General features: G+C 71.5%; 46 protein-coding genes, 1 tRNA gene, 1 pseudogene and 1 riboswitch. Of the genes and pseudogenes, 14 read left to right on the top strand and 34 right to left on the bottom strand.

Features of this window, described 5'->3' with window-relative positions; all coding sequences use genetic code 11:
* Positions 1-188: 188 nt before the first annotated feature.
* Positions 189-605 carry an RNA-binding S4 domain-containing protein gene (locus H9645_RS13835; protein ID WP_191730265.1) on the bottom strand — a complete coding sequence of 139 codons (417 nt, stop codon included), beginning with the start codon at positions 603-605 and terminating at the stop codon, positions 189-191.
* 51 nt (positions 606-656) lie between these two features.
* Between H9645_RS13835 and H9645_RS13830 the strand changes: the two genes are divergently transcribed.
* Complete coding sequence (locus H9645_RS13830) at positions 657-2141, top strand: MATE family efflux transporter (RefSeq protein ID WP_191730264.1); 1485 nt, start codon at positions 657-659, stop codon at positions 2139-2141.
* A 76-nt stretch (positions 2142-2217) separates the two neighbouring features.
* On the opposite strand, the gene rplS is transcribed toward H9645_RS13830, so the two are convergent.
* The 12 genes from rplS to moaA form a co-directional block, all read right to left on the bottom strand.
* Positions 2218-2646, bottom strand: a complete 429-nt coding sequence (gene rplS / locus H9645_RS13825; protein ID WP_189494248.1) for a 50S ribosomal protein L19 — start codon at positions 2644-2646, stop codon at positions 2218-2220.
* 126 nt (positions 2647-2772) lie between these two features.
* Positions 2773-3555 carry a tRNA (guanosine(37)-N1)-methyltransferase TrmD gene (gene trmD, locus H9645_RS13820; protein ID WP_191730271.1) on the bottom strand — a complete coding sequence of 261 codons (783 nt, stop codon included), beginning with the start codon at positions 3553-3555 and terminating at the stop codon, positions 2773-2775.
* 62 nt (positions 3556-3617) lie between these two features.
* On the bottom strand, positions 3618-4130 hold the full coding sequence (rimM, locus tag H9645_RS13815) for a ribosome maturation factor RimM (protein WP_191730263.1): 513 nt from the start codon (positions 4128-4130) through the stop codon (positions 3618-3620).
* Between the two features lie 40 nt (positions 4131-4170).
* Complete coding sequence (gene rpsP / locus H9645_RS13810) at positions 4171-4434, bottom strand: 30S ribosomal protein S16 (protein WP_191730262.1); 264 nt, start codon at positions 4432-4434, stop codon at positions 4171-4173.
* A 104-nt stretch (positions 4435-4538) separates the two neighbouring features.
* The gene (locus tag H9645_RS13805; RefSeq protein WP_191730261.1) at positions 4539-5378 is read right to left on the bottom strand and encodes an aminotransferase class IV; all 840 of its coding nucleotides are present in this window, start codon (positions 5376-5378) and stop codon (positions 4539-4541) included.
* 16 nt (positions 5379-5394) lie between these two features.
* Positions 5395-6762: a signal recognition particle protein gene (gene ffh, locus H9645_RS13800; protein ID WP_191730260.1), complete on the bottom strand. Its 1368-nt coding sequence runs from the start codon at positions 6760-6762 to the stop codon at positions 5395-5397.
* Between the two features lie 149 nt (positions 6763-6911).
* Positions 6912-7295: a hypothetical protein gene (locus tag H9645_RS13795; protein ID WP_191730259.1), complete on the bottom strand. Its 384-nt coding sequence runs from the start codon at positions 7293-7295 to the stop codon at positions 6912-6914.
* Entirely contained in the window at positions 7292-7825 is a 534-nt protein-coding gene (locus H9645_RS13790) for a molybdenum cofactor biosynthesis protein MoaE (protein ID WP_191730258.1), read from the bottom strand. The genes H9645_RS13795 and H9645_RS13790 overlap by 4 nt, the downstream gene beginning before the upstream one ends.
* Positions 7826-7827: 2 nt before the next feature.
* Entirely contained in the window at positions 7828-8076 is a 249-nt protein-coding gene (locus H9645_RS13785) for a MoaD/ThiS family protein (RefSeq protein WP_318240555.1), read from the bottom strand.
* A gap of 8 nt (positions 8077-8084) precedes the next feature.
* Positions 8085-9338 (bottom strand): molybdopterin molybdotransferase MoeA, encoded by a 1254-nt coding sequence (locus H9645_RS13780; protein ID WP_191730270.1) that lies wholly within the window; start codon positions 9336-9338, stop codon positions 8085-8087.
* A gap of 5 nt (positions 9339-9343) precedes the next feature.
* Positions 9344-10342 (bottom strand): bifunctional molybdenum cofactor biosynthesis protein MoaC/MoaB, encoded by a 999-nt coding sequence (gene moaCB, locus H9645_RS13775; RefSeq protein ID WP_225218282.1) that lies wholly within the window; start codon positions 10340-10342, stop codon positions 9344-9346.
* Between the two features lie 8 nt (positions 10343-10350).
* Positions 10351-11331 (bottom strand): GTP 3',8-cyclase MoaA, encoded by a 981-nt coding sequence (gene moaA, locus H9645_RS13770; RefSeq protein WP_191730255.1) that lies wholly within the window; start codon positions 11329-11331, stop codon positions 10351-10353.
* A 7-nt stretch (positions 11332-11338) separates the two neighbouring features.
* A riboswitch (molybdenum cofactor riboswitch) is annotated at positions 11339-11445 on the bottom strand.
* A 99-nt stretch (positions 11446-11544) separates the two neighbouring features.
* Here moaA and H9645_RS13765 point away from each other — a divergent pair.
* Positions 11545-12324, top strand: a complete 780-nt coding sequence (locus H9645_RS13765) for a cytochrome C assembly family protein (protein WP_191730254.1) — start codon at positions 11545-11547, stop codon at positions 12322-12324.
* Positions 12325-12433: 109 nt separating this feature from the next.
* Here the strand turns inward: H9645_RS13765 and radA are convergent, their stop codons facing one another.
* Positions 12434-13813 (bottom strand): DNA repair protein RadA, encoded by a 1380-nt coding sequence (gene radA / locus H9645_RS13760; protein WP_191730253.1) that lies wholly within the window; start codon positions 13811-13813, stop codon positions 12434-12436.
* 126 nt (positions 13814-13939) lie between these two features.
* On the opposite strand from radA, the gene H9645_RS13755 reads away from it, so the two are divergent.
* Entirely contained in the window at positions 13940-15616 is a 1677-nt protein-coding gene (locus tag H9645_RS13755) for a GMC oxidoreductase (protein WP_225218281.1), read from the top strand.
* Positions 15617-15660: 44 nt separating this feature from the next.
* Positions 15661-15736: transfer RNA gene (locus H9645_RS13750), tRNA-Thr, on the top strand.
* Positions 15737-15799: 63 nt separating this feature from the next.
* Here the strand turns inward: H9645_RS13750 and ispH are convergent.
* From ispH to murJ, 5 genes are all read right to left on the bottom strand, one after another.
* Positions 15800-16750, bottom strand: a complete 951-nt coding sequence (ispH, locus tag H9645_RS13745; RefSeq protein ID WP_191730252.1) for a 4-hydroxy-3-methylbut-2-enyl diphosphate reductase — start codon at positions 16748-16750, stop codon at positions 15800-15802.
* A gap of 21 nt (positions 16751-16771) precedes the next feature.
* Positions 16772-17266 carry a signal peptidase II gene (gene lspA, locus H9645_RS13740; RefSeq protein ID WP_191730251.1) on the bottom strand — a complete coding sequence of 165 codons (495 nt, stop codon included), beginning with the start codon at positions 17264-17266 and terminating at the stop codon, positions 16772-16774.
* A complete protein-coding gene (ileS, locus tag H9645_RS13735) occupies positions 17257-20043 on the bottom strand; it encodes an isoleucine--tRNA ligase (RefSeq protein WP_225218286.1) in 2787 nt (928 codons plus the stop codon). Before ileS ends, lspA begins: the two co-directional genes overlap by 10 nt.
* A gap of 56 nt (positions 20044-20099) precedes the next feature.
* A complete protein-coding gene (locus H9645_RS14270) occupies positions 20100-21050 on the bottom strand; it encodes a bifunctional riboflavin kinase/FAD synthetase (RefSeq protein ID WP_225218280.1) in 951 nt (316 codons plus the stop codon).
* A gap of 104 nt (positions 21051-21154) precedes the next feature.
* Positions 21155-22867: a murein biosynthesis integral membrane protein MurJ gene (murJ, locus tag H9645_RS13730; protein WP_225218279.1), complete on the bottom strand. Its 1713-nt coding sequence runs from the start codon at positions 22865-22867 to the stop codon at positions 21155-21157.
* A gap of 110 nt (positions 22868-22977) precedes the next feature.
* Here murJ and rpsT point away from each other — a divergent pair, with 110 nt between their 5' ends.
* Entirely contained in the window at positions 22978-23250 is a 273-nt protein-coding gene (gene rpsT / locus H9645_RS13725) for a 30S ribosomal protein S20 (RefSeq protein ID WP_191730249.1), read from the top strand.
* Positions 23251-23474: 224 nt separating this feature from the next.
* On the opposite strand, the gene cgtA is transcribed toward rpsT, so the two are convergent.
* From cgtA to rplU, 3 genes are all read right to left on the bottom strand, one after another.
* On the bottom strand, positions 23475-24521 hold the full coding sequence (gene cgtA / locus H9645_RS13720; RefSeq protein WP_191730248.1) for an Obg family GTPase CgtA: 1047 nt from the start codon (positions 24519-24521) through the stop codon (positions 23475-23477).
* A gap of 104 nt (positions 24522-24625) precedes the next feature.
* On the bottom strand, positions 24626-24886 hold the full coding sequence (gene rpmA, locus H9645_RS13715; RefSeq protein ID WP_191730247.1) for a 50S ribosomal protein L27: 261 nt from the start codon (positions 24884-24886) through the stop codon (positions 24626-24628).
* 12 nt (positions 24887-24898) lie between these two features.
* Complete coding sequence (gene rplU, locus H9645_RS13710) at positions 24899-25219, bottom strand: 50S ribosomal protein L21 (RefSeq protein ID WP_191730246.1); 321 nt, start codon at positions 25217-25219, stop codon at positions 24899-24901.
* Positions 25220-25776: 557 nt separating this feature from the next.
* Between rplU and H9645_RS13705 the strand changes: the two genes are divergently transcribed.
* The 3 genes from H9645_RS13705 (at position 25777) to H9645_RS13695 (ending at position 31788) form a co-directional block, all read left to right on the top strand.
* Positions 25777-28239: a S8 family serine peptidase gene (locus H9645_RS13705; RefSeq protein WP_191730245.1), complete on the top strand. Its 2463-nt coding sequence runs from the start codon at positions 25777-25779 to the stop codon at positions 28237-28239.
* 166 nt (positions 28240-28405) lie between these two features.
* A complete protein-coding gene (uvrA, locus tag H9645_RS13700; protein WP_191730244.1) occupies positions 28406-31357 on the top strand; it encodes an excinuclease ABC subunit UvrA in 2952 nt (983 codons plus the stop codon).
* Complete coding sequence (locus tag H9645_RS13695) at positions 31354-31788, top strand: acyl-CoA thioesterase (RefSeq protein ID WP_191730243.1); 435 nt, start codon at positions 31354-31356, stop codon at positions 31786-31788. The genes uvrA and H9645_RS13695 overlap by 4 nt, the downstream gene beginning before the upstream one ends.
* A gap of 39 nt (positions 31789-31827) precedes the next feature.
* On the opposite strand, the gene H9645_RS13690 is transcribed toward H9645_RS13695, so the two are convergent.
* The 7 genes from H9645_RS13690 to H9645_RS13660 form a co-directional block, all read right to left on the bottom strand.
* Positions 31828-33195, bottom strand: coding sequence for a sigma-54 dependent transcriptional regulator (locus tag H9645_RS13690; RefSeq protein ID WP_318240554.1), 1368 nt, complete (start codon positions 33193-33195; stop codon positions 31828-31830).
* Between the two features lie 145 nt (positions 33196-33340).
* A complete protein-coding gene (locus H9645_RS13685) occupies positions 33341-34690 on the bottom strand; it encodes an acetate kinase (protein ID WP_318240553.1) in 1350 nt (449 codons plus the stop codon).
* Entirely contained in the window at positions 34687-35181 is a 495-nt protein-coding gene (locus tag H9645_RS13680; RefSeq protein ID WP_191730241.1) for a hypothetical protein, read from the bottom strand. Before H9645_RS13680 ends, H9645_RS13685 begins: the two co-directional genes overlap by 4 nt.
* 25 nt (positions 35182-35206) lie before the next feature.
* Entirely contained in the window at positions 35207-35917 is a 711-nt protein-coding gene (locus tag H9645_RS13675; RefSeq protein ID WP_318240552.1) for a C39 family peptidase, read from the bottom strand.
* A complete protein-coding gene (locus H9645_RS13670; protein WP_191730272.1) occupies positions 35914-36255 on the bottom strand; it encodes a hypothetical protein in 342 nt (113 codons plus the stop codon). Before H9645_RS13670 ends, H9645_RS13675 begins: the two co-directional genes overlap by 4 nt.
* Before the next feature lie 63 nt (positions 36256-36318).
* On the bottom strand, positions 36319-37239 hold the full coding sequence (locus H9645_RS13665; RefSeq protein ID WP_191730240.1) for a hypothetical protein: 921 nt from the start codon (positions 37237-37239) through the stop codon (positions 36319-36321).
* A 373-nt stretch (positions 37240-37612) separates the two neighbouring features.
* Positions 37613-38095 (bottom strand): copper chaperone PCu(A)C, encoded by a 483-nt coding sequence (locus tag H9645_RS13660; RefSeq protein ID WP_191730239.1) that lies wholly within the window; start codon positions 38093-38095, stop codon positions 37613-37615.
* Between the two features lie 42 nt (positions 38096-38137).
* On the opposite strand from H9645_RS13660, the gene H9645_RS13655 reads away from it, so the two are divergent.
* Positions 38138-38893, top strand: coding sequence for an enoyl-CoA hydratase/isomerase family protein (locus H9645_RS13655; RefSeq protein WP_191730238.1), 756 nt, complete (start codon positions 38138-38140; stop codon positions 38891-38893).
* Between the two features lie 40 nt (positions 38894-38933).
* Here H9645_RS13655 and H9645_RS13650 read toward each other — a convergent pair whose 3' ends face one another.
* The 3 genes and pseudogenes from H9645_RS13650 to H9645_RS13640 all read right to left on the bottom strand — a co-directional run bounded on the left by H9645_RS13650 (position 38934) and on the right by H9645_RS13640 (position 41452).
* Positions 38934-39800 carry a sulfurtransferase gene (locus H9645_RS13650; protein ID WP_191730237.1) on the bottom strand — a complete coding sequence of 289 codons (867 nt, stop codon included), beginning with the start codon at positions 39798-39800 and terminating at the stop codon, positions 38934-38936.
* Positions 39797-40620 (bottom strand): annotated as a pseudogene (locus H9645_RS13645) (NUDIX hydrolase). Before H9645_RS13645 ends, H9645_RS13650 begins: the two are co-directional and overlap by 4 nt.
* Before the next feature lie 121 nt (positions 40621-40741).
* The gene (locus H9645_RS13640) at positions 40742-41452 is read right to left on the bottom strand and encodes an FKBP-type peptidyl-prolyl cis-trans isomerase N-terminal domain-containing protein (protein WP_191730236.1); all 711 of its coding nucleotides are present in this window, start codon (positions 41450-41452) and stop codon (positions 40742-40744) included.
* Positions 41453-41629: 177 nt separating this feature from the next.
* Here H9645_RS13640 and H9645_RS13635 point away from each other — a divergent pair, with 177 nt between their 5' ends.
* From H9645_RS13635 to nth, 3 genes are read left to right on the top strand one after another with little or no spacing between them, the layout of a single operon-like run.
* Positions 41630-42409 (top strand): enoyl-CoA hydratase-related protein, encoded by a 780-nt coding sequence (locus H9645_RS13635; protein ID WP_191730235.1) that lies wholly within the window; start codon positions 41630-41632, stop codon positions 42407-42409.
* 8 nt (positions 42410-42417) lie between these two features.
* The gene (locus tag H9645_RS13630) at positions 42418-42825 is read left to right on the top strand and encodes a hypothetical protein (protein ID WP_191730234.1); all 408 of its coding nucleotides are present in this window, start codon (positions 42418-42420) and stop codon (positions 42823-42825) included.
* Positions 42822-43502: an endonuclease III gene (gene nth, locus H9645_RS13625; RefSeq protein WP_191730233.1), complete on the top strand. Its 681-nt coding sequence runs from the start codon at positions 42822-42824 to the stop codon at positions 43500-43502. The genes H9645_RS13630 and nth overlap by 4 nt, the downstream gene beginning before the upstream one ends.
* Positions 43503-43520: 18 nt before the next feature.
* On the opposite strand, the gene H9645_RS13620 is transcribed toward nth, so the two are convergent.
* Entirely contained in the window at positions 43521-44216 is a 696-nt protein-coding gene (locus H9645_RS13620) for an energy transducer TonB (RefSeq protein WP_191730232.1), read from the bottom strand.
* Positions 44217-44350: 134 nt separating this feature from the next.
* A complete protein-coding gene (locus tag H9645_RS13615) occupies positions 44351-45202 on the bottom strand; it encodes a 2OG-Fe(II) oxygenase (RefSeq protein ID WP_191730231.1) in 852 nt (283 codons plus the stop codon).
* A gap of 266 nt (positions 45203-45468) precedes the next feature.
* On the opposite strand from H9645_RS13615, the gene H9645_RS13610 reads away from it, so the two are divergent.
* Together H9645_RS13610 and H9645_RS13605 are read left to right on the top strand one after the other, a co-directional pair.
* The gene (locus H9645_RS13610; RefSeq protein ID WP_191730230.1) at positions 45469-46986 is read left to right on the top strand and encodes a hypothetical protein; all 1518 of its coding nucleotides are present in this window, start codon (positions 45469-45471) and stop codon (positions 46984-46986) included.
* 89 nt (positions 46987-47075) lie between these two features.
* On the top strand, positions 47076-49811 hold the full coding sequence (locus H9645_RS13605) for a TonB-dependent receptor domain-containing protein (RefSeq protein WP_191730229.1): 2736 nt from the start codon (positions 47076-47078) through the stop codon (positions 49809-49811).
* The last annotated feature ends 199 nt before the right edge of the window (positions 49812-50010 follow it).

Here is a 50010-nt window from a genome sequence, read left to right as displayed (position 1 = left end):
GATGCCGGGGGAGCACACCCCCTGTGTGCGCGACGGGCCGCGTACACCACCACGGAGCCGACTTGCATCACGACCCAACCCCGCAAGCATCTCTGGCCTTAGCAGACGCCGATCCAACATCACCACAGCCAGCTCGACCGCGAGCATCTTCCCCTCACCTGGGAGAAGAAGCTTTTTCTTGCCGCCGCTCAGCTCAGGTCGATATCGCCCAGCGCCCGGATCAGGCGCCGCGCCCGCTTGTCCGGGCGATGCTCCGGCGGCCGGTAGCCGTCACGCGCCGCTCGCCGGGCCAGCCGCATCTCCTCGCGCGCCTGCACCGAGGCATCCGACTCGCGGTAGAGCCGCTGCGCGACCGGCGCCGGGCCACGATCGTCCGAAATCCCCAGCACCTCGATCTCGAAGACGTCCTCGCCGCGCACCACGCGCAGCACATCGCCCACCCGCACCATGCGCGAGGCCTTGGGCCGCTGTCCGCCGACTTCGACCTTGCCGGTGTCCACCGCCTGCCTGGCCAGCGTCCGCGTGCGGAAGAAGCGCGCGGCCCAGAGCCACACGTCGATGCGGATGCCGTCTTCGGGTCCCGGTCCAGTCGCCTGCTGCGTCATGCGCTGATTCTAGCGCCGCCCCTGTCACGCCGGCTCTGGCAGGATTCGCCGATGCCACGAACGTCCACGCGCGACCTCACCCACGGCGCCATCGCCCCGACCCTGCTGGTCTTCGCCCTGCCGATCCTCGCCGGCAACGTGCTGCAGTCGCTCAACGGCTCGGTGAACGCGGTCTGGGTCGGTCGCTTCCTCGGCGAGGAAGCGCTGGTGGCGACCGCCAACGCCAACAACATCATGTTCTTCCTGCTGGGCTCGGTGTTCGGCATCGGCATGGCCGCGACCATCCTCGTCGCCCAGGCGATCGGCGCCCGGGATCCGGTGCAGGCGCGACGGGTGATCGGCAGCAGCGCCAGTTTCTTCGGCGCGATATCGCTGCTGGTGGCCGCGGCGGGGCTGCCGCTGGCGCGCCATATCCTGGCCTGGATGGGCACGCCGGAAGCCTCGCTGCCGCTGGCCGAGGCCTACCTGCAGGTGATCTTCCTCGCCGTGCCCTTCCTCTACATGTTCGCCTTCATCAGCGCCGTCCTGCGAGGCGCCGGCGACACCCGCACGCCCTTCGTGTTCCTGGCGCTGGTGGTGGTGATCGACATCATCGTCAACCCGGTGCTGATCTTCGGGCTCGGCCCGTTCCCGGAGATGGGGATCGCCGGTTCGGCGGGAGCCACGCTCGTGGCCAATGCCTGCAGTCTCGCGGCCCTTGTCGCCTGGCTGCGCTGGCGCCGGCATCCGCTGTGGATCCCGCGCGGCGAGCTGCGCGCCTACGTGCCGGACTTCGCCATCGTGCGTGCGCTGGTGGTCAAGGGCGTGCCGATGGGGCTGCAGATGATCCTGGTGTCGCTGGCGATGCTGGTGATGATCAGCATGGTCAATGCCTACGGCGTCGACACCGCATCGGCCTACGGCGCCACGCTGCAGCTCTGGACCTACGTGCAGATGCCGGCGATGGCGATGGGCGCGGCCTGCACTTCGATGGCGGCCCAGAACGTGGGCGCAGGGCGCTGGGACCGGGTCGACGGCACCATGCGCGTGGGCGTGGCCTTCAACTTCCTGCTGACCGGACTGCTGATCGCACCGCTGCTGCTGTTCGGCGAGTCGATCCTGTCGCTGTTCCTGCCGCCGGGCAGCCCGTCGATCGCCGCCGGCCAGCACATCAACCTGGTCGCGATCTGGTCGTTCCTGTTCTTCGGCGTGAACTTCGTGGTCTCGGGCGTGGTGCGCTCGACCGGCGCGGTGGTACCGCCGCTGCTGATCCTGGTGTTCGCGCTGTGGGGCATCCGCGTCCCCTTCGCCAACCTGTTGCAGCCGGCGCTGGGCGCGGATGCGATCTGGCTGAGCTTCCCGGTGAGCGCGCTGTGCGCGATGTTGCTGTCGCTGGCCTACTACCGCTGGGGCCAGTGGCGCGAGGCGCGGATGCTGGCCGGGGACAGGGACACCGACGCCATGGCGATCCCCGCCGAGGTGCCCGCGCAGCCGCCCGCGCCGGTGGCCGACCCTTGCCCGCGCACGCGCGCCGCGGACGCCGCGGCCGGGAGCTGAGCGGGCCCGGGAACGCGAACGGCCGCCCTGCGGCGGCCGTACGGTCCTGCTGGCGGGGCGTGCCCCGTGCCGTGGCTTACTCGGCGGCGGCTTCGGCAGCCGCGGCGGCCTCGGCAGCGGCCTTGGCACGCGCCTTGGCGTTGCCCGCCAGGTCTTCCTTGATGCGCGCCTTGCGGCCCTCGAGCTCGCGCAGGTAGTACAGCTTGCCGGCGCGGACGGCACCGCGGCGCTTCACTTCGACCGAGTCGATCGCGGCGCTGTGGCTCTGGAACACGCGCTCGACGCCGAAGCCGTGGGAAATCTTGCGCACGGTGAACGAGGAGTTCAGGCCGGCGTTCTTCTTCGCGATGACCACGCCCTCGTAGGCCTGGACGCGCTCGCGGTTGCCTTCCTTCACCTTGACGTTGACGATCACGGTGTCGCCGGGGCCGAAGACGGGGAGCTGGCGGGTGGCCTGCTCGGTCTCGAAGGTCTGCAGCAGGGTGTTGAGCGAGGGCTTGTTCATGGTGTGGGATGCCTGTTGGTAGTGCCCTGTGGGCTGTTGTAGCGCGAGTGCACGTGGACCCGCGTCTTGGCGTGGTGACAGCTAGCCGCGCATTGTAACCCGGAGTCTCCCTTTGGCGCTAGGGGCTTAGCTTCCGCCCAGGGGCGGCAGGCCGGCCTCGGCCAGTGCCTCCTCGAGCAGGCGGCGGTCGGCCTTCGCGAGGGTCGCGGGGTCGATGAGGTCCGGCCGCCGCTGCCAGGTGCGCAGCAGCGACTGCTGCCGGCGCCAGCGCGCGATCAGGGCGTGGTTGCCCGACAGCAGCACCGGCGGCACCGTTCCCAGCGCGTGCTCCACCGGGCGGGTGTAGTGCGGGCAGTCCAGCAGCAGCGGGCCGTCGCCACCGTCGACGGACGGCTCGAAGCTGTCCTGGGCGGCGGATTCGGCATCGTTCAGCGCCCCCGGCAGCAGCCGGGCCACGGCGTCCACCACCACCGCGGCGGCCAGTTCGCCGCCCGACAGCACGTAGTCGCCGATCGAGAGCTCTTCGTCGACCTCGGCCGCGAGCAGGCGCTCGTCCACACCCTCGTAACGGCCGCAGAGCAGCACCAGCCGCGGCAGCGCCGCCAGCTCGCGCGCCTTCGCCTGGTCGAACGGGCGGCCCTGCGGGCTCATGTAGACCACGTGCGCCGGCCGGGGATCGGCGGCGCGGACCGCGGCCAGGGTCGTGCGCAGCGGGTCGACCAGCATCACCATGCCGGGCCCTCCGCCGAAGGGCCGGTCGTCGACGCGGCGGTAGTTGCCCTCGGCGTGGTCGCGCGGATTCCAGCCCTGCAGCGCCAGCAGCCCGCGCTCGCCCGCGCGGCCGACCACGCCGTGCCCGGCGACCTGGGCGACGAAGTCGGGGAAGAGGCTGACGATGTCGATGCGCAGGGCGGTGCCGGCGGCGTCCCCGCCTCCGGACACGGGCACGTCGACGCCTGCGCCGACCACGCCTAGAACTCCGGATCCCAGTCGACCGTGACCAGGCCGGCCTCGGAATCCACCGAGACCACGTAGTCCGGGGTCACGAAGGGGATCATGCGCTCACGGTCGCCGCGCGCGACCAGCACGTCGTTGGCGCCGGTGGAGAACAGGTGCGAGACGGTGCCGAAGTCCACGCCCTCGACGTTGGCCACGCGCAGCCCCTCGAGATCGACCCAGTAGTACTCGCCCGGGGCCGGCGGCGGCAGCGCCGAACGCGGCACCCAGACCTCGGTGCCGCGCATGGCCTCGGCCGCGTCCCGGTCCTCGATGCCGGGGATCGTGGCCACCAGGCCCTTGCCGCCTTCGCGGCCGCGTACGCCTTCGAGCTCGCGCTCACGCCCCTGCGCGTCGCGCAGGATCCAGGGCTGGTAGCGGAAGATCGCCCGCTCCGGATCGGTGAACGATTCCAGCTTCAGTTCGCCACGCACGCCAAAGGCGCCGTGGACCCTGCCCAGCAGGATGCGGCGCCCTTGGGTATCCATGTGCAGGATGCGGCCGCGCGCGGAAGGCGCGGCCGGCGCATCAGGCGGCGGTGGCCGCCGCGGCCTTGGCCGCTTCCTTGTACAGGTCGCGGACCTTGTCGGTCAGCTGCGCGCCCTGCTTGACCCAGTGGTCGACGCGGGCGGTGTCGAGCACCACGCGCTGCTCGGCGCCCTGGGCGACGGGGTTGTAGTAGCCCACGCGCTCGATGTTGCGGCCGTCCCGCGCGCTGCGCGAGTCGGTGACGATGATGTGGTAGAAGGGGCGCTTCTTGGCGCCGCCGCGGGTGAGGCGGATCTTGACCATGGTGGTTTCCGTGTTGCCCAGTCGCCAGGATGGCGAGGTAAGCCGGGCATTGTAGCGGAAGCCGCGACGGCGCGCGACACCCTGCCCGGCGCCTGTCCGCGGCCTCAGAACGGCTCGCGCGGGGAGGCGGCGAGCCGTCCGCGCAGCGCCTCCCCGGCTCCCGCGTCGCCACCGAACCGGTGGCCGTCGATCGAGGCGATGTCCTGGATGCCGGTGGAGTTGAGCGCCCAGGCCGCGATGAAGCGCTGCATCGCCGCGACGTGGACGGGCTCCCGGCGTTCCGGCAGGCCTCCCGGGCCGCCAGGGGCTCCCTGCAGCAGCTGCTGCGTCACCCCGTGCAGCGCGGGTCCTTCGGGCCAGACCAGCCCGCCTGCGTCCAGGAAGACGATGTTCCAGAACGTGCCTTCCGCGACACGGCCGTCCGCGGCGACCAGCAGCGCATCGTCGAACCCGGCGTCGCGTGCGGCACGGCGCGCGTCCAGCTGTGGCTCCAGCGCCAGGTGCTTGATGTCGGGGCAGGCGCGGATGCCTGCGTGCGTGCGCAGGCGCAGCGGATGCGCAGCGGCGTGGCGTGGCGCCTCGATGTCAATGCCTGACTCGAGCCGTCCCGCCCCGCTCCCAGCGGGCCCGGCCATGGCCGCGATCGGCATCCACGGGCGGCCATCGCCGCCATCATCGCTTCCACGGGTGTCGGCGCGGATGCGGATGCGGAGCGTGCAGTCGCCCGCCTCCATGCCCGCCCTGGCCAGCGCCCTGCGGGCTTCCGCACGCAGCGCGCCCGCGTCGGGCGCGGCGCCGTAGAGTTCGCGGGATGCCCCGACCAGGCGCGCGATGTGCAGGTCGCGGCCCTGTACCCGGCCACCCCGCAGTTGCATCGTGGTGAAGTGCCCGGCGCTGGCCGGATCGCCGGGGGCGATGGCGTCCCGGTCGGGCGTTCCGGTCATGGGGCCGCCGCGGACCTCAGCGGAACGGCATCGCGCCGCGCCCGCCCATCATTCCCTGCAGGCCGCGCATCATGCCCTTCATGCCGCCGCGGCCCAGCTTGCCCATCATCTTTTCCATCTGCTGGTACTGCTTCATCAGCTTGTTGACGTCGGCCGGCGTGACGCCGGACCCGGCGGCGATGCGCTTGCGGCGCGAGCCGTTGAGCAGCGCCGGGTTGCGGCGTTCCTTCTTCGTCATCGAGTTGATGATCGCGACCATGCGCGGCACTTCCTTGCCGGTGACCTGATTCTTCACCGCGTCGGGGATCTGGCCCATGCCCGGCAGCTTGTCCATCAGGCCGTGGATGCCGCCCATGCCCTGCATCTGCTCGAGCTGGTCGCGCATGTCGTTGAGGTCGAACTTCTTGCCCTTGGCGACCTTCTCGGCGAGCTTCTGCGCCTTGTCCTTGTCGACCTGGCTTTCCACCTGCTCGACCAGCGACAGCACGTCGCCCATGTCGAGGATTCGGCTGGCGATGCGGTCGGGGTGGAAGACGTCGAGGCCGTCGACCTTCTCGCCGGTGCCGATGAACTTGATCGGACGCCCGGTGATGTAGCGCACGGAGAGCGCCGCGCCGCCGCGGGCGTCGCCGTCGGTCTTGGTCAGCACCACGCCGGTCAGCGGCAGCGCCTCGCTGAAGGCCTTGGCGGTGTTGGCCGCGTCCTGGCCGGTCATGGCGTCGACCACGAACAGGGTTTCGACCGGATTGACCGCGGCGTGCAGCGCCTTGATCTCGGCCATCATCGCCTCGTCGATGGCGAGGCGGCCGGCGGTGTCGACCAGCAGCACGTCGATGAAGGACTTCCTCGCGTCCTCGATCGCGGCGCGGACGATGTCGACCGGCTTCTGCGCGGCGTCGGACGGGAAGAAGCGCACGTCGACCTGCTGCGCCAGCGTTTCCAGCTGTGCGATGGCGGCCGGACGGTAGACGTCGGCGCTGACCACCATGACCTTCTTCTTCCGCTTCTCCTTCAGGAGCTTGGCGAGCTTGCCGACGGTGGTGGTCTTGCCCGCGCCCTGCAGGCCGGCCATCAGCACGACCGCGGGCGCCGGCACGTTGAGGTTGAGGTCGCTGGCCTGCGCGCCCATGACCGCGGTCAGCTCGTCGCGCACGACCTTGATCAGGGCCTGGCCGGGCGTCAGCGACTTCAGCACTTCCTGTCCGACCGCGCGCACCTTGATGCGCTCGATCAGGGCCTGGACCACGGGCAGCGCCACGTCGGCCTCGAGCAGGGCGATGCGGACTTCGCGGGTGGCCTCGCGGATGTTCTCCTCGGTCAGCCGGCCGCGGCCGCGCAGGCGCTCGATGGTGCCGGAGAGGCGCTGGGTGAGGGATTCGAACATGCGGGGACCTGGGGCGTGGGGACTGCGGGCCGGGCAGTATAGCTTTCGGGTAGGCGGCCTTTCGCCCGGCGGCCCCGTGTCCCTGTAGGAGCAGCTACAGCTGCGACCCGCGCGCGGCTGCGGCCCGCCGGTCGCAGCTGTAGCTGCTCCTACAGGGGCGCTGGGCCGCGGGTGGGATCGGGGGGCCGGCGGCGCGCCGGCGCGCCGCGGCGGCGGACGCTGTCGCGGACGTCGACTTCGAAGGACAGCGCCAGCGGGGCATCGCCCCCCTCGAAGGTGAATTCCAGCGCGTCGCGGCAGGGCAGCCGCGCCACGTAGTCCCGCACCGCGGCCTCGGGCAGGCCGAAGCGCCAGCCGTCGCCGTCGGCAGCGAAGGTCGGCGCATCGCCCTGGACCATGGCCAGCCCCTGGCGCAGCACCGCGCCGGCGCCTGCACCGGTCACGTTGTCGACCCGTTCCCCGGCCAGCAGGCTCGCGAGCTCGTCCTCGCCGATGCGCAGGCGCAGCGACTGTCCCTGGAGCTGGACCTTCATCGCGCCGGCGCTCCGCCAGGCGGCGCACCGCCCGCATCGGCACCGTGCGCGTGGCCATGGCCGCCGTCCGCCGCACCCTCGTCCGCGCCGCACAGCGAACAGCCCTCGCTCCACACGCTGTCGCCGTCCTCGTAGTGTTCCTGCTTCCAGATCGGGCTGGTGTGCTTCACGCGCTCGATCAGCTCGCGGCAGGCGCGGAAGGCCTCGTCGCGGTGTGGGGTGCCGGCGGCGATCACCACTGCCAGGTCGCCTACGCCGAGCCGGCCCTTCGCGTGCGCCACGTACAGCTTCACCTTCGGCCCGAAGCGCGTGTCCATGTCCTCGCAGATTCCGCGGAAGCCGTTCAGCGCCAGCGGCTCGAACATGTCGTAGCTGACGCCGGTGACCACGCGGCCGTGGTTCAGGTCGCGCACGCGGCCGGCGAACATGGTCATGCCGCCGAAGCCCGGGTCGGACACGAATGCGATCGCCGCGGCCGGATCCAGTGGACCCTCCGCGATGTCGGTCACCGCGCAGTGGAAGCGCTCCATGCTCAGCCTCCGCTCACCGGCGGCAGCACCGCCATCGCCACGCCTTCGGGCACCGGTTCCGCATCGCGCAGCACCGTGGTCTCGCTGGCGAAGGCCGAGGCCTTCAGCAGCTCCGGCCGGTAGGCCGGCCAGTGCTCGCGCGCGTGGCGGTCGAGGGCCTCGCGCAGGTCGGCCACGCGGGCATCCACGGGCAGCTCCAGCTCCAGCGTCCCGCCGGCATCGTACGCCCGGAAGGCGCCAAACAGCTTCACTTCGACCTTCACTCCAGCCCCTCTCCGATCATCGGGGCCTCCAGGTGCCCCGGCCCGTACACGTCGACCATCTCGCCCGCCTCCAGCGCCATCGCATCCACCGGCACCACGATCCAGGCGTTCGCCAGCAGCAGCGGCAGCACCTTGAACGACTCCTGCCCCTTCAGCACCCGCGCGGACAGGCGGCCGCCATCAAGCTCGACCAGGCCCTTGAGGTGGAAACGCAGCGCGGCGCGCTTGCTCCAGGGCGCGGCCAGCGGCATCCGCAGCGGCTGCTCGGGCGCCATGCCCGACATCGCGCGCAGCGCGGCCTCGGCGAAGAAGCGGAAGCCGACCGCGCCAGACGCCGGGTTGCCCGGCAGGCCGAAGTACAGCGCGCCGCCGGCCAGGCGCGCGAACAGCAGCGGCCGGCCGGGGCGGATCTGCACCTTGTGGAACAGGATGTCGGCGCCGGCGGCGCGCAGCGCATCGGGGACGAAGTCGTGGCGGCCCATCGACACCGCGCCGGTGCTCAGCACCACGTCGGCACCGGCATCGAGTGCGCGCCCGAGCACGTCGAGGAAGACCGCGGGCTCGTCGGTGACCGTCTCGCGCAGGACCACTTCGCCACCCGCGGCCTCGACCCGCGCCGCCAGGTAGGGCCCGTTGCTGTTGCGGATCTCGCCCGAGGCGAGCGGGCGCGCCGGATCGTCGACCAGCTCGCGGCCGGTGTTGATGATCGCAACCCGCACGCGGCGCCGCACGGCGACCGTAGTCGCGCCCAGCGACGCCAGCACCATCCGCTCGTTCGCGCCGATGCGGCGGCCCGCAGGCACCGCCGGGGCGCCGCGGGCGATGTCCTCGGCGCGCAGGCGCACGTTGTCGCCGGGGGCCACGTCGGCGGCCAGCCGGATCAGGCGCGGGCGCCCCTCGCCATCGCGCTCGAGGATCTCCACGCGCTCGATCGGCACCACGCTGTCCAGCCCCGCGGGCATGCGCGCGCCGGTCATGATCTCCCAGGCGCCCTCGCCCGCGATCGCGGCGGCGTCACCGGCCACCTGCGAACCGCGCACCTCGAATTCGCGCCCCGCGGCCAGCACCGCACCCGCGGCACGCAGCGCGAAGCCGTCCATCGCGGAGTTGTCGAAGGGCGGGAGGTCGACGCCGCTGTCGACCGGTTCGGCCAGCACCAGGCCCTGCGCGTCCTCCGGTGCGCGGCGCTCGACCGGCAGCGCCCGTGCCTCGCGCAGCACGACGGCCAGCGCATCTTCGTAGGAAAGCACCGCGCTCACGGATGGCCCTCGCCGTCGACCATCGCCAACGCATGCGCCAGCAGCGGCGCGAGGATGTCCATGCCCTGCTTCGCGGCGCGCTGGCTGCCCGGCAGGGCGAACACCAGCATGCCGCCGACCTGCACCACTTCGGCGCGGCTCAGCCAGGCCAGCGGCGTGTGCTTCGCGCTCTCGCTGCGGAACATCTCGGCCAGGCCGTCGACGCTGCGGTCGGCGGCCGCGCGCAGCGCTTCCGGCGTCGCGTCCTTCGGCCCGAGTCCGGTGCCGCCGGTGCACAGCGCGATGCGCACGCCCTCACCGGCCAGCGCGCGCAGGCGCCCGGCCAGCGGCTCGATACCGTCGGGCAGGATTTCGGCATCGGACACGCGCGCGCCCAGGCGTCGCAGGCCGTCCACCAGCACCGGGCCAGACCGGTCGGCGTACTCGCCGCGGCTGGCGCGGTCGCTGAGGGTCAGCACCGCGCAGGGCACGTCGTCGAGCCGCGCGAGGTCGCGTGGACCGTAATGCGCGCGCTCGTCGTCGTCCATGCCCTCGGGGTGCAGCCACAGCCCGCTCTTGCCGCCTTCCTTGAACAGCAGGCGGATGCCACCGATGCCCAGCGCGGGCTCCACCGGCTTGGTCAGGTCATACAGCGTCAGCAGCGCGGCGTTCGCGCCCGCCAGCGCTTCCATCTCGACGCCGGTGCGCGCTTCGGTGGCGCATTCGCAGTACACGCGGATGGCGTGGCGCTCCGGCACCGGCACGCAGCGCACCTGCACCAGTTCCAGCGGCAGCGGATGGCATAGCGGCATCAGCGCGGAGGCCATCTTCGCGCCCTGCAGGCCGGCGATCTCGGCCATCACCAGCGCATCGCCCTTGGGCAGGCGGCGCTCGACGATCAGCGGGAAGGCGTCGGGGCCGGCGGCCAGCTCGCCCACGGCCACCGCGCGGCGGCGGGTGGGTCGCTTGTTGCGGATGTCGGCCATGTGGAACGCGGCCGGACTGTCGTTGCCCATGCGGTGGCTCATCCTCCGATGGAAGCCAGGTGGGGAGTGAGGCCGGTCTCGCCCTGGTGGAGGCCGTGACCGGCGGCCTTGAGGCCGAGCTGGGTGGAAATGCGCGCCACCAGCGCGTCGAAGTCGTCGTCGGACTGCAGCAGTTCGCGCAGGCCGATGCCGAAGTCGCCGAACAGGCACAGCCGCAGGTCGCCGCGCGCGGTCACCCGCAGCCGGTTGCAGCCGGCGCAGAAGTCCTTCGAGTACGGGGCGATGATGCCGATGCGGCCGCGGTAGCCGGGGTGTGCGTACTCGCGCGCCGGCCCTGCATCGGGGGGGCGCGGCCGCAGCGACCAGCCGGCGGCAAGCAGCTGGTCCTCGATCACCTCCGCGCGCACGTGGTGGCGCTCGAAGAATTCGCGGTTGTCGCCGGTGCGCATCAGCTCGATGAAGCGGATCGCGACGTCGCGTTCGCGCAGGTAGTCGAACCAGGCCGGCAGTTCGTCGTCGTTGCGGCCGCGCAGCAGCACGGCGTTGAGCTTGACCGAGTCGAAGCCCAGGCCCAGCGCCATCTCCACGCCTTCGGTGACCTCGGCGAAGCGGTCGTGCCCGGTGATCGCATGGAAGCGCTCCGCATCGAGCGTATCGAGGCTGACGTTGAGCGCGGTCAGGCCGGCCTCGCGCCAGGCGCCGACGTGGCGCGGCAGGTGGGTGCCATTGGTGGTGATGGCGACGCGGCGGATGCCCGGCACCGAGGCCACGGCCGAGATGATCGGCAGCAGGTCCTTGCGCAGCGTCGGCTCGCCGCCGGTCAGGCGCAGCTTGGTCATGCCGAGCGCGGCGAAGCCGCGGACCAGGCGCCGGATCTCGTCGAGCTCGAGGAAGCGCGCCCGGCCCTCGGCGCGATAGCCGTCCGGCAGGCAGTAGCTGCAGCGGTAGTTGCAGGCCTCCGTCAGCGAGAGGCGCAGATAGGGGAACGACCGTCCGAACCGGTCGACCAGGGCCACCATCGATGTGCTCCATTCCGATACGGGGAGGCCGGCCCGTTTCCAGTCCGACCCGGTGGCCCGGAGGCCACGGCCCGGTCGCCATATCCGGATGGACACAGGCGGCCGGGCTTGGAGTCGCGGGGCCGGAGCCCCGCTTGCCGTCCAGCATAGCCGCTCCACGTGCAACCTGCCGTGCGCGTTCAGGTGGAACACGCCATGTGCGAAACTGCGCGGATGATTCCCGTCCTCGTTTCAGTCGCGCTCTACCTCCTGGCGACCGGCCTGCTGGTCGGCGGGATCCGCGGGACTGCCGGCCGCGCCTGGCTGCCCGTGGTCATCGCGGCGATGCTGCTGCATGCGCTCGAGCACGTGCTCGCCTGGCGCCGGATCGGCGGCGCGGACATGCATTTCTTCGCCGCGCTGTCGCTGGTGACCCTGGGCATGGCGGCGCTGACCACCGCCGTGGGCGCGCGCGGGCGCATGGCCTCGCTGGGCATGGTGGTTTTCCCGCTGGCGGCGGCGGCCCTGCTCGGAACCCACCTGCACGGCCACCGGGCTCCGGAACCGATGGACTGGCGCCTGCAGCTGCACGCATGGCTGGCCCTGCTGGCCTACGCCACGCTGGCGGTGGCGGCGCTGCTGGCGGTGGGTCTCTGGCTGCAGGAACGCGCGCTCAGCCGCCGCGAGATCCACGGCTGGCTGCGCGCGCTGCCGCCGCTGGTGGAGCTCGAAACGCTGCTGTTCCGCACCATCGGCGTGGGCTTCGTGCTGCTGAGCGCGACGCTCCTGACCGGCATCCTGTTCGTCGAGAACCTGCTGGCCCAGCACCTCGTGCACAAGACCGTGCTCAGCCTGCTGTCGTGGCTGGTGTTCGGCGTGCTGCTGCTGGGCCGCTGGCGCCAGGGCTGGCGCGGCCGCACGGCGGTGCGCTGGACCCTGGCGGCGATGGTCCTGCTGGTCCTGGCCTTCTTCGGCAGCAAGTTCGTGCTGGAGCTGGTCCTGCAGCGCGCCTGACGACACCCCCGACCACCCTGCAGTAGCAGCTACAGCTGCGACCGGGGTTGGCGACAAGGCGGTCGCAGCTGTAGCTGCTCCTACAGGGGCAGTCCTCGCGGGTTGGCGGTTATCCGGCGGCGTCGATGGCGTCGGCCAGGCGTTCGACCGCGACCACCTCCAGGCCCTTGTAGGCGCCGGACTTCGGCGCATTGGCCTTCGGAACGATCGCGCGGGCGAAGCCGTGGGTCGCGGCCTCCTTCAGCCGCTCCTCGCCGTTTGGCACGGGACGGATCTCGCCCGACAGGCCGACCTCGCCGAAGGCGATGGTCTTGTCCGCCAGCGGCCGGTCCTGCAGCGAGGACAACACCGACAGCAGCACCGGCAGGTCGGCCGCGGTCTCCTGCACACGGATGCCACCGACGACGTTGACGAACACGTCCTGGTCCCCGGTGGCGATGCCACCATGCCGGTGCAGCACCGCCAGCAGCATCGCCAGCCGGTTCTGCTCCATGCCCACCGCCACGCGGCGCGGGTTGGACAGCGGCGAGGAATCGACCAGGGCCTGTACCTCGACCAGCAGCGGCCGCGTGCCCTCGCGGGTCACCATCACGCAGCTGCCGGGCTGGCGCGAGCCGCCGGAGAGGAAGATCGCCGACGGGTTCGGCACTTCCTTCAGCCCCTTGTCGCCCATCGCGAACACGCCGAGCTCGTTGACCGCGCCGAAGCGGTTCTTGAACGCGCGCAGCACCCGGAAGCGGCTCCCCGAGTCGCCCTCGAAATAGAGCACCGCGTCGACCATGTGCTCGAGCACGCGCGGGCCTGCGATGCCGCCCTCCTTGGTGACGTGGCCGACAAGGAACACCGCGGTGCCGGTTTCCTTGGCGTAGCGCACCAGCCGCGCCGCCGACTCGCGCACCTGGCTGACCGAGCCGGGCGCCGCGGTGAGGGTTTCGGTCCAAAGCGTCTGCACCGAGTCGGCCACGATCAGGCGCGGCCGGAGCTTCACGGCATGGCCGAGGATGTGCTCGACGCAGGTCTCGGCCAGCGCGTTGACGCCGTCCAGCGGCAGCCCCAGGCGATGCCCGCGGCCGGCGACCTGCGCCAGCGATTCCTCGCCGGTGACGTACAGCCCCGGCAGCGCCGCCGACATGCTGGCCACCGCCTGCAGCAGCAGGGTCGACTTGCCGATGCCCGGGTCGCCGCCGACCAGCACCACGGCGCCCTCGACCAGGCCGCCGCCGAGCACGCGGTCGAACTCGCCGATGCCGGTGGTCACCCGCACCTCGTCGGCCTGGCGAACCCCGGCCAGCGGGGTGACCTTGGGCGCCTCGGCCTTGCCGGCCCAGCCGCCGCGGCGCGCCGGCGCGGCGGCCTTCGCCGAGGCGGCGGTCTCCAGCACGATCTCCGACAGCGTGTCCCAGGCCCCGCAGGCCCCGCACTGCCCCTGCCACTTGCTGAAATCGGCGCCGCATTCGTTGCAGACGTAGGCGGTCCTCGCCTTGGCCATCATCTGTACCCACGGGGGAAGGAAGCGCAGGATACCGGCCGCCCGTCGCAGGGGATGAGCGTGGCCGCTGCCCCGATGGATCGACGTTTCCACTGGACGGCGCCACCATTGCCTGGAACCGACTCCTTGATCCTCGACTTCCTCGATCCGTCCACGCCAGGCGATCATCTGTGCGACATCTGCATCATCGGCGCCGGGCCCGCGGGCCTGGTGATCGCGAGCATGTTCGCCGGCAGCCGCTTCAGCGTCTGCGTGCTCGAAAGCGGCGGGCAGGACAGCGAGCGCGACATCCAGGCGCTCAACGAGGGCGACTCGGTCGGCCCCGTGGCCTTCGACCCCGCGCTCTGTCGACTGCGCGCGCTCGGCGGCAGCTCCCGGCTGTGGGGCGGAGGCTGCGTGCCCCTCGCGCGCATGGACATGGCCGCGCGGGACTGGGTGCCCTGCAGCGGCTGGCCGATCGATTTCGATGAGCTCGCGACGTGGTGGACGGGCGCCAGGGAGCTGCTCGGGATCGACGCACGCCACGGGATCGGCGACGGCAGCTTCGGCAACGCGCATTTCGACCACGCGCTTCCCCTGCGCGACGACCTGACCGCGGACCGCGTCTGCTTCATCAGCCCGGTCATGTTCGAGTCGCAGTACCGGAAGCTGCTGGAGAAATCCGCCAACATCACCCTGCTGTTCCATGCCACGGCCACCGAACTGGCGGCCGCTCCCGGTGCTGGCCACGTGCAGGCGGCCACCATCCGCAACCTGGACGGACGGCGCGGCAGCGTGCGTGCTCGGCACTACGTGCTGGCCACCGGCGGGATCGAGAACGCGCGGCTGCTGCTGGCCTCCGACAGCGTGGCCCCGCAGGGCCTCGGCAACCGGCACGACCAGGTCGGCCGCCACTTCATGGACCATCCCCGCTGCCTCGCCGGGCAGGTGGTCGATGGCGACCTGTGGACGCTGCTGCGGCCCTACAACAGCGACGACCAGCGGCGCAGGCTGCCGCTCTACCGCGAACTGTCGCTGTCCGAGCGCGTGCAGCGTGAGCGCCGCCTCCTCAACGCCCGTGCCCGGCCCTATCCGGTCGCCGGTGCCGTTCCGACCGGGCTGCAGGCCCTGCGCGAACTGCGCGCGACGTTCCGGCCCAGCCCCGCGGGCCCGGGGACCAGCATCGACGTCGAGTACAAGGTCCAGCGCGCGCTCGCGGTGGGCCTGCCCGAGCCATCCCCGCCGGTGCTGGCCTCAGGCCGCCGGCGCGCGCGCCTGATGCTGAGCGTGGGCATGAATGCCGGGCACGTCGCCGGCGCACTCGCCCGCCGCCTGAGGCGCAGGCCGCTGCACGGCTGCCAGCGCGTGGACCTGATGACCTACTTCGAGCAGTCGCCCAACCGCGACAGCAGGATCACGCTGTCCGATTCCCGCGACGCGCTGGGCATGCGCAAGGTCCGCGTGGACTGGCGCCTGACCGACCTCGACTATGCCTCCTACCGCACCAGCGCCAGCCTGCTCGGCGAAGAGACCGCGCGCTGCTGCGGCGGCCGCTTCGAACCCGCGCCCTGGGTCCGCGACCCGATGGTCCAGCCGGACGTGGTCGGCACCGCGCACCATATCGGCACCACGCGCATGTCGCTGCGCCCCGAGGACGGCGTGGTCGATCCCGACTGCCGCGTCCACGGCATCGACAACCTCCACGTCGCCGGAAGCTCGGTCTTCCCGACCGGCGGCTGGGCCTTCCCGACCTTCACCATCGTCGCGCTGGCGATGCGCCTGGCCGACCGGCTGCGCACCGGCCTGGAAATCGTCGGCCTCTGAGCCTTTGACCGGAACGGCGGGCGCCGCCTACAATGTGCGGCCCCGCCGGAATAGCTCAGTTGGTAGAGCGGCGCATTCGTAATGCGTAGGTCGTAGGTTCGATTCCTATTTCCGGCACCAGCACCACTGAAAAGGCCGCCTCCGGGCGGCCTTTTCCTTGCCTGCGCCGCGTGGGCCGCGCGTTCAGTCCACCAGCTGCAGCCGCAGTTCCTTGGGCAGCGCGAACACCATGCTCTCGGGTTCCCCCGAGAGTTCGCGCACGCCGTCCGCGCCCAGCTCGCGCAGCCTCGCCAGCACGCCTTCGACCAGCACGTCCGGTGCCGAGGCGCCCGCGGTCACGCCGACGTGGCGGCGGCCCTCGATCCAGCGCGGGTCGATCTCGTCGGCGCCGTCGATCAGGTAGGCCTCGACGCCCTCGCGCTCGGCCAGCTCGCGCAGGCGGTTCGAGTTGGAGCTGTTGGGCGAGCCGACCACCAGCACCAGGTCGCACTCGGCGGCGAGCTCGCGCACGGCGTCCTGGCGGTTCTGGGTGGCGTAGCAGATGTCGTCGTTCTTCGGGCCCTGGATCGCCGGGAAGCGGCGGCGGAGGGCCTCGATCACGCTGCGGGTGTCATCGACCGACAGCGTCGTCTGGGTGGTGTAGGCGAAGTTTTCCGGCTGCCCCACCTCGAGCGCCTCGACGTCGGCCACGTCCTCGACCAGGTAGATGCTGCCGCGGCCGCGCTCGCGGTTCCACTGCCCCATCGTGCCCTCGACCTCGGGGTGCCCGGCATGGCCGATCAGGACCACGTCGCGGCCGGCCCGGCAGTGGCGGGCGACCTCGAAGTGCACCTTGGTCACCAGCGGGCAGGTGGCGTCGAAGATCTTCAGCCCGCGCCGCTCGGCCTCGCTGCGCACCGCCTGGGACACGCCGTGGGCGCTGAAGATCACGGTGTTGCCGTCGGGCACCTCGTCGAGCTCCTCGACGAAGATCGCGCCGCGCTGCTTCAGGTCGTCGACCACGTAGCGGTTGTGCACCACCTCGTGGCGGACGTAGATCGGCGCACCGAGGGTCTCGATCGCGCGCTTGACGATCTCGATCGCGCGGTCGACGCCGGCGCAGAACCCGCGGGGGTTGGCGAGCAGGATATCCATGGCCGCCATTCTACTCCTGCCTCAAACCGGCTTCTTCGGGGCCAGCAGGCCGAACAGCGCGATCCCGATCGCGCCGCCCACGATCGCCATGTCCGCGATGTTGAACGCCGGCCAGTAATGGTCGCGCCAGTGCCACTGGATGAAGTCGATGACGTGCCCGTGCAGCAGCCGGTCGACGACGTTGCCGATGGCGCCGCCGATCACCAGCGCGAACGGCAGCGCGGTGCGCCAGTCGCCGCGCGGCGTGCGCGACAGCCACACCGCCAGCAGGCCGCTGATGCCGAAGGCCAGGACGGTGAAGAACCACTTCTGCCAGCCGCCGGCGTCGGACAGGAAGCTGAACGCGGCGCCGGTGTTGTAGGTGCGGTACCAGTTCCAGAATCCCTCGATCACCGGGATCGCGGTGTACTCCGGAAGGCTGGTCAGCACCCACTGCTTGCTCAGCTGGTCCAGGGCCAGCACCAGCAGCGAGAGCAGCAGCCAGGACAGCGCATTCGGGCGAGGCTTCAGAACCACTGGCGGTCCTCCCCCTCACCCTCGACGTTGGACACGCAGCGGCCGCACAGCTGCGGGTGCGCCTCGGCCACGCCGACGTCGCCACGGTGCTGCCAGCAGCGCACGCACTTGGGCTTCTCCGTGGGCGTCGCCGACACGCGGATCGATTCCGCGTCCTCGTCGGCCACCATGGCCACGTCGCCGCTGATGAAGAAGAAGCGCAGCTCGTCGAGCAGGCCCGACAGCCAGTTCTGGTCGGCGACGCCGCAGGCGATCGTGATCTCGGCCTCCAGCGCGGCGCCGATCGCGCCGCTGGCGCGCATCGGCTCGAGCACCTTGGCGACCTGCTCGCGCAGGCGCAGCAGGTCGTCGAAGGCACGCGCCGACAGCCGCGCCCCGTCCGGCAGCGGCGCCAGGCCCTCGTACCAGGTCGCGAACAGCACGTTGCCTTCGCGCTCGCCCGGCAGGTGGGCCCACATCTCGTCGGCGGTGAACGCCAGCACCGGCGCGATCCAGCGCACGAAGGCCTCGGCGATGCGGTACATGGCCGACTGCGCGCTGCGGCGCCCGCGCGAGTCCTCGCGCATCGTGTACAGGCGGTCCTTCGTGACGTCGAGGTACAGCGAGCCGAGGTCGACGCTGCAGAAGTTCATCAAGAGCTGCACCACCTCGGCGAAGTCGTAGCGCGCATAGGCGTCCGCCAGCCGCTCCTGCAGCTCGCGGGCGCGGTGCACGATCCAGCGGTCGAGCGCGACCATGTCGTCGGGCGGCAGCAGGTGCGCGGCGGGATCGAAGCCGTGGAGGTTGCCGAGCAGGAAACGCGCGGTGTTGCGGATGCGGCGGTAGGCGTCGGCGTTGCGCTTGAGGATCTCCTTCGACAGCGACATCTCGTTGGAGTAGTCGGCCGAAGCGATCCACAGGCGCAGGATGTCCGCGCCCAGCGTCTTCATGATCTCCTGCGGCTCGATGCCGTTGCCCAGCGACTTCGACATCTTGCGGCCGTGCTCGTCCACGGTGAAGCCGTGGGTGAGGCACTGCCGGTACGGCGCGGCCCCGTCGATCGCGACGCCGGTCAGCAGCGAGGACTGGAACCAGCCGCGGTGCTGGTCGGAGCCTTCGAGATAGAGGTCGGCCGGCTTGCCCAGGCCGCGCGCGGCGAGCACGCACTCGTGGGTGACGCCGGAATCGAACCAGACGTCGAGGATGTCGGTGACCTTGTCGTAGTCCGCCGCCTCGTCGCCCAGCAGCTCGGTGGCGTCGAGGTCGAACCAGGCGTCGATGCCGCCCTGCTCGACCCGGTCGGCCGCGGCGCGCATCAGTTCGCTGGAGCGCGGGTGCGGCTCGCCGGTCTCGCGGTGCACGAACAGCGCGATCGGCACGCCCCAGGTGCGCTGGCGCGAGATCGTCCAGTCCGGGCGGCCTTCGACCATGCCGGCGATGCGCGCCTGGCCCCACCCCGGGAACCATTCCACGCCTTCGATCGCGGCCAGCGCATCACGGCGCAGGCCGGCCTGGTCCATCGAGATGAACCACTGCGGCGTGGCACGGAAGGCGACCGGGGTACGGTGGCGCCAGCAGTGCGGATAGCTGTGCTCGAGCTTCGAGGACGCCAGCAGGGCACCGCGCGCACGCAGCACCTCGACGATGGCGTCGTTGGCCTTCCAGATGTGGGTGCCGGCCAGCACCGTGCCGTCCGCATCCGGCGTCGACGGCAGGTACACGCCGCGGCCGTCCACCGGATTCATCTGCGCCGCGGTGTAGCGGTCGACGATGCCGTAGGCGCGTGCGGCCGCGAAATCCTCCTGGCCGTGGCCCGGCGCGGTGTGCACGGCGCCGGTGCCGTCGTCGTCGGTGACGTGGTCGCCGAGGATCACCGGGATGTCGCGATCGGCATAGAAGGGATGCGCGAACAGCAGGCCTTCGAGCGCGGCGCCCTTGGCATGGCCGAGGACCACCGGCTCGCCGTCGACGCCGTAGCGCGCCAGCACCTTCGGGGCCAGCGACGCGGCCACCACCAGCCAGCGCGCCTGCCCGCCGTGCGGCGGGCCTTCGACCAGCGCGTATTCGATCTCCGGACCCAGCGACACCGCCAGCGACGCCGGCAGCGTCCACGGCGTGGTGGTCCAGATCGGCACGGCGACTTCGACGCCCGCCGGCAGCACCGCGCCGAACACGCGCGCCACCGCGTCGGACCCGCGCGCCGGATAGGCCACGTCCACCGCCGGCGAGACCTTGTCCTGGTACTCGATCTCGGCCTCGGCCAGCGCCGAACCGCAGTCGAAGCACCAGTACACCGGCTTCGCGCCCCGCAGCAGGTGGCCGTTGTCGATCACCCTGGCCAGGGCACGCATCTCGTCGGCCTCGAACTTCGGGTCCAGCGAGAGATAGGGATCGTCCCAGTCGCCGAGCACGCCCAGGCGCTTGAAATCCTGCTTCTGCAGCTCGACCTGCGACAGCGCGTATTCGCGGCAGGCCTGGCGGAAGGCGCGGGCGTCGAGCTTCGCGCCGACGCGGCCGTGCTTCTTCTCGATCGCGATCTCGATCGGCAGGCCGTGGCAGTCCCAGCCCGGGACGTAGGGCGCATCGAAACCGGCGACCGTCTTCGAGCGGACGATGATGTCCTTGAGGATCTTGTTGACCGCGTGCCCCAGGTGGATCGCGCCGTTGGCGTAGGGCGGGCCGTCGTGCAGCACGAAGCGCGGGCGACCCGCGGCATGCTCGCGCAGCTGCCGGTACAGGCCCTCGGCCTCCCAGCGCGCAAGGGTGCCCGGCTCCCGCTTCGGCAGGTCCCCGCGCATCGGGAACGCGGTCTCGGGCAGGAGGATGGTCGGCTTGTAGCGTTGGCTGTCGTCGGTCACGCGGTTGCTCGCTGGGGGGCCTGCATCAGGATCGCGCGCGCGCTGGCGGCATCGCGGTCCATCTGCGCGACCAGGGTCGGCAGGTCGGGGTACTTCTCCTCGTCGCGCAGGCGCGCGACGAACTCCACTTCGATGCGCCGACCGTACAGGTCGCCGTCGAAATCGAACAGGTGGGCTTCCAGCAGCGGCTCGACGCCGTCGACCGTGGGCCGGGTGCCGAAGCTCGACACCGACGGCCAGGGCGCGTCGCCGACGCCGTGCACGCGCGTGGCATAGATGCCCTGCAGCGCCGGCACCTTGCCGCCGAAGCGCAGGTTGGCGGTGGGGAAGCCGAGCGTGCGGCCAAGCTGGCGACCGCGCACGACGCGCCCGCCGATGGCATAGGGCCGTCCGAGCAGGCGCGCCGCGGCGGCGAAGTCGCCGGCCACCAGCGCGGCGCGGATGCGCGTGCTGGACACCCGTTCGCCGTCGAGCAGTACCGGCTCGATCTCGCCGGCGCTGAAGTCCATGAGCTGGCCGGCGGCCTGCAGGCTGCCGATGTCGCCGGCGCGGCGGTGGCCGTAGCGGAAGCCGGGGCCGACCCAGACCTCCCGCGCGCGCAGGCGCCCGGCGAGCACGCGCGCGGCGAATCCGTCGGGCGTCATGGCGGTGAACGCGCGGTTGAAGCGCAGCAGGCCGACCAGGTCGACGCCCAGGTCGCACAGCCCTTCGACGCGCGCCCGCGGCAGCATCAGCCGCGGCGGCGGCGCGTCGGGAGTGAAGAACTCGCGCGGCAGCGGCTCGAAGCTCAGCGCCGCCAGCGGCAGCCCGAGCGCGCGCGCGCGTCCGGCGGCGTGGCGCACCAGCGCGCGGTGGCCCAGGTGCAGGCCGTCGAAGGCGCCGATGCAGGCCACGCTGCCTTCGGGGCACAGGGGCCCGCCGTCGACGTCGCGGAACAGCTGCTTCATGGGATCCATGTGTGGAGTGGCGCGTCCGCCCGAGGCAGCGCGCCCGAGCCGGGTCGGCCCGCAAGTATAGCGGCCGCGCGGGACCCGCCGCGGTGCAGCGGCGCTCAGTGCTGCAGGTGCCGCGGCCGTAGGCCCAGCGCCACCATCGCCACGCCATAGGCCAGGGCCCCGGCGGCCACCACCGCCAGCAGCAGGCCCGCGCGCAGCAGCAGGCTTCCGATCGCCGTCCAGTCCCCGATCCACGCATCCAGCGCCAGCACGGTCGCCGCCATCGCGACGCAGGCCGCGGTCATCCGCAGCCAGAACACGCCCCAGCCGGGCTGCAGCCGCGCCAGGCCGGCGCGCTTCAGGTAGCGCCACAGCAGCCAGGCGTTGACGATGCCCGCCAGCCCGGTCGCCAGCGCGATGCCGCCGTGGGCGCCGGGCACGTTCCACAGCCACAGCGGCGTGGTGAAGGCGATGGTCATGACGACGTTGGCGATGACGGTGATGATCGCCGCGCGCATCGGCGTCTTCGTGTCCTGGCGGGCGTAGAAGGCCGGAGCCAGCACCTTGGTGAGCATGAACGCCGGGATGCCGATGCTCATCGCCGCCAGGCTGAGCGCCGCCATGCGGGTGTCGTGCGGGGTGAAGCGCCCGCCCTGGTAGACCACCGCGGTCAGCGGCTCGGCCAGCAGCAGCAGGCCCACGGCCGCCGGCACGCCGGCCAGCAGCGCCATGCGCAGCGCCCAGTCCAGCGTGGCGCCGTAGCCTTCGCTGTCCTCGGCCGCGTGCCGGCGCGAGAGGTGCGGCAGGATCACGGTGCCGATGGCCACGCCGAACAGGCCCAGCGGGAATTCCACCAGGCGGTCGGACAGGTACAGCCAGGTCTGGCTGCCGGTCACCAGCAGCGACGCGAAGATGGTGCCCACGAGCAGGTTGAGCTGGGCCACGGACGACGAGAACAGCGTCGGCACCATCAGCCTGGCGACCCGGCGCACGTCCGGATGGTGGAAGCCCGGTTTGAAGCTCGGCCGCATCCCCAGCCGCCCCAGCGCCGGCCAGAGCAGGGCCAGCTGCAGCACGCCCGCCACCAGCACGCCCCAGGCCAGCGCCTTCACCGGTTCGGCGAACCAGCGCGAGGCCCAGACGATGGCGGCGATCATCACCAGGTTGTGCAGCACCGGCGTCACCGCCGGCAGCGCGAAGCGCCCGAAGCTGTTGAGCACCGAGGCCACCAGCGCCATCAGCGAGATGCACACGAGGTACGGGAAGGTGATCCGGAGCATGCCGGCGATCAGCGCCAGCTTGTCCGGATCGTCGATGGCGCCGGGCGCGAACATGCGCGCCAGCAGCGGCGCGGCCAGCATGCCGACGGCCGCGAACACCAGCACCACGGCCAGCAGCGCGCCGGCCATGGCGTCGAGGAATTCCTTCAGCGCCTTCGGGTCGCCGCGCTCGCGCAGCTCGTTGAACACCGGCACGAAGGCCATCTGCACCGAGCCCTCGGCGAAGATCCGGCGCAGGTAGTTCGGGATCCGGTAGGCGATGACGAAGGCGTCCATCGCCACCGAAACGCCGAACACGCGCGACTGCAGCGCATCGCGCAGGAAGCCCGCGATCCGCGACAGCAGGGTCATGGCGCTGAACACCGCGGTGGAGCGCAGCAGGCCGCCGCCCCGGCGCGGCTTCGGTCCCTCGCCCGGCGCCGGTGGCGCACCGCCGCCGTGGGCCGCGGCCTTCGTCGCCGGCATCGAGGCCGCCGGATCCAGCCCCGCGGCCCCGGCCGCGTCGCCCACGCCCTCCCCCTTTGGCCCGTCCTGTATCGTTCCGCTCATGCGATCCATCCCGTGACCGGGCGATTGTTGACGCAAATCCATGATTCGGCCATACTTTCCTGCTCGATCGACCCGAATTCCATCTTTACACCCGTTTCCAGGATCCCGCCGTGGCCAACATCAAGTCCTCCAAGAAGCGCGCCAAGCAGGCCGTCGTGCGCAACCTGCGCAACAACAGCCAGCGCTCGCAGATGCGCACCGCCGTCAAGAAGGTGCTGAAGGCGCTCGACGCCAATGACGCCGCCGGCGCGCAGGAGGCGTTCAACGCCGCGCAGCCGCTGCTCGACCGGTTCAGCGCCCGCGGCCTGATCCACAAGAACAAGGCCGCCCGCCACAAGAGCCGCCTGGCCGCCCGCATCAAGGCGATCGCCAGCGCCGCCTGAGGCAGCGCAACGCGACACCCGAAAGCCCGGCCCAAGCCGGGCTTTTCGTTTGCGTGGGCGTTTGTGGCGGGGTTGCCGCGCCAGGGCAACGGCTTTACCACGGATGACGCGGATCACGCGGATTTACACGGATAGAGCAAAAGCCATCAGGCGGATTCACGCTTGATCCGCGTAAATCCGCGTGATCCGCGTGATCCGCGTTCATCCGTGGCAAAAAAAGCTCTTCAGCCCTCTCCGGAGCCCGCGGTCTCCGCGGCGTCGCGGCCCTGCTCGTCGAGGAAGGCCTGGACCTTCAGCATGACGTCGCGGGTGCCTTCGCGGGCGAGGCCGGAGACGATGAACCAGGGGCCGGTCCAGCCCAGCTCGGCCACGACCCGTTCGGCGTGGGCGCGCGCGTCTTCCGCCGGCAGCAGGTCGGCCTTGTTGAACAGCAGCCAGCGTGGCTTGTCCATCAGGCCGGCGTCGAACTTCGCCAGTTCGTGCTCGATCGCGCGCACCTGGTCGGCGGCATCCGAGCCGTCCAGCGGCTCGACCTCCACCAGATGCAGCAGCAGGTGCGTGCGCTGGATGTGGCGCAGGAACAGCGCACCGAGGCCGGCGCCGTCCGCCGCGCCCTCGATCAGGCCGGGGATGTCGGCGATCACGAAGCTGCGCGCGGGCTCGACGCTGACCACGCCCAGGTTCGGGTAGAGCGTGGTGAAGGGATAGTCCGCCACCTTCGGCGTCGCCGCGGAGACGGCGCGGATCAGGGTGGACTTGCCGGCGTTGGGGAAGCCCAGCAGGCCGACGTCGGCCAGCAGCTTCAGCTCCAGGCGCAGCTCGCGCTGCTCGCCCTCGGCACCGGGCGTGGCCTTGCGCGGCGAGCGGTTCACCGAGCTCTTGAAATGCATGTTGCCCAGGCCGCCGCCGCCGCCGCGCGCCACCAGCAGGCGGTCGCCGTCACCGACCAGGTCGCCGATGAGCTCGTCGGTGTCGACGTTTACCACCTGCGTCCCGACCGGGACCATGATCACGACGTCGTCCCCGCCCTTGCCGTAGCGCTGCTGGCCCATGCCATCCTGGCCGCGCTGGGCGCGGAACAGCTTCTGGTGGCGGAAATCGACCAGCGTGTTGAGGTTGCGGGTGGCCTCGAGCCACACGTCGCCGCCCTTGCCGCCGTCGCCGCCGTCCGGGCCGCCGAGGGGAATGAACTTCTCGCGCCGGAAACCGACGCAGCCGTTGCCGCCGTTGCCGGCGATGACGGTGATTTCGGCTTCGTCTACGAGCTTCATGGGATCGACTGCCAGGTGGTGTGTGGTGGGCCGGGTCCGTCAAGGATGCCCGGAAACGAAAAGCCCCGCCGGAGCGGGGCCCTTCACGGAACGTGGCGCGGGGCTCAGGCCTCGGCGATCACGTTCACGGTGCGGCGCTTCTTCGGGCCCTTGGTCGTGAATTCGACCGTGCCGTCGATCAGCGCGAACAGGGTGTGGTCGCGGCCGAGGCCGACGCCCGAACCCGGGTGGAACTGGGTGCCGCGCTGGCGGACGATGATGTTGCCGGCATCGATCGCCTGGCCACCGTACATCTTCACGCCGAGGTACTTCGGGTTGGAGTCGCGGCCGTTGCGCGAGGAACCTACGCCCTTTTTGTGTGCCATGGCTGCGTCTCCTTACTTCTTGTCGCCACCGGCGATGCCGGTGATCTCGATTTCGGTGTAGTGCTGCCGGTGGCCCATCTGCTTGCGATGGTGCTTGCGGCGGCGGAACTTCACGATGCGCACCTTGTCGGCGCGGCCGTGGGCCTTGACGGTGGCGGTGACGGAGGCGCCCTTCAGCGCGTCGCCCACCTTGATGCCATCGGAATCGCCGAGCATGAGCACGTTGTCGAACGTGATCTCCTTGCCCGCCTCGACGTCGAGCAGTTCCACGCGCAGGGTCTCGCCCTGCATGACGCGGTACTGCTTGCCGCCCGTTACCAGGACTGCGTACATGACCAGTCTTCCTCTGTAGTTATTGTGGTCGCCTGCCGGCCATCGAGGGCGGACAGGAGCGGAATTGTAGACGAATCCGGAATTTCGGGTCAAACCACGCTGAATGGCGGCTATACGGTTGCGCACGCGGCCATGCTTCCGGTAGGTTCGGGGGGTCGGACGGGTACAGGGGCCCATCCGCTGCAGGACCAGTAGTCAGGCACCCCGTGCCGGCGCCGTGGTAATGCGCCGCAAGGGGAGTCATCGCCTTCCGGAGAGTCTCTGTCAGTGCAACGGCCTCGATCCGCCGGGGACCACCACCCCGCACCATCGTCGCGCCCTCCGGGCCGGCGCAGCCGCACGCCCCGCACATCATTTTACGCCGGCGCGTCCCTCGTGACCCGCCGCCACCCGTCGCGCCGCGCGCGACGACTTCCTTCTGCACGCCTCCAGGCCGCAGCCCCTCCGGGCAGCGCCGGCGACGTGCGTACTGGTTCCACTGGAGTAGCAACCGCCACTGCGTGGATGGGGCCGGACGCCAATGCGCGCCCGGATCGACGAAAGGAGAGAGGACCGAAATGACAAGCACGACTCGGAGCAACACCACTACCGCGCTGGCGGTGGCGATCACCGCCGCCCTGTTCGCGGCGCCGTCCTACGCGGCCATGCGTACGCCGGCGGCCGCCAAGCCCGCGCAGGTACAGAAGGCTGTCGCCAAGCAGCCCGTTTTTTCCAAGCCGGCCCAGGCCTACGGCACCAACCTGAAGGCGCCCGCCGACGACAGCTATGACAGCTTCCTGGTGAGCTTCAAGAAGGGCGCCAAGCCCGCCGCGGACATGCAGCGCCAGCTGGATGCCATCGGCAAGGCCCTGGGTGCCCGCATCACCGTCGAGCGCACCACCGGCACCGGCGCCCAGCTGATCCGCCTGGACCGCGAGATCGACGTGGTCGCGCGCCGCAAGCTCGAAGTCGAGCTGATGAAGCACCCCTCGATCCGCGCAGTCGAGCCGAACGGCCGCATGTATCGTGCGATGGAGCCCAATGACCCGCTGTTCGTCCAGCAGTGGCATTACAAGGGCGACGGCATGGGCATCAATGCCACCGAGGCCTGGGACACCGTCGACGGCTCCGGCTACATCGTCGCCGTGCTCGACACCGGCGAGCTGCAGCACGAGGACCTCACCGGGCAGTTCGTCGCCGGCTACGACTTCATCTCCGATCCGGCCAACGCCCGCGACGGTGATGGCCGCGACGCCGATCCGTCCGACACCGGCGACTGGGACGACAAGTACGACAGCAGCTGGCACGGCACCCACGTGGCCGGCACGGTCGCGGCCCTGACCAACAACGGCATCGGCGTGGCGGGCGTGGCGCACGGCGCCAAGGTCCAGCACGTGCGCGTGCTCGGCAACCAGGGCGGTTCGTTCGCCGACATCAACGATGCCATCGTCTGGGCGTCCGGCGGCACCGTCCCCGGCGTGCCCGCAAACCCCACTCCGGCGCACATCATCAACCTCAGCCTCGGCGGCGCCACCGCGTGCCCCGTCGCGATGCAGGAGGCGATCAACATCGCCATCGAGAACGGGACGGCGGTGATCGCGGCGGCGGGCAACTCCAGCGCCAACGTCTCCGGCTTCAGCCCCGCGGGCTGCGAGGGCGTGATCGCGGTGGCGGGCACCGGCCCGAACAACACCAAGTACGCCAGCACCAACTTCGGCACGGGCATCAGCGTCGCGGCGCCGGCAGGCAGCGGCGTGACTCCCGCCGAAAACCAGGTGCTGTCGACGCTGAACACCGGCCTGGAAGGCCCGGAAGACGACAGCTACGCCTGGTACGCCGGCACCTCGATGGCGGCTCCGCACGTCGCCGGCACCGCCGCGCTCATGATGGAAGCCGCCGGCGAGCACCTGCCGCCGGACGAGCTCGAAGTGATGCTGCAGAACACCGGCTACGCCGCCAATGGCCTCGTCACCGGCTGCAACACCGCCTCGCTGTGGTGCGCCAGCATGATCGACGCCGGTCGCGCGGTCGCCGTGGCCGATGGCAGCGAACTGCTGCCGCCGGCGCCTCCCGGCCCGCCGCCGCCGCCGCCGCCGGTCGTGCTCGAGAACGGCGTGGCCTCGGCCCTCGGCCCGATGTCGAGCAACGAGGAACGGTTCTTCACCCTCGAGGTGCCGGCCAACCAGGCCAGCCTGGTGTTCAACTTCGCTCCCGGCACGGGCGACTCGGACCTCTACGTCCGTTATGGGTCCGCTCCGACCTCGAGCACGTACGACTGCCGTCCGTACACCGGCGGTGCCGTGGCCGAGACCTGCTCGTTCACCAACCCGCAGGCCGGCACGTGGCACGTGCGCATCTCCGCGTACAGCACGTCGGACGGCTGGAACCTCACCGGCACCTACGACGATGAAGGCACGACCCCTCCGCCGGGCCCCGACGCGATCGAACTCGATAACGGCGTGGCGGTCACCGGCATCAGCGTCGACACCGACGAGCAGCTGCTGTACTTCATCGACGTCCCGGTCGACGCCACCGACCTGTCGGTGCAGCTGTCGGGCGACGGCGAAGGCGATGCCGACCTGTACGTCCGTCGTGGCGACGCCCCGACCGGCTCGGTCTACGACTGCCGCTCGTGGGAACTCGGCAGCAACGAGCTCTGCGAGTTCCCGACCCCGGCCGCGGGACAGTGGTACGTCCTGATCAACGGCTACGAGGCGGCGTCCGGGCTTTCGCTGGTCGCAAGCTACGTGGGTGACGAGCAGCCGCCCGAGAACGCTCCGCAGAACCTGCTGGCCCGCTATGCGTTCGCCCTCAGGGGCCAGCGCATCCGCGTGCCGCTGACCTGGACGGGCGGCCAGGGCGAGCAGGTGGACGTGCGCTTCAATGGCGAGGTGGCCGCCACGGTCGCCAACACCGGCAAGCTCACCCACACCTTCAACGCGGCCGCCATCGGCCCCGGCAGCGCGACCTACCAGGTCTGCAACGCCGGTACCGATGAGTGCTCCGCCGAGATCACGGTGAACTACACCGCGCGTCGCTGATCCCGGACGCCAGGCGTAAAGCGAGGGGCCCGGTTCGCCGGGCCCCTTTCTTTTGCGTCACCGGTCCGGAGCGCGGCTGGAAATCCGCTCGTTTGCCCCCATGACAGGGGCTCGGTAGGCTGGTCGATCGCCCGCCACCTCCCCCTCCGACCCGGACCCCACCCGAATGGCGCTGGACCTCATCCGCATCCGCGGAGCCCGCACGCACAACCTGAAGGACATCAGCCTCGACCTGCCCCGCGACCGCCTGATCGTGGTCACCGGCCTGTCCGGCTCCGGCAAGTCCTCGCTGGCCTTCGACACCATCTACGCCGAGGGCCAGCGCCGGTACGTCGAGTCGCTGTCGGCCTACGCGCGCCAGTTCCTGAGCGTGATGGACAAGCCCGACATCGACCACATCGAAGGCCTGTCGCCGGCGATCGCGATCGAGCAGAAGTCGACCTCGCACAACCCGCGCTCGACCGTCGGCACGATCACCGAGATCTACGACTACCTGCGCCTGCTGTACGCCCGCGTCGGCCAGCCGCGCTGCCCCGAGCACCACTATCCTCTGGAGGCGCAGACGGTCAGCCAGATGGTCGACCAGGTGATGGCGCTGGCGAAGGATCCCGCCAATGCCGAGCGCCGCTGGATGCTGCTGGCGCCGGTGGTACGCGAGCGCAAGGGCGAACATGCCCAGGTCTTCGAGCAGCTGCGCGCGCAGGGCTACGTGCGCGTGCGCGTGGACGGCGCCGTGCACGAGATCGACGCGGTGCCGCCGCTGGCGCTGCGCCAGAAGCACACCATCGAGGCGGTGATCGACCGCTTCCGGGTGCGCGAGGACATGCAGCAGCGCCTGGCCGAGTCCTTCGAGACCGCGCTCAAGCTCGGCGACGGCATGGCCGAGGTGCGCGCGCTCGACGACGAGGCGGCCGAGCCGCTGCTGTTCTCCTCGCGCTACAGCTGCCCGGTCTGCGACTACGCCCTGCCCGAGCTGGAGCCGCGGCTGTTCTCGTTCAACGCCCCCGCGGGGGCCTGCCCGACCTGCGACGGCCTCGGCGTGAGCCAGTTCTTCGATCCCGGCCGGGTGGTGGTGCATCCCGAGCAGTCGCTGGCCGCGGGCGCCGTGCGCGGCTGGGACCGCCGCAACCACTACTACTTCCAGCTGATCGCCTCGCTGGCGAAGCACTACGGGTTCAGCGTCGACACGCACTGGCAGGACCTGCCGGAGGACGTGCGCCAGGCCGTGCTGTTCGGCAGCGGCGAGGAGCGCATCGCCTTCACCTATGTCACCGAGAGCGGCGTGCGCAGCAAGCGCAGCCACCGCTTCGAGGGCATCGTGCCCAACCTCGAGCGCCGCTACCGCGAGACCGAATCCGCCGCCGTGCGCGAGGAGCTGGCCAAGTACATCAGCGAGCAGCCCTGCCCCGACTGCGGCGGCGCGCGCCTGAACCGTTCCGCGCGCAACGTCTTCGTCGCCGAGCGCGCGATGCCCTCGATCGTGGTGCTGCCGATCGGCGAGGCGCTGGAGTTCTTCAGCAGCCTGGAGCTTCCCGGCTGGCGCGGCGAGGTGGCCGCGCGCATCGTCAAGGAGATCCGCGAGCGCCTGGGTTTCCTGGTCGACGTCGGCCTCGACTACCTGACGCTGGAGCGCAAGGCCGACTCGCTGTCTGGCGGCGAGGCCCAGCGCATCCGCCTGGCCAGCCAGATCGGCGCCGGCCTGGTGGGCGTGATGTACGTGCTCGACGAGCCCTCGATCGGCCTGCACCAGCGCGACAACGAGCGCCTGCTGGCGACGCTGACCCGCCTGCGCGACCTCGGCAACACCGTGATCGTGGTCGAGCACGACGAGGACGCGATCCGCCTGGCCGACCACATCGTCGACATCGGTCCCGGCGCCGGCGTGCACGGCGGCGAGGTGGTGGCGCAGGGCAGCTACGAGGACATCCTCGCCGCGCCGCGCTCGCTGACCGGCCAGTACCTCTCCGGCGCGCGCCGCATCGAGGTGCCGGAGCAGCGCCACGCGCCCAATCCGAAGCTGGCGCTGCGCCTGCTCGGCGCCAGCGGCAACAACCTCAAGGACGTCGACCTCGAGATCCCCAACGGCCTGTTCACCGTGGTCACCGGCGTCTCCGGCTCGGGCAAGTCGACGCTGATCAACGACACCCTGTACGCGCTGGCCGCCAACGAGATCAACGGCGCCTCGCACAAGCCGGCGCCGTTCCGCTCGGTCGAGGGACTGGACCTGTTCGACAAGGTGGTCGACATCGACCAGTCGCCGATCGGACGCACGCCGCGCTCGAACCCGGCGACCTATACCGGCCTGTTCACGCCGCTGCGCGAGCTGTTCGCGCAGGTGCCGGAGTCACGTGCGCGCGGCTACGGCCCGGGCCGCTTCAGCTTCAACGTGCGCGGCGGCCGCTGCGAGGCCTGCCAGGGCGACGGCCTGCTCAAGGTCGAGATGCACTTCCTGCCGGACATCTACGTGCCCTGCGACGTCTGCGGCGGCAAGCGCTACAACCGCGAGACCCTGGAGATCCGCTACAAGGGCCTGAACATCCACGAGGTGCTGGAGCTGACGGTCGAGGACGCGCTGGACCTGTTCCACGCCGTGCCGGCGCTGGCGCGCAAGCTGGAGACCCTGGCCGACGTCGGCCTGGGCTATATCCGCCTCGGCCAGTCGGCGACCACGCTCTCGGGCGGCGAGGCGCAGCGGGTGAAGCTGTCGAAGGAGCTCTCGCGCCGCGACACCGGACGCACGCTCTACATCCTCGACGAGCCGACCACGGGCCTCCACTTCCACGACATCGACCACCTGCTGGGCGTGCTGCACAAGCTGCGCGACGACGGCAACACGGTGGTGGTGATCGAGCACAACCTGGACGTGATCAAGACCGCCGACCACGTCATCGACCTCGGCCCCGACGGCGGCCACCGCGGCGGCGAGATCATCGCCCAGGGCACGCCGGAAGAAGTCGCGGCGATGCCGCAGTCGCACACCGGCCGCTTCCTGGCGAAGCTGCTGGCGGAAAACGCCGGGCACGCGGACAAGCCGCGCATCGACGACACCCCGAAGCCGCGTGCCCGCGGCAAGACCGGCATCCCCACGCGCCGCCGCAAGGCCAGGGACATCTCATGAGCCACTCAAACGCCGGACATGCTCCCGCCGAGCATGGCGCCCTCCTGCACCGCATGCCCATCGAGCTGCGCTGGCGCGACCTCGACGCCTTCAACCACGTCAACAACTCCAACTTCATGACCTACCTGGAGGAGGCGCGGATCCGCTGGTTCGAGTCGCTGGGCGAGGACTGGGTGACCGACGAGACCGCGCCGCTGCTGGCCGCGGTGCAGATGAACTACCGCCAGCCCATCCCCTACCCCGGTTCGATCGTGGTCGAGCTCACCGCCGACCGCGTCGGCACCAGCAGCGTGACCCTGGGCCACCGCATCACCAGCGCCGACGGCCGCGTGCTGCACGCCGACGGCCATGTGGTGATGGTGTGGATCGACCGCCGCAGCGGGCGCCCGACGCCGCTGCCCGAGGCGGTCAGGCGCGTCGCCGGAGGCTGAGGGGCCGACCCGCGCCGGCAGCGCCCCATCGCCCCCGCCTCAGCCGGTGCCGGTGGCGTCCTCGCCGCCGCGCAGACCGTGGCGGTTCATCAGCCGGTACAGGGTGACGCGCGAGATCCCGAGTTCGCGCGCGGCCGCCTGAAGGCGCCCGCCATTGCGCAGCAGCGCACGCTCGATCGCCGCGCGCTCGCCCTCCAGCCTTGCCTCGCCCAGCGTCTGCAGCGCCACGCCGACCTCCTGCAGCCGCAGGTCACGCGCGGTGATCCGGGTGCCCTCGGCCATCACCACCGCCTGCCGCACGCGGTTGAGCAATTCGCGCACGTTGCCGGGCCAGCTGTGGTCGTGCAGCGCGCGCAGCGCGTCGCGGGTGAAGCCACGGACGCGGCTGCCGGCCTCGCCCGAGTGCCTGGCCAGCGCCCAGGCCGCCAGCAGCGCGATGTCGCCACCGCGCTCGCGCAGCGCCGGCATGTGCAGCTCGATCACCCGCAGGCGGTGGTACAGGTCCTCGCGGAAGCGCCCGCGTTCGACGGCCGCCTCCAGGTCGACGTGGGTGGCGCAGATGATCCGCGCGTCGACCGCGATCTCCTCGTGCCCGCCCAGGCGCTGGATCGTGCCCTGCTCGAGGAAGCGCAGCAGCGACGCCTGCGATTCCAGCGGAAGATCGCCGATCTCGTCCAGGAACAGGGTGCCGCCGTCGGCATGCTCGAAGCGGCCGCGCTTGCGCTGGTTGGCCCCGGTGAAGGCGCCGCGCTCGAAGCCGAACAGCTCGGACTGCACCAGGCTTTCCGGAATCGCGCCGCAGTTGATGACCACCAGCGGTGCCCCGTGCCGCTTCGAATGGCGATGGATCGCGGCCGCCGCCAGCTCCTTGCCGGTTCCGGTGCCACCGCCGATGCACACCGGCGCGTCGGTCAGCGCAGCGCGCTGCAGCCGCCGGTAGAGCGCGTGCATCACCGGACTCTCGCCCACCATGCCGTCCATCGACGGCACCGGATGCGGCGTGGCCATGCTGCCGTCCTCCAGCCGCGCCATGCCGTGGGCGTGGCCGAGCACGGTGGCGAGCAGGCCGTCCTCGCAGGGCAGCACCACGTAGTCGTGACAGTGGTCGCGCACCAGCCGCCGCACCGGCTCCAGCTTCACCTGGCCCGGGGCGACACCCGCCACCCAGCCCGGCCCACCGCGGGCGAGCACCTCGCGGATGCGTTCGAGCGCATGCGCCGAAGGCTCGTCGCTGCCACGAAGGTCCAGCAGTCCGGCGCAGTACGCGTCCGCACCGCCGGCCAGCAGCGCCACGATCGCATCGGCCGACGACACCAGTCGCGGCTGCCAGCCGCGCCTGGCCAGCCCCGCGGGCAAGGCTTCGACCACGCCGCCCCCGGGCACCACCCAATGGATGAATCCGCGCACTCCAGTGCGTCCCGGCATGCCTTTGCGCCGCACCCGCCCCCCTCGGATGGCCTCCCGTCTCCTTGCCCACTACCGCCAACGCGCCCGCATCCGCCAAGCGGACAGCTGTGCGCGTGCCGGCCGATTGATGCCGCGCGGGGCGGATTCAGAACCGGATCGGCAGGCGCGCGACCAAGGTGACGTCGGGCGTGTCGCGGGTCATGCCGGCGCCCAGCGCGATGTTCAGGCTGGTGCGTTCGCTGATGCGGTAGGTGCCGCCGAGCATCAGCGTGCCCAGCACCACGCGGACGGAGCCCGGCAGGTCGCTGCCGTTCTGCTGCGAGCGCTGCACGATGTTGTGGTCGTAGCCGATGCTGATCGCGGCGCGCTCGTTGAGCGCGAGCCCGACGCCGACGTTGAAGCCGATGATGTCGCCGGCGTCGACCTCGCCCAGGTACTCGGTCGTGGTCTGCGGGAAGCCTTCCGGCGCGCCGGTGAGCGTGGTGCGCGAGACGTCCTTGCGGGCGAAGTTGTGCAGGTAGCTCAGGCTGCCGAAGAACACCACGGGGTCCGAGGCGTACAGCCAGGTCACGCCCGGCTGCACCGAGGCGAAGCCGCTGCCGGTCGGCAGTTCCAGCGGCAGGCCGGTGCCGGTGGCGTTGGCCACGCAGCGGGTGACGCAGTCGGTGGTGACCTCGAACAGGTCCTCGCCGGTGCGCGACTTGTAGCGCAGCCAGAGCACGTAGAACGGGCGGTCCGCGCCCTTGTTCGGAAGCTGGTAGCGCGCGGTCATCTCGATGTCGCCGAGCCCGTTGCCGTCGGCGCTGAACACGCTGTCCTGGGCCGAACCGGTGAAGATCTCTCGGCTGACGGTGTCGCCGCGGATGTACATGTACGGCACCTTCAGCTCGAGCTCGAAGCGGTTGGCGAGGCCGTAGCGCGCGGCCAGGCCGACCGACAGGCTGGTGGTCTTCACCTGGCGCACGTCGATCAGGCCGATGAGGATGGCCGGGATCACGGTGTAGCCGATCAGCGCGACGCGGTCGTTGGAGTAGTAGCCGGTCTGCAGCGACGGTTCGAGCACCAGGGTTCCGCGCGGGGTCAGCACGCCCGGCTGGTCGAAGATCTGCGCGATTTCCGGCGGACGCGTCGATTCCACCGGCGCCTGGCCCACGGGCACGGGACGGTCGTCCGCGGACTGCGCGGCGACGGCCGCGGCCGCCATCGAAGGCCCCGCGGGCAGCGCCGCGCCGGCCGCGCCGCGCGCGCGCAGCTCGCCCAGCCGCGTGGCGTCGATGTCCGCGGCCTCGTCCCAGCCGAGCCGCTGGCCCTGCACGTAGTCGCGCAGGTCCTGGATCTGGCGCGCCTGCGCGTCGAGCTTCGCCTCGAGGGCCTGGATCCGCGCCTCGTGCGCGGCCACTCCCGGTCCAGCGTCCTGGGTCCATGCCGGCAGCGGGAGCGCGAGCGCCGCGACCAGCAGCGTCCGTCCCGGCCAGGCGCCAGCCGCCGCCGTCACGGCGAACCCGCCGGACCAAGGCCGGCGCGGCCGAGGGCGTCGCTGAAATTCATCGCCTGCAGCAGCCCCAGTGCGCTGCTGCCGGCATCGACCGTGGTCTGGACGTTGATCCTCGCACCATCCAGGCTGTTCTGGATCACCAGCCCGGCGCCACCCGTCGCCGCATGCACATTGCCGGGGCCGACCTGCACCAGCTGCCCCTGCTGCAACAGCGCGAGCTCGCGGGCCTGCGCCTCGCTCATGCGCTCGACGTCGGGGATGTCGACGCGGACCGCGGACACCAGCTCGCCGTTCACCCAGGCCTGGCGTTCGAAGCCGAACGACACCACCAGGCCCGACGGCAACGCGTATCCGCCTCGCATCGCGTCCAGCCGCTCCGGCGCGATCGCCGTCCAGCCCGCGGGCAGCGCCGGTTCGGCCGCGCCCGATGGCGACGACCAGCCCACGGCCGCCATCGCCAGCAGCAGCGTCACCAGCAGCTGCCATCCCATGCGCCTTGCCTCGGGAGTCTTCACGTCAGATGTCCCCGGGTCCGCGCCGGCCCAGGACCACGTCCTGCAGCCCCTGCCGCTGGATGGCATCGGCCAGCGGCGCCAGCGGCGCCAGCCGCCAGTCGCGCGGATCATTGAAGGCCGCGAGCTCGCGGCGGTTGTGGACCACGAACAGCACGCGGTTGTCCCACAGGCGGTCGAACTGGCGCCGGGGCAGCAGGCGCGTGCCGCGCGCCGGATCCCCGACCAGCACACGCCCGGCGCGCATGCCCTTGACCACCACGAAGTGGCGGTAGCCGCGGTCGTTGAGCAACACGATCGCCGGGAGGCCTTCCTCGAGCAGGCGGTCGAGCGGCACCTCGAAGCCGTCCGCGGAATAGCCCTGCGCCTCGAGGTAGGCGCGCATGTCCAGCAGCGAGAAGCCCTCGCGCCGGATCCGCGCCTGGTCGCCGCGCGCGTACATGTGGCGGAACACCTCGGCCTCTCCGACCGGATGCCCGTACTGGAAGGTCAGCAGCGTCGCCACCGCGGCCGAGCCGCAGCTGAAGTCGTGCTGCTGCGGCACGGTGGTGCGGTAGCGCGCGGCCTTCAGGCTGGTCACCGGCACCGCATAGCTGCCGCCGTGCGGTACGCGCACCTCGGCCGTGGAGGCATGCGCCGCGTCCGGCGCGGCCGCCCGCCATGCCAGGCAGGCGGCCAGCAGCGACGTCCATGCCGCGGCGCGGCGCTGGGTCACGGACCGCCCCCGCCGAACCGCACGTTCACCGCGGTGCCGTTCTGGATCAGGACGTTGGCACCGCTGTTCTGGATCACGGTATTGATGCCCGCGGCGTTGCCGAAGGCACCCCCGGTGACGGTATTGGGTCCACCGACCGTGCCGACGGCGCTGTTGCCGTCGACGTTGCCGGTGTTGTCGACGTCCACGATGACCGTGTCCACCGACTCGCCCCCGCGCATGGCTTCGAGCGCCGGCCCGGCGAGTGCCTGGCCGAAGCCCTCGACCGGCGCGGGTTCGCCCGGTGGCGATGCCAGCGCGAGCACGCCGGCGATGACCGGGATCACGATGACAGGCATGGCGCTCCCTCCCTGGCGATGCGCCGCGGGCGGAGCCGCGGCGCGCGCCTGTTCCCGGACCCCTCAGGGACCGACGTTGAGGTTGGCCTGCACGGTCACGCCCTGCTGGATGAGCGAGGTCGCACCGCTGTTCTGCGCCAGCACCATGATGCCGGCGGCCGCGTTGGCCGAGCCGTCCATCGAGTTCGACATGTCGAAGGCGCCGCCGTGGGCCCAGCTGGATCCGCCGGCCCCGCCCGCACCACCCGTCGCCGCACCGCCCGACGCGGCGCCGTCGCCGCCGCGGCCACCATAACCACCGCGACCGGCCGTGGCCGTGGCGTCGCCGCTGCCGCCGGAGTTGTCCGCCGCGGTGTCGCCACCGCTGGTCGTTCCGTCGGCCGACGCCGTGGCGTCGCCCGCAGTGGCCGTGGCGTCGGAATCCGCCCAGCCCAGGTCGCCATCGCCGACGTCGCCATCGGCAGCTGCCCTGGCCGAGGAACCGGCCGACGAGGCCCCCTGCGTCCCGGCCCATCCGGACGCCGCGGCGTCGCCATCGCGCTGGCTGGCCGCGCCGGCGTCGCCACCGTCGCCACCATCGCCGCCCGAACCGCCGGCGCCGAGCGCCAGGCCACCCAGGGCCGCGCCGCCCGCGCCGCCGTCGGCGCTGCCGTTGTTGGTGGCGATGTTGCCCATCACCTGCACGCCGTTGCCGGAGACCGAGGCGCTGAGGCTGGTGGTCGCCACGGCGGTGCTGGTGTTGAACGAGCTGGCGATGCTCGTGCTGGCGGCGCTGCCGTTGTTGGCGGACGCGGCCGAGGCACCGGACGCGTCGGCGAGGCCGGCGTTGTCGCGGGCGTCGCCGCTGCTGTTGTCTTCGGTATTGCTCGCGTTGTTGTCGCCTGCGCCGCGCTCGTTCTGGGTATTGTCCTGGGCCCATGCCTGGGCGGACAGGCCCATGCCAAGTACCACGGCGGCGGCCAACATGCTCTTGCGGATGCGCATCGTCGTTCTCCTGGGGGATAGTCGCGCCGGCCTGCGGGGGGAAGGGGGGCTGCAGGCCGTAGCCAGGACGATTACGCAGGTTTGGTGCCAGCCCGCCGGGACGCGTGCAAGCCATTGATCCACCGATGTTTTCAAGCGGCGGCCCGGGCGGGCATCGGGATGTCGACCGTCCGCGCGGCGATGCGGGCGGGAAAACGTCGCAGTGCTGAAACAGGCCTGCGCGACGAAGCATCCAGCCACGCGCCGGAATGCCCGCCAGCAGGCACGCGAGCCGCGCTCCGGCGCGCGGAACCGCATGCCGGCACAGTCGCCGGCGGATGTTTCATCGATGAAACAGTGCGCCGCCCGTCGCCAGCGCGGTGCCGGGCAGCGGTCAGCGCGCCGCCGGTGCGCGCACCGGGAAATCGGCTGCGATGCCGCGGCCGTCGGCCAGCACCAGTTCGACGCGCACCACGTCGCCCTCCGCCAGCGGCGAGACCGGGCGCATCAGCATGAGATGCAGGCCGCCAGGGCGCAGCACGGCTTCACCGCCCGCGGCCACGGGCAGCGTGGCCACCGCGCGCATGCGGCTGACGCCGTCGACCACACGGGTCTCGTGCAGCTCCACCGCGGCGAACGCATCGCTGCGCGCGCCGGTCACCACGACCTCGCCCGCGCACGGATTCACCACCCGCGCGAAGCCGGCCATCATCGGCATCGGCATCGGCGGCGCGCGCAGCCAGCCTTCGGCGATGTGGGGCACGCAGCCGGCGTCGGCGTCGGCGCCCGCGGGACCGGACGCAGCTGCCTGCGATACGGGGGCCAGGAGCAGCAGCGTCAGGAAGGCGGCGGGCAGGAAGCGGGCGGTCTCGTGCATGCGCCTATGATAGCCACCCACACCACGGCCCCCGGCAAACGCATGACCGCATCCATCGAGACGATCGAACACGGCGCCATCCGCGAGCTGCGACTCGCGCGTCCGCCGGTCAACGCCCTCGACCCTGCGCTGTGCGCGGGCATCGCGGAGGCGGTGGAGGCGGCGGTGGCGTCGGGTGCCAGGGGCATCGTGCTGTCCGGCGGAAAGGTGTTCTCGGCCGGCCTCGACGTGCCGCACCTGCTGACGCTGGAGTCGCGCGAGGCGGTGGGCGCGGCCTGGACCGCATTCCTCGATGCCGCGCGCGCGATCGCGGCCTCGCCGGTGCCCGTGGTCGCGGCGATCACCGGCCACTCGCCGGCCGGCGGCTGCGTGCTCGCGCTGTGCTGCGACTACCGGGTGATGGCCGACGGGCCGTTCCGCATCGGCCTCAACGAAACCCAGGTGGGCCTGGTCGCGCCCGACGGCATCCAGCACCTGATGCGGCGCGCGGTGGGCGGCCATCGCGCCGGGCTGCTGCTGGTGACGGGCGAACTGGTCGACAGCGCGCGCGCGCTCGACATCGGCCTGGTCGACGAACTCGCCGCGCCCGATGACGTCGTCGCGCGCGCGATCGCGTGGCTGGACGCCCTGCTCGCCCTGCCCTCCGCACCGGTGCTGCGCACGCGCGCCATCGCACGCGCCGACCTGCGCGCCGCGCTGGACCCCGCGAACATCGACATCGACACCTTCGTCGACGCCTGGAACGATCCCGATACCCAGGCCGGTCTGCGCGCGCTGGTGGCGCGCCTGGGCAAGTAGGCGCGCTGCCAGCAGCCGGCAGCGGGCTGCGCGGCGGTACTCAGTCCGGCCCGGTGACCACCGGGCGGGCAGGATCCTCGATCCAGCCGCTCCACGAGCCGGTGTACAGGCCGGCCCCCTCCAGCCCGGCGTGGGCCATCGCCAGCAGGTGGTGGCAGGCGGTCACGCCGGAGCCACACATCACCACCGCGCCCGGCGCGCCCGCCTCGCCCAACAGCGGCCCGAACTCTCCGGCCAGCACGTCGGCCGGCTTGAAGCGGCCGTCGGCGAGGTTGCAGGCATACGGCCGCGACACCGCGCCGGGCACGTGGCCGGCGCGGGCGTCGATCGGCTCCACGTCACCGCGGAAGCGTTCCCCGGCGCGGGCGTCGAGCAGCAGGCCGCCTTGCGCGAGGTGCCCACGCACGCGCGCGGCATCGAACAGGCGCGCGCGCTCGCAGTCCGCGGGATACGGTGCGACAGCGGCGGCCTCCGGCACCGGCGCGGCATCGTCCAGCGGCAGCCCGAGCGAACGCCAGCCCTCGAAGCCGCCGTCGAGCACCGCGACATCCGCATGTCCAGCCAGCCGCAGCAGGCACCATGCGCGCGCCGCGAACGCGCCGTCGGCGGCGTCGTAGACGACGACCTGGTGCGCGGGCGTGATGCCGCGGGCCGCGAGCATGCGCCCGAAGCCCGTCGCGTCCGGCCACGGATGGCGGCCGGCGCCCGGCACGTGCGCACCGGACAGGTCGCGATCCAGGTGCACATGACGCGCGCCCGGGATGCGCGCTTCGCGCCAGGCGGCCTCGCCGGCAGACGGATCGGCCAGCGAGAAGCGCGCGTCCAGCACCACCAGCAGCGGATCGCCCAGCGCCGCCGCGAGCGCACTGGGCGCGACTAGGGTGGTCCATCCGGTCGATCGGGTCATGGCAGGCCTCCGGCGGCCAGCAGGCGCTGGCGCAGGTTGTACAGGATCGAGGCGGTCGCGCCCCAGACCCGCTGGTCGGGGGCGGCCTGGTGGCGCTGGTACTCGAAGACGTGGCGCTCGCGGCCGCCGAAGGTGATCGCGATGCGATCCAGGTTCTCGGGCGCCATCAGCCACGACAGCGGCAGGCTGAAGACCTCCGCCACTTCGCCCGGCTGCGGCCGCGGCACGAAGCCCGCCGGCACGCGCGCCACCACCGGCAGCACGCGGAAGCCGGAAATCGTGGCCAGCGGATCGAGATAGCCGAGCACGCGGGCGGCGCGGCGCGGCAGGCCGATCTCCTCCTCGGCCTCGCGCAGCGCGGCGGCCAGCGGGCCGGCATCGCCCGGGTCCACGCGCCCGCCGGGGAAGCTCACCTGGCCACCGTGGTGGCGCAGGCCGTCGTGGCGGCGGGTCAGGATCACGCGGGTGCCGCCGTCGTCCATCAGCGGCACCAGCACCGCCGCGTCGGCCAGCGCCGCGCGCGCGGGCAGCATGTCGCGCAGTTCGTCGAGGTTCCAGGCCGGGCCCGCCGGCACCGCGTCCGGTGGCTCCAGCGCGGCCTGCAGCGCGACGTCGGCCAGGTCCGGCGCCATCAGCGGCCGCGCTGCGCCTCGCGCGCGGGCAGCACGCGTTCCATCAGGTCCTCGCGCTGTGCGTCGTCCATCGCCAGCCAGCCGGCGATCTCGGCGCCGGTGCGCAGGCAGCCGTCGCACAGGCCGTCCGGATCGAGGGTGCAGACGCCGATGCAGGGGCTCTGCACGGCGCGGACTCCGGTGTTCATCCCGCCTCCGGGTCGTTCCGGGTTGCAGACGCGAACGCGCCGGCACGAGGCCGGCGCGTCCGTGGAGCGTTGCGCGGCGTGGACCGCGCAGGAGTGCTGGGGCGCCGGCGGCGCCCCGTGGTCACTTGACGCTGACCAGCTTGACGTCGAACACGACGGCCTGGTTGGCCATGCGGCCGGCGCGGATGTCGGACCCGTAGGCCTTGTCGCCGGGCATCACGACTTCCCAGCGCGAGCCGGCCGGCATCTGCAGCAGCGCCTCGCGCAGGCCCTCGAGCGGGACCTGGCTGACCTTCAGCGACACCGGGCCCGGGGTCTGGCCCTGCGGCACCTGGTTGGTGTCCACCAGCACGGTGCCGTCGGGCAGCGAGCCCTTGTAGGTCAGCTGCACGTCGCTGGCCTGGGTCGGCTTGGCGCCGTTGCCGGTCTCGATCACGCGGTACTGCACGCCGCTGGGCAGCGTCTGCACGCCGGCCTTGGCCTTGTTCTGGGCCAGGAAGCTGTCGCTGGCGGTCTTGTTGGCGGCGGCGAGCTGGCGGAACTCGGCCTCCATCTTGGCCTGCTGGCGCTTCTGCATGTTCTCGACCGCGGTGCGCAGCTGGTCGACCGGGACGGTCGGCTCCTTCTTGCCGTACGCGTCCTGCAGCGCCTTGATGACGGTGTTGACGTCGACGGCCTCACCGCGCTCGGTCAGCTCGGCGAGCTCGGCGCCGGTGTTGTAACCGATCGCGTAGCTGAGCTTCCCCTTCTCGGAAGTGGTGTCCTGGGCGGAGGCCGTGCCGGCGACCAGGGTGGTGGCCGCAAGGGCGGCAGCGAGCAGGCGCAACTTCATTCGTGGGACTCTCCGGGATTGCAGTTGGGTGTGTCCGGGATGCGTGCGGACGGACTGGCCGCCCGGTGTGGACACGTTAGGATACTGGGGCCACGGCTTAACCGCCACTGACACCGCAGCCTCCGACCCCATCCGCACGCGGAAGTTCCCGCATCGGCCCCGAACACGAGCGATTCCATGCCAGACCCCGTCCTCATTGCCGACCACGGCGCCGTCCGCGTCGTCACCGTCCATCGCCCCGACAAGCTGAATGCGCTGAACCGGGCCACCCTCGAAGCCCTGCAGACCGCCTTCGACGCCGCCGCGACCGACGACGACGTGCGCGCGGTGGTGCTGACCGGCTCGGGTGCGAAGGCCTTCGTCGCCGGCGCCGACATCGCCGAGATGTCGGGCCTGAGCGCGGTCCAGGCCCGCGACTTCTCGCTGGTCGGCCAGCGCCTGATGCGGCGCATGGAGCGCATGCCCAAGCCGGTGGTCGCGATGGTCAACGGCTTCGCGCTGGGGGGCGGCCTGGAACTGGCCATGTGCTGCCACCTGCGCATCGCGTCCGACAGCGCGAAGCTCGGCCTGCCCGAGGTGACGCTGGGCCTGCTGCCCGGCTTCGGCGGCAGCCAGCGCCTGCTGCGCCTGGTCGGCCGCGCCGCGGCGCTGGAGATGACGCTGACCGGTGCACCGGTCGACGCCGCGCGTGCGCTGGCACTGGGCCTGGTCAACCGCGTCGTGCCCGCCGCGGAACTCGAGTCGCACACCATGGCATTCGCGGCGACGCTGGCCGGCCAAGCGCCGCTGGCGATGCGCGGCATCCTCGACGCCATCCACGTCGGCGGCGAATGCGCGATCGACGACGGCCTGGAATACGAGAGCGCGCAGTTCGGGCTGGCCTTCGCCACCGAGGACGCGCGCGAGGGCATGACCGCCTTCCTCGAGCGCCGCAAGCCGGCGTTCCGGAACCGTTGAGCCGGCCGATGGCCGATCCACGCCCGGTCGCCGCACCGGATGCGGCGCAGGCGCGGCGGATCCTCGCGCTGCTGCACGGGGACGACGTCGATGCCGCGATCACGGCCGGACTGGCGGGGTTCCGGCCGCTCGACGCGCTCGCGCCTGCGCAGAACGCGGCGCTGGTGGAGGCGCGCGACCGCTTGCTCGCCGCCTGGGCCGCGCGCGAACGCCATCGCGCGCGCGCCACACGGCTCCAGCGGATCGAACGCGAGCGCGCGAGTGCGCGCGCGGCCCGGCAGCCGCCGGCCGCACCTGCAGCCGGCACGGGCTCCGCGACGGCGGATGCAGGCAGTGGCCAGCGCCCCGCCCTGCCCGCGGTGGCCGCCGCTGCGCTTGCACGCGCCAGGGCCCGCGCAGGCGGAAGCAGCGCATGAGTGCCGCGCGCGAGCGGCGCGGCCGGGTGATGCCCAACGCACACGTGGAGGAGATGTTCGCGCGGCTGTCGGAGCTCAACCCGAAGCCGGTGACCGAGCTGGAATACGGCTCGCCCTACGAACTCCTGGTCGCGGTGACGCTGTCGGCGCAGGCCACCGACGTCGGCGTCAACAAGGCGACGCGGCGGCTGTTCCCGGTGGCCAACACGCCGGCGGCCATCGCCGCGCTGGGCGAGGACGGGCTGAAGCCGTACATCAACACCATCGGCCTCTACAACGCCAAGGCCGCTAACGTGGTGGCGATGGCGAAGCTGCTCATCGAACGCCACGGCGGCGAAGTGCCGCGCACGCGCGAGGAGCTCGAGGCCCTGCCCGGCGTGGGCCGCAAGACCGCCAACGTGGTGCTCAACACCGCCTTCGGCCAGCCGACGATGGCGGTGGACACGCACATCTTCCGCGTGTCCAACCGCACCGGCCTGGCCCACGGCAAGGACGTGCGCGCGGTCGAGGACCGGCTGCTCAGGCGGGTGCCCGCCGGCTACCTGCACGACGCGCACCACTGGCTGATCCTGCACGGCCGCTATGTCTGCAAGGCACGCAGGCCGGAGTGCCCGGCCTGCGTGATCCGCGATCTCTGCACGTATCCGGACAAGACGCCCGGCGCGATGCCGGGGTGACCTCGCGCGCGCCGTGGATCAGCGCGCGGCGGTCCAGTTGACGGTCACGCTCGGATCCAGCGGCAGCACGGTCTTGCTCGAGAAGCGCTGCGCGTCGGGGCCGGTCCAGCTGCAGGCCGAGACCGACGACGCCGGGCCGAGGTAGCAGACCGGCCACAGCAGGGTCGACGGCACGGCCCGGCCGGCCACCTGCTCGGGCGAGAAGCGCCAGGCGCGCGCAGCCTCCTCGGCCGATTGCGCCATCGCCCGCGAGACCGAGCCCGTGGCCGCGTGCACGTCGGTGTCCTGCACGCGGCCGTCGGCGCCCACCTGCAGCCGCAGCACCACCATGCCCTCGTGGCCGGCGAGCTGGTCGCGCATCGGGTACGCCGGCGGGGTCATGGCGGCAAGCGCCGGCCCGGTGGTGGCCGAAACCACGCGCCAGCTGCCGTCGGCCGACTCGTCGACCACCACGCGCAGGTAGGTGCGGGTGCCGGCCGCATCGCCCGATGGCGCCGGACTGAACACCCAGCCACGCGCCTCGCGGGCGAGCGCATCGCCCGCGGTCCCGGGCACGGGGCCGTGCGCGGACACGTCCGTGACGCGGCCGTCGGCCCCGAGCTCGATCGCATAGGTGTAGACCTGTTGCGTCGCGTGGACCGCGCCCGCGTCCGAGGCGAGCGCCGCATACGGCAGTGCGAAGCCGAGAAGAAGTGAAGCTGCGATCCGCTGCATGATGGTGCTCCCGCGCCAGGCGCCAAGTCGTTGATGACCTGATCTCACTACGCGCGGACCGCTGGTGGGTTACAGCACCATGACAAACACCGCCACGCATGACGGTCGGTATCTACAGCCAGACGAACGGTCGATCAGTCGTAGCGACCCACGCGCAGCCACTTCGTCGCCACCCATTTTTCCCCGGCCACCACGGGGGCACCGGCGTGCAGGCTGCCGGTCATGGGATGTGGCCGGTCGTAGGCGAAGAACACGGCATTGCCCTTGACCGCGGCGACCTCGAAGCGCGCGTCCGGGAAGGTGGTCGCACCGCCCCGCTCCGGGGTGTTGAGGTACATCACGATCGAGGCCACGCGCTGCCCGCCGCGGGCGAGGGTCTTCGCGGCGCCGGGGCGCGACGGATCGAAGTAGTCGTAATGCGGCCGGTACTCGGCGCCCGGGCCGTAGCGCAGCAGCTGCAGGCCCTCGCCGTTCTCCAGCGGCCACTCGACCAGCGCGGCGAGCCGGCGCTCGATGCGCTCGCACAGCGCGTTCTCGCCGCGGCGGAAGAACATGCCGTCGCTGGTGCGGCTCGCGTGCACCGCGTCGACGCCGGTCTCCATGTCCAACACCGGCGACGGCCGCAGGCGCTCGCGCCCCATCGCCACCAGCGCATCGCATTCGTCGTCGGCCAGCACGCCACCGAACACCACCACGCGCGGATGCAGCATGTTGGCCAGCACGGTGACCCGGCGGTCGCCGGCGTCGATGACCGATGCGCCGTTCATCTCCACCGGACAGGGGACGCGCTCGGGCGCCGGCAGTCCGTGCTCGCGCGCGTGATCCGACAGGTGCCCGCGCATCGCCGACTCCAGGGCCGCGGCGGCGGCGTCGCCATCCCAGCCGCGCTCGACCATGGCCGCGAGCACCGCCTCGGGTGACGCCCCCGAGCGCACGCGCTCAAGCAGCCACTGCATGAGTCCGGCATCGATCCCGGGGCTGTCCATCCATTCGATCCGCAGGGTTCGCAAAGGGACTGCCAGCAGGCCTGTCGCGCATGACGCGCGGATGACAACCGACATCCAGCCGTCGCGAATCCGTCGCATGTGACAGCCGCACGTCGGTGCCATCCGCGTGCAAGAAAGCTGTCACGCAAGGCCACTAGCCTTCATCGCCGATTCATCCGGAACGCAGCGGACGCCGCCCGACACAGGGCGCGCCGGGCCGCGGTTCCATCGCTGCGTCCGCGCACCTTTCCTCCCGGAGACCAACGATGTCCACGCGCCACAGTTCCAAGGCCCTTCTCATGACTTTCGGCGCGGTGCTCGCGCTGAGCGCCTGCGGCGGCAACGGCGCCGACCGCGTCGCCTCGCCGGGCGAAGGCGCGTTCCCGCCGCCGCCCCCGGCCGCGCCGCCGCCGTCGAACCCGCCCCCGGCCGCGCCGCCGCCGAGCGAACCGCCGCCGTCGGGCCCCGCCGCGTCCTGCCCGGAAGGCTTCCGCAACATCGGCACCATCGCAGACTTCCGCGCCTGCGAACTGCCCGAGCGCATCATCGGCGAGCTCACCGTGCCCAAGGCCGCCGGCACCGTCTACGCCATCAATGGCGCGGTGCACGTCGGCGAGGACATGGGTGGCGACGCCGCCGCGCCGCGCGCCGGTGCCCGTGAAGGCATCCTCAACATCGAGGCCGGCGTGACCCTGTACGCCTCGGCCGGTCCCGACGCGCTGGTCGTCAACCGCGGTTCGAAGATCTACGCGCTCGGCACCGCCGAGGAGCCGATCATCATGACCGCGAAGATCGACGTCGAAGGCGGCGCCACCGCCGAGACCGAAGGCCGCTGGGGCGGCCTGGTGCTGGCCGGCCGCGCGCCCGTCAACACCTGCATCGGCGACTTCCAGCCTGGCACCGCGCAGTGCGAGACCCGCATCGAGGGCGGCGACCTGGGCATGTACGGCGGCAACTCGGCCACCGACAACTCCGGCACCGTGCAGTACATGCAGATCCGCTACTCGGGCTTCGCCTTCTCCGGCGGCAACGAGCTCCAGGGCCTGACCATGGGCGGCGTCGGCAGCGGCACCACCATCGAGTACGTGCAGGTCCACAACAGCTCCGACGACGGCATCGAGATCTTCGGCGGCACGGTCAACGGCCGTCGCATCGTGGTCACCGGCGCCAGCGACGACAGCCTCGACATCGACTCCATGTGGAGCGGTGCGGTGCAGTTCGGCATCGTGGTCCAGCGCGACAGCACCGGCGACAACATGAACGAGTGGTCGGGCACCAACAGCAGCAACACGATCCCGCTCACCGCCGGGCAGTACTCGAACCCGCACGTCGCCAACTTCACCTACGTCGGCCGCGCCGGCGGCAGCAGCGGCAACGGCTCGGGCTTCACCGTGAACCTCGGTTCGCGCGCGGAAATCTACAACACCGTGGTGACCCGCAAGCCGGGCGGCACCGGCAAGGGCCTGACCTGCCTCAGCGTCGAGACCCCCGAGCGCGGCAGCACCGCCACCCTCGAGTCGGTGTTCTTCGCCTGCCCGAACAACTTCAACAACGACGCCGCCGAGGCCGCCTTCACCGCGGGCGTCAACACCGTGGCCGGCAACTCGACCCTGACCAGCGTGTTCGTCAACGGCGCCAACGAAACCGCCGTACCGGCGGCCGCCAACCTGCCCGGCAAGCATCCCTTCCTGCAGCAGGTGGACTACATCGGCGGCGTGAAGGATGCGAACGACACCTGGTGGCAGGGCTGGACCTGCGGCCTGACCGCCGACACGCCCTGCTGACCGGGCCTGACGCTCCAGCAAGGGGCGGCCCACCGGGCCGCCCCTCCCTATATGCACGGCCCCGTTCCCGCACAGCCCAAGGTCCCACTATGAAGCGCACCCCGACACGCAGCGGCCTGTCCGTCGCGATCACCACCCTCCTCGCCTGCCAGGGCGCCTGGGCCCAGCAGCACGACGTGCCCGGCGGCCAGGCCACGGTGCCGTCCCAGGCCACGATCGTGCACGCCACGATCGCGCAGTCGGCCGCCAGCGCCGCCCAGCCGGCCGCGGAGGGCGACCAGGCCGTCCAGCTCGACGCCGTCGAGGTGCGTGGCGAGTACATCCCCGAGCCGATGCTGCAGACCGCCGAGGTCGCCTCGTTCGTGACCCGCGAGGACTTCGTGCGCACCGGCGACTCCGATGCCGCCGACGCCCTGCAGCGGGTGTCCGGCGTGAGCATCGTCGGCGACAAGTTCGTGTATGTCCGCGGCCTCGGCGAGCGCTATTCCTCGGCGCTGCTCAACGGCTCGCCCCTGCCCAGCCCCGAGCCGATGCAGCGCGTCGTGCCGCTGGACCTGTTCCCGGCCGAGGCCCTCGAGGGCATGACCGTGCAGAAGACCTACTCGGCGCGCTACCCGGGCGAGTTCGGCGGCGGCGTGGTGGACCTGCAGACGCTCAACATCCCCGCCGAGCCGTTCCTCAAGCTCAGCGTGGGCGGCGGCTTCAACAGCGCCACCACCGGCGAGAAGGGCCTGACCTACTACGGCGGCGACGACGACTTCTGGGGCTATGACGACGGCACCCGCAAGATGCCGCGCGCGCTCCAGGACGCGATGGCCACCGGCAAGCGCATCGACCGCACCAACTTCAGCAACGAGGAGCTCGCGCGCATCGGCCGCAGCTTCGAGAACGCCAACCTCAACCTGCTGCAGGAAAACGACAGCATCGACCCCGACGTCAACTTCGGCGTCAGCGCCGGCTGGTCCGGCGACATGGGCGACGACGCCCGCATCGGCTTCATCGCCGTGGCTGGCTTCGACAATGAGTGGCGGACGATCTTCGGCGACCAGGAACAGGGCGTGTTCCTCGGCGACAACAGCGAAACGCTGTCCTACGCCAAGGACTACGAGTTCCTGACCACGCGCAACAACGCGCGCGTCAACGGCCTGTTCGGCGTCGGCTACGAGTGGGGCACCCACCGCATCGACCTGACCACCCTGTACGTGCACGACACCATCAAGGAAGCGCGCAGCCGCGCCGGCATGGACTACGTCTCCGGCTACGGCTATCGCGAGGACGACACCCGCTGGTTCGAGCGCGAGATGGTCAACCACCAGGTCAGCGGCAAGCACGAGTTCGGCGAGTACGGCGACGTCAAGGTCGAATGGCGCGCCGCCTGGGCGCGCGCGACCCGCGACGTGCCCTACGAGAAGCAGATCGGCTTCCGCGACGAGGGCGACGGCTACTGGGCCTACTCGGTGCGCAACCAGGAGAACTACACCCGCTTCAGCGGCGTCGAGGACGAGGTCGCCAGCGGCGGCGTCGACCTGAGCTGGCGCCTGCCGATCGAACGCGACCTCACCCTGCTCGCCGGCGCGTCCTACATGGACAACGACCGCAACGCCTGGTCGCGCGAGTTCCGCTTCTTCGCCGGCGACGGCCCCGGCAACGGCGCCGAGCTGCCCTTCTACTTCCCGTACCAGCGCCCCGATTACCTGTTCTCCGACTACAACCTGAGCCAGGGCTGGCTTCGCCTGGAGGAGACCACCGGCCTCGGCGGCCAGGCCGCCTACGACGCCACGCTCAAGGTGCTGGGCACCTATGTACAGGTGGAGGGCGAGATCACGCCGAACCTGCGCGGCACCTTCGGCCTGCGCTACGAGGACGCCACCCAGGCGGTGCATCCGTACGACATCTACACCGGTGCCCGCGCGGGCGCGATCGCGCCGCTGGAGAACGACTACATCCTACCCGCGCTGACCCTGACCTGGAACCTGGCCGACAACCGCCAGCTCCGCTTCGGCGCCTCGCAGACCATCGCGCGCCCGCAGTTCCGCGAGCTCTCGCCTCAGCTCTACACCGACCCCGACAAGGACCGCCAGCTCTACGGCAACCCCTACCTGGTCGACAGCGAGCTGACCAACCTCGACGCGCGCTACGAGTGGTTCTTCGGCTCGGGCGAGTACTTCACCGCCGGCCTGTTCTACAAGCAGATCGACAAGCCGATCGAGGCGATCATGTTCACCGGCGGCGGCGACGCCCTGTGGCAGACCTTCGTCAACGCGCCCGAGGCCACGGTGTACGGCGCGGAGCTGGAGTTCAAGAAGTACTTCGACCCGGCGTTCGCGGCCGACTGGTGGGACGGCAACCGCCTCTACCTGGCCACGAACTACACCTGGACGCAGTCCGAGGTGAACGCAGACGAGGGCGACACCGTGGCGCTCGACAGCGGCATCGGCATCACCCAGCCGGCGCGCAGCCTGATCCTGGACGGCAGCTCGCTGCAGGGCCAGTCGGAGCACATCGCCAACCTGCAGTTCGGCGTCGAGAACACCGACAAGGACCTGCAGGCGACGCTGGTCGCCAACTACGTCAGCGAGCGCATCTCGGCCCGCGGCAACAACCTGCGCCAGGACCTGATGGAAGAGCCGGGCCTGACCCTGGACTTCGTGCTGCGCAAGACCATTCGCTTCGGCGAAACCCCGGTGACGCTGGGCCTCGCGGCCCGCAACCTCCTCGATACCGAGGTCGACGAGTACATCGAGGGCGGCGGCGGCCAGAAGATCCACGTGCTGCGCTACGACCCGGGCGTCTCGTACTCGTTCAGCATCTCGACCGAGTTCTGACCGCGCTCGCCCCGGGGTGGGGACAGGGGCGTCCGTTCGCGGGCGCCCCTTTTTTTGGTTCTTCTCCCAATCGGGGGGATGTTCGCGTTGGTGTTTTTTGGGCTGCGGCGGCCCGGTGCGGGCGCAGGGGGGATGCCCAGCCGGAATCTGCGCTGTCCTGCTCCCACTTCCGGCCGCCGGCCATCCATGGCCGGCTCTG

Source organism: Luteimonas colneyensis, assembly GCF_014836665.1.
GTDB classification, from domain to species: Bacteria; Pseudomonadota; Gammaproteobacteria; order Xanthomonadales; family Xanthomonadaceae; genus Luteimonas; species Luteimonas colneyensis.
The sequence above is the reverse complement of the archived record's forward strand: the minus strand, read 5'-3'. Positions and strand labels throughout refer to the sequence as shown.

What these genes read in the sequence shown, in the direction of transcription:
- H9645_RS13835 (WP_191730265.1), bottom strand. Translation starts at nt 605, where the DNA reads ATGACGCAGCAGGCGACTGGACCGGGACCCGAAGACGGCATCCGCATC.
- H9645_RS13830 (WP_191730264.1), top strand. Translation starts at nt 657, where the DNA reads ATGCCACGAACGTCCACGCGCGACCTCACCCACGGCGCCATCGCCCCG.
- rplS (WP_189494248.1), bottom strand. Translation starts at nt 2,646, where the DNA reads ATGAACAAGCCCTCGCTCAACACCCTGCTGCAGACCTTCGAGACCGAG.
- rimM (WP_191730263.1), bottom strand. Translation starts at nt 4,130, where the DNA reads ATGGATACCCAAGGGCGCCGCATCCTGCTGGGCAGGGTCCACGGCGCC.
- rpsP (WP_191730262.1), bottom strand. Translation starts at nt 4,434, where the DNA reads ATGGTCAAGATCCGCCTCACCCGCGGCGGCGCCAAGAAGCGCCCCTTC.
- H9645_RS13805 (WP_191730261.1), bottom strand. Translation starts at nt 5,378, where the DNA reads ATGACCGGAACGCCCGACCGGGACGCCATCGCCCCCGGCGATCCGGCC.
- ffh (WP_191730260.1), bottom strand. Translation starts at nt 6,762, where the DNA reads ATGTTCGAATCCCTCACCCAGCGCCTCTCCGGCACCATCGAGCGCCTG.
- H9645_RS13795 (WP_191730259.1), bottom strand. Translation starts at nt 7,295, where the DNA reads ATGAAGGTCCAGCTCCAGGGACAGTCGCTGCGCCTGCGCATCGGCGAG.
- H9645_RS13790 (WP_191730258.1), bottom strand. Translation starts at nt 7,825, where the DNA reads ATGGAGCGCTTCCACTGCGCGGTGACCGACATCGCGGAGGGTCCACTG.
- moaCB (WP_225218282.1), bottom strand. Translation starts at nt 10,342, where the DNA reads ATGGGCAACGACAGTCCGGCCGCGTTCCACATGGCCGACATCCGCAAC.
- moaA (WP_191730255.1), bottom strand. Translation starts at nt 11,331, where the DNA reads ATGGTGGCCCTGGTCGACCGGTTCGGACGGTCGTTCCCCTATCTGCGC.
- H9645_RS13765 (WP_191730254.1), top strand. Translation starts at nt 11,545, where the DNA reads ATGATTCCCGTCCTCGTTTCAGTCGCGCTCTACCTCCTGGCGACCGGC.
- radA (WP_191730253.1), bottom strand. Translation starts at nt 13,813, where the DNA reads ATGGCCAAGGCGAGGACCGCCTACGTCTGCAACGAATGCGGCGCCGAT.
- ispH (WP_191730252.1), bottom strand. Translation starts at nt 16,750, where the DNA reads ATGGATATCCTGCTCGCCAACCCCCGCGGGTTCTGCGCCGGCGTCGAC.
- ileS (WP_225218286.1), bottom strand. Translation starts at nt 20,043, where the DNA reads ATGCGCGGGGACCTGCCGAAGCGGGAGCCGGGCACCCTTGCGCGCTGG.
- H9645_RS14270 (WP_225218280.1), bottom strand. Translation starts at nt 21,050, where the DNA reads ATGAAGCAGCTGTTCCGCGACGTCGACGGCGGGCCCCTGTGCCCCGAA.
- murJ (WP_225218279.1), bottom strand. Translation starts at nt 22,867, where the DNA reads ATGAGCGGAACGATACAGGACGGGCCAAAGGGGGAGGGCGTGGGCGAC.
- cgtA (WP_191730248.1), bottom strand. Translation starts at nt 24,521, where the DNA reads ATGAAGCTCGTAGACGAAGCCGAAATCACCGTCATCGCCGGCAACGGC.
- rpmA (WP_191730247.1), bottom strand. Translation starts at nt 24,886, where the DNA reads ATGGCACACAAAAAGGGCGTAGGTTCCTCGCGCAACGGCCGCGACTCC.
- rplU (WP_191730246.1), bottom strand. Translation starts at nt 25,219, where the DNA reads ATGTACGCAGTCCTGGTAACGGGCGGCAAGCAGTACCGCGTCATGCAG.
- H9645_RS13705 (WP_191730245.1), top strand. Translation starts at nt 25,777, where the DNA reads ATGACAAGCACGACTCGGAGCAACACCACTACCGCGCTGGCGGTGGCG.
- uvrA (WP_191730244.1), top strand. Translation starts at nt 28,406, where the DNA reads ATGGCGCTGGACCTCATCCGCATCCGCGGAGCCCGCACGCACAACCTG.
- H9645_RS13695 (WP_191730243.1), top strand. Translation starts at nt 31,354, where the DNA reads ATGAGCCACTCAAACGCCGGACATGCTCCCGCCGAGCATGGCGCCCTC.
- H9645_RS13680 (WP_191730241.1), bottom strand. Translation starts at nt 35,181, where the DNA reads ATGGGATGGCAGCTGCTGGTGACGCTGCTGCTGGCGATGGCGGCCGTG.
- H9645_RS13670 (WP_191730272.1), bottom strand. Translation starts at nt 36,255, where the DNA reads ATGCCTGTCATCGTGATCCCGGTCATCGCCGGCGTGCTCGCGCTGGCA.
- H9645_RS13665 (WP_191730240.1), bottom strand. Translation starts at nt 37,239, where the DNA reads ATGCGCATCCGCAAGAGCATGTTGGCCGCCGCCGTGGTACTTGGCATG.
- H9645_RS13660 (WP_191730239.1), bottom strand. Translation starts at nt 38,095, where the DNA reads ATGCACGAGACCGCCCGCTTCCTGCCCGCCGCCTTCCTGACGCTGCTG.
- H9645_RS13655 (WP_191730238.1), top strand. Translation starts at nt 38,138, where the DNA reads ATGACCGCATCCATCGAGACGATCGAACACGGCGCCATCCGCGAGCTG.
- H9645_RS13650 (WP_191730237.1), bottom strand. Translation starts at nt 39,800, where the DNA reads ATGACCCGATCGACCGGATGGACCACCCTAGTCGCGCCCAGTGCGCTC.
- H9645_RS13640 (WP_191730236.1), bottom strand. Translation starts at nt 41,452, where the DNA reads ATGAAGTTGCGCCTGCTCGCTGCCGCCCTTGCGGCCACCACCCTGGTC.
- H9645_RS13635 (WP_191730235.1), top strand. Translation starts at nt 41,630, where the DNA reads ATGCCAGACCCCGTCCTCATTGCCGACCACGGCGCCGTCCGCGTCGTC.
- H9645_RS13630 (WP_191730234.1), top strand. Translation starts at nt 42,418, where the DNA reads ATGGCCGATCCACGCCCGGTCGCCGCACCGGATGCGGCGCAGGCGCGG.
- nth (WP_191730233.1), top strand. Translation starts at nt 42,822, where the DNA reads ATGAGTGCCGCGCGCGAGCGGCGCGGCCGGGTGATGCCCAACGCACAC.
- H9645_RS13620 (WP_191730232.1), bottom strand. Translation starts at nt 44,216, where the DNA reads ATGCAGCGGATCGCAGCTTCACTTCTTCTCGGCTTCGCACTGCCGTAT.
- H9645_RS13615 (WP_191730231.1), bottom strand. Translation starts at nt 45,202, where the DNA reads ATGGACAGCCCCGGGATCGATGCCGGACTCATGCAGTGGCTGCTTGAG.
- H9645_RS13610 (WP_191730230.1), top strand. Translation starts at nt 45,469, where the DNA reads ATGTCCACGCGCCACAGTTCCAAGGCCCTTCTCATGACTTTCGGCGCG.
- H9645_RS13605 (WP_191730229.1), top strand. Translation starts at nt 47,076, where the DNA reads ATGAAGCGCACCCCGACACGCAGCGGCCTGTCCGTCGCGATCACCACC.